Below are 57,671 nucleotides of genomic sequence, written 5' to 3' on the forward strand. Positions count from 1 at the left end.
GTGGGCGCTGACGGGATCGAACCGCCGACATTCTGCTTGTAAGGCAGACGCTCTACCAACTGAGCTAAGCGCCCTTAACGTCTTCATCGTTTGTGAGGTGCATTATAGAGAATCTTTAACAGGTGTCAAACGCTTTTCGACAACTTTTCAAAAAAATGCGAATGAATGATTAAAAATAAGTCATTATTAAGTAAAAAACAATTTTTTGTATTTTATTTAAGCACTTATTTTAATATTTTGATCATTCGACGAATAAAACAGGAATATTTAAAATCTTATTTTAGGTTAAAGATTGCTCAGACAAGTAAACCAATGCATCTTCAGAGACTAAATCAAACAATTCAATGATTTCTTCATTACGCATTCGAATACACCCATGAGACATTGGAACTCCCATCGGTTCTTTATCAGGTGTCCCATGAATATAGATATAACGTTGCATGGTGTCGTGGCCATCGCCTTTATTGAAGCCTTCTTCTAAGCCATCTAACCAAAGAATGCGTGACAATATCCAATCTCGCTCAGGGAATTGTGCTGCAAGTTCATTACTATAGACCTCTCCTGTTGGCTTACGTGCAATAAAAACTGCATTTTGAGGAGATTGTGCGCCAATTTTTTTTGCAACCCTATGCCAGCCACGCGGAGTTTTTCCAGTATTTTCTTGTTCACCAATTCCATTCTTACCTGTAGAGACCACATAAAACTTATTTTGTTTAGGTAGGCTTAAAGTTTGATTTTCTAAATCAATGAGAATATCGGCATCTTCAAGTTTAAATTGGGACATGGAATTTCTTCTCTTAATTATATGAACTCAACTATCTTTTGAGTTTTAATGAAAATTTATGGGAAAACTTGCATTAGACCAAAAATAAAAGATTATCAATCTTTTATTTTTGGCTCAGGACGTAACCATAACCAAACTGCAACGATGAACATGGTAGTATCAGTGAAAACTTTTACCCAAAACGGCGCTGAGGTAAATAGCATTAAAATACCACTTGCAGCCATCATAATGCTTGCAATCCACTTTGCCTTACGTGGTACTGTACCATTTGCTCGCCAGTCACGTAGGGTTGGTCCATATTTCGGATGATTTAACAACCATGCATCCATCTGAGGCCATCCCTTTGATGCGGCCCAAGCAGCCAGAATAAGAAACACTGTTGTAGGCATGCCTGGTAAAATTGCTCCGATAATACCAAGCGTGATAAAAATCACGACCAGCGTTCGCCAAAACAATGTTTGCATATAGAAACCTTAAGCTATTGTTGGTCATAGTATAAAGTGTTTTTCTGGTATTGTTTTGTTGATCAACCATGAAATTAGGATGAATTATTGCGAGTATTAAACGTATGAATATTGCCTCAGTTCAAGCATCCTATTTTGAGCCATGGTTGCAATTTAACCACCCAATGGTCAGACAATTAGCGTTTACGATTGCTAGTGCGAATCTACTTTGTCACCTTCCCCAAACTCTATCTATTCAACATAGTTTCCAATTACATACTGATCAGATTTGGGAACAACATTTTCAGAACTATCTACCACGTTTAAAGCAGCTCGATGAAGCACCTCAACCTTTACTTCAGTTTATGTTTCAACTTAAAAGCACACGTTTAGGTTTACGTTTTGAAAATTTACTTTGGTTTTGGTTACAAGAAGATAGTTATCATCCTTACCAATTATTGGGTCATAGTATTCAAAAAATTGATGGGGCAAGAACTTTAGGTGAGTTAGATTTTTTAATTTTGAATAAAGAAACTCAACAAATTGAACATTGGGAGGTCGCATTAAAATACTATCTAGGTGAAGCAAATTTAGATTTAGAACAATGGATTGGATTGAATCGTCAGGATACTTTAAGCAAAAAACTTTATCATTTTACTAACAAACAATTTCAGTTCCCTGAAGCATTAAATTTTAAGATTCAACAACGTTTTGCTGTTTTAAAAGGACAGCTCTATCTTCCTTTACAATTAAATTTGCAACAATCATTACCAGACTGGATAAATTTAAAGCGTCGATTGGGATATTGGGGCACTAGCATTCCACACTCTTCTTTTTATCGATTGGAAAGACACGAATGGTTGTGTCCAAATAAACAACCTAGTTCGAATTCAGCACATTGGTGGACAGACGGTTTATATTGTAAAAATAGTGAAGAGATTTTGTTTTATATGTTTAGACATCCTTCCTACTTAAACATCAAGCCTCACCTGCAAAAATTAAGCTAATTAACAATAAGTTTTAAGCTTCTAGAAACATTTTATAACGTTTTTACTATTAAACAGTCATGTTTCTTTTCCCGTTTGTTTTTTAATCTAAATTTACTTCATTATTAAATTTAAACGGAGAAAATGATGAAAAAAGTTTTAGCTGCGTCTGTAATGGTTGCTGTGATTTTAACAGGGTGTAATACATTTAAAGGTTTTGGGCAAGATGTTTCTAAAGCAGGTGATGCTGTAACAAATACTGCTGAAAAAACACAAGATAAAATGTAAGTTAGAGTTATTACGTCAAAACCTTATCGTTCCGATAAGGTTTTTTTATTTTTACGTACCCATCCCATAGAGATTCGCCTATTATATCGAACTATATTTCACCTGATCAGCACGCAATTTTCGGTATGAACCATTCAGATACTCTCTCGCTTAGCTTAGAACTGTTACAACAACCTTCTGTTACTCCTATTGATCATACATGCCAAACCATCATGGCAGACCGTTTAGCCAAAATTGGTTTTCATATTGAACCGATGCGTTTTGGTGAAGTTGACAATCTTTGGGCACGTCGTGGAACTGAAGAACCTGTATTTTGTTTTGCCGGTCATACTGACGTAGTTCCGACAGGTAAGTTAGAAGCATGGAATTCAGATCCGTTTGCACCTGAAATTCGTGATGGAAAATTATATGGTCGTGGTTCGGCCGATATGAAAACAGCACTTGCAGCCATGGTCGTTGCATCTGAGCGTTTTGTCGCAAAACATCCTGATCATAAAGGTTCAATTGCTTTTTTAATTACTTCTGATGAAGAAGGCCCTGCTATTAACGGTACGGTTAAAGTGATTGAGACTCTTGAAAAACGTAACGAAAAGATGACATGGTGTTTGGTAGGCGAACCTTCAAGTACTCATAAATTGGGTGACATTGTTAAAAATGGTCGTCGTGGTTCACTCAATGCCGTATTAAAAGTTCAAGGTAAGCAAGGTCATGTGGCTTACCCACACCTAGCGCGTAATCCGATTCATGAAGCATCGCCAGCTTTAGCAGAACTATGCCAAACTGTTTGGGATAATGGAAATGAATATTTCCCAGCAACATCATTTCAGATTTCAAATATTCATGCTGGCACTGGCGCAACAAATGTTATTCCGGGCGCACTAGAAGTTACTTTTAACTTCCGTTATTCAACAGAAGTGACCGCAGAACAGCTTAAACAACGTGTGCATGAGACTTTAGATAAACACGGTTTACAGTATGAAATCATCTGGAATCTTTCTGGTTTACCATTCCTAACACCCGTGGGTGAACTCGTTAATGCAGCGCAAACTGCTATTTTGAACGTAACGGGTACTGAAACTGAGCTTTCAACAAGTGGTGGTACTTCTGATGGCCGTTTTATTGCTCCAACAGGCGCACAGGTATTAGAGCTAGGTGTTCTGAACGCAACAATTCATCAAATTAACGAACACGTTGATGTACAAGACCTTGATCCACTAACTGATATTTATGAGCAAATTTTAGAAAATTTGTTAGCTAAGTAAAAGTTAAGATCTGATGAATTGAAAAAGCGCCCTTTTGGGGGCGCTTTTTCAATTCAATAAATTAGAAAATTAGTTTTAATATAAATGGCTTAAAAAGCTGCTTTTGAATTCTTATCTATCCATTGCAATATAGTTGGCCAGACTTCTTTAGCAGCATTTTGGCTAAGTACAATTCGACTATGAGAATAATTTTCCAAGTTATTATTGGAATGACCAAATTCTCGAAATATATTATTTTCATTTTCAAAAGCTTGCAAATATTTATAGCATCCTTTAGCAGGGGCAATAAATTTATCGCCAGCCCCGCAAATAGAATATATTGGAACTCTAATAGAGCTCATAAATTTTTTATAATCTATATCTTTAAATTCACTTATAAAATTTTCCTTTAAGTTCCAATTAAACCATGGACGCATCGTGTAGTAAGTTTCATTTATTCGTCCCAACTTAAATTTATTAGCAGGAATCTGACCTAGACCTTTTACAACTAATTTTGCAGAAAACAATTTAATAAAATCAAAGGAATTATTTACTGCTCCAAATGCTTGGCAAGCAATAAAAGTAATACTTTGAATATTTTTTAAATATTCAGGATAATTAATTAAGAACATGGTTAAGCATAAACCTCCACCACTGTGTGTTACACAGTGCAAGGAGGTTATATTAAAATGATGGTGAATATAGTGAAATGCAGTTTTATATTCATATAATGCAATAGTTTCAAAATTAAATGGTATATCTGTTTTTGGGCTAGTACCATGCCCTCGCCACTCTAAAATAAAACAAATATAACCATGATTTGCCAAATAATCTGCAACGCCTATGCAAACAGTTTTATCCGAAAAAGCACCATGAGATAAGAAAATTGCTTCTTTTTTTATTGGAGAATTATTTCTTTTAGAAATTTTCCATAAAGCAAATTCGCCATGATCATCTGTCTTTAAAATATGTAGTTCTTTATGAATTGACATTTACTTTTTCTACTTTTGCAAAGACTTTATTCTAGGTTGACTTAATAACGACTGAATAAGTGGAGTATAAAACTCACCTTCATTAATAAGTTTAATATAGTCGTCTCTATACTCTACCCAGCCTTCTTCAACTAAAGCATCCCATATAAGCTTATAGTCGAGTTTAATATCACTATTAAAAATTTTCTCATATTTTTTAGTATTAATTTTCATTTCTTGTAATGCTTGGAATATCCAGATTAGCTTTACATCTTCAGTATCATGAACAAACATACGTTCAATAGGAAGCTTATTCAAAGATATCGCATTATAATATTCATTTAGGTTTCGGTGGTTCATTGCTGAAACAGACTTAATTTCTGATGAGTTAGGCTGTAATCTCATATTAACCGCTGCATAACCTAATCCGCTCATTGTTGTCATTTTACTTTGACCATTTTCATGTAAACAGTCTCTGAGATTATCTTCATATAAATATTTTTCTGAGATCAGATGATTATCATTTGGTTTTTCCCAGTCATACACTGTTTTCTGTTTATAACCTTTACTTATTAAGAATTGTTTTGCAATGTTATACATTTCAATTTTTCTCTCAATAGATGGCGTATTCTGCTTTTGTTTTGTCGCAAAATCAGAATGACCAGAAATATTAAGCTCATAATGAGTAATATGTTTTATTCCTGATTGAACAATACTTTCTAAATCTCCTAGCATTGCTTCAATAGATTGGTTTGGCCAGCCATAGATCAGATCAACATTGCAAGATAGAGAATACTTATGAAACAATTCAATTGCATCAAAAACCTGCTTTCTTGTTTGTTTTCGACCACTTGTAGCGATCAACTCATCATTAACCTGTTGTACCCCCATACTGACACGATTGAAACCAGCTTCTCTAATTGCTCTTATTTTATCTTCGTTAAAAAGTTGAGGAATACCTTCTAAAGTCATTTCTATCGGTTTAGATAACCCTATGTTAGGAAAAAGAGAAGATACAATATTAGTCAGTTTTATATAATCATGAGGTTGAAGTAAATTAGGAGTACCTCCTCCGACATATAGACTCTCTAGTTTAGCGCCATGATAAAATTCTTTATATAAATGCGCCTCCCTATTTAAAAAATCTAGATAATAATCGATCTCTTTTTTTCCTTTGTAGTCTTGAGTAGGGAAAAGACAAAATCCACAATGAGGTGGATTAGTAGGGATGCAATATGGAATACCTAAATATAAATTTATAGATTTATACTTAGCTTCTGTATTTTTTAGCAAATAGTTATTTTCTTCCTCTTTTAAATCCGTTTTCCACATTTTAGGTGAAGGATGAGTATGCAAAACTTTATTTGATAAATGTCTAACTTTATTTTTCTGTATGAATTTTTTAATTGCGGCGATATCCATAGTCACTACATCTTTTTAATATATTTAAAAATATATTATATTTGAATATATTAGTTCGTGCAATTAGTTCAGTTATCTTCTCCTCTAGCATAAAATTTCTACAGCCTTATTAGCTTAAGCTGGATTAAAAATTCTGCATTTCTTACACAAAATCTAGATCGAACGATTTATATATTTATAAAAAACATTAACTTACTTTTTTACAAACTGTTTAGTTTTTATAAAAAAAGAACTCAAAATGAGTTCCTTTTTTTATAACTAAAGTGAGTTTTGGATATATTGTAAATTTGGAACGTGGAAACGTTGATTCTCCATACGCACATATTTAAATACACTAGGGTGCTGCAAAGAATCTTGTATATCATCATTCTCATCTACGACTTCAGAAATACGCAAACGAACTGAGACTGGCATCGATTTACATATGAGTGCAAACCGTTGACTAATATCTTCACTTTCAATTACTAATGCTACTGCTCGTAAATCAGTTTCATTATGAACCGAATAAACAGGGAGTTTTACATCATGCCATTCAATATACTTTATACCATTTTTAACATCCATAGCTGATAACACTATATTTTGTGGCAATAGCATTGGTACTTGCTGATCGCATTCAATAATATATGCATCAATAAAGCCTGTTGAAACAGTAATTAAATGCTGGAGTTCTTGCTGATCCATTTCATTAATTAAGGATGTACTTATATTACTTTTCATTATGCAAGTCCCCCTTCACATGTCATGAATAATGCATCAATATTGTGAAGTAAATCTTCTTCCTGGAAAGGTTTGCCCATGTATTGGTTAACGCCTAAAGTAAATGCTCGTTCACGGTGTTTTTCACCAGTTCTAGATGTAATCATAATCACTGGCATATTTTGATGGAGATCATGATGTCGAACCAGGTTGAGTACCTCAAAACCATCCATTCGTGGCATTTCGATATCAAGTAACATTAGATCGGGTTTAATATTTTCTAGCTGCTCAATCGCATCGATCCCATCTTTAGCTGTGACTACATCATAGCCCTGACGTTCGAGTAATCGAGACGTCACCTTACGTACTGTTACCGAGTCATCTACAATCATGATGAGACGTCGTTCATCAGACTCTCGTTGTCTATAAATAGTGTCATTAATCAGCTTATTTCGGCGACTAGCCTGAATTTGGCGAGCAATATTTTGTCCATCTAAAATTAGACAAACTTGACCATCACCTAGAATAGTTGCTCCTGCAATTGCACCAATACTAGAGAATTGTTGTCCAATTGGTTTGACCACAATTTGTGCACGTGAGCCAATAAGCTGATCAACTAATAACGCAACCGTTTGTCCATTATTTGCTTTAATCATTAATACAGGTAATGAATACATCATTCCACTTAAACGTGGAATTGGCTGATTGCCAACGAACTCAGATAAGTAGCGTAATGGATAGTGTTTGTTTTCAAATTCAAAGAATTCTTGTGTACTTCCAAAATACTGCTCTAATGATGTCGGTGAAACTCGTACAATTCGATCAATTTGAGCTAATGGGATTGCAAATTGCTGATCAGCAACTTTAACCATTAAAGCATCACTGACAGCTACTGTAGTTGGAACACGTATGGTAAAGACAGTTCCCTGCCCATATACAGAGTCGACACTCACGTGACCACCCAAGGCCTTAATATCACTTTGTACTACATCCAGTCCTACACCACGACCTGAAATCTGGGTGACTTGATCAGCTGTGCTTAAACCAGGGTGGAAAATTAACTGTAAAATATCGTGATGTTCTAATACTTGTTCAGCATTAATTAAACCAGACATTAAGGCCTTTTGACGGACCTTCTCAATATCAATCCCTCTTCCATCATCCTTAAATGTGACAACAACATCTGTACCTTGACGATGGATATTGAGTTCAATACGTCCAGTTTCCGGTTTTTGTGCTTGTTCACGTTGCACACGGTCTTCTAGACCATGGTCAATTGCATTTCTGAGCATATGCTCAAGCGGGGTCACTAATCGTTCTAAAATATTACGGTCTAACTCACCTTCAGTATTATTTACAAAAAGTTCTGCTGGTCTATTCAACGCTGTAGATGTCTGACGGACAATTCGCTGTAAACGCGGCAGTAATCGAGAGAAAGGTACTAATCGCGTTCGCATCAAACCTTCTTGAATTTCTGCTTGAATCCTCGACTGTTGTAAAAGTAAGCTTTCTGTATCTCTGATCTTGTCAGATAATGTATTTTTAAAGTCGACCAAATCCGATGCAGATTCAGCAAGAGATTTTGATAATTGATTTAAAGACGAATATCGGTCCATCTCTAACGGATCAAACTCCGTATAGCGAGAGTGCTCAATACCGTGTTTTGCAATAATTTGGGTTTCCAATTCACCTTCCATTCGACGCAACTGATCTGCAAGTCGCTGAATGGCCAATTCCATTTCCGCTAGCGTATGTCCAAATTGGCTTAAATCCATTTCAATTCGCGAACGGTTAATCGAATTTTCACCCGACAGATCAATCATTTTTTCAATTAAATCTGCCGAAACTCGGATCATCTCATTATTTTGATCGAGCCGTTGAGTTTGTTCCCATGCTCCCATCATTGGCGGTGGTTCTGTACCATCACCTTGTATAAAGGTCATCACAGGTTCTGAGCTAAACAAATCAGCTTTACTTAACTTAGCTGGAATTTGGATATTCGTTTCAAAGAATTGAATATTTTCTAAACTTTGTTGTAGTCCATCGAAATGCTGGTAGTTGTACTTGAAAATTGCGTCTTTTAGCCATGCAATTGAACTTTCGAGCAAATGGTCATAAATATTCGAGTTGAAGTGATGTAGTGCAAATTGTTCAAAAGTATTTTCCAGTTGATAGGCAATCGCATACACGGCTTCTAAACCAACCATTCGTGCACCACCCTTCAAGCTGTGCACGGCCCTTTGTAATTGAAGCAAGATACTACGATTCGTACGCTGATCAAACCATTGTTTCAATAGCATATCAGCCATTTCTAACAATTCAGCAGCTTCTTCGAGGAATGTCTGCTCAACAACAGCAGTAATGTCCTCTTCATCAACCAGAGCGTCATTCTCTTGCGACGATACAACTAATGCTATTGCTTCCACTGGCGCAGCCAATTCAGTAACAACTGCATCGAATACTTGATCGTGATGAGCTTCTAATTCTTCAATAACAGCTTCAATTTCTGCCGGTACTTCATCTATTAATACTTCAGATATCACCTCTTGTTCAGAGAATATCTCACGTTCAATATCAGATGCTTCAATCTCAGGTACAGATTGGAAGTTAGAGTTTTGACCTGCTCTTTTCAATGCGTTAATTGTGTAATAAGCTTCATAATCTAGCTGTTTTTCACGCATGATTTGTAAACGGTCAGCCAAGTCATCTTGAACCAGACGTATAAAATCAATGAGAGCTGATGAAGCAATTAGCTGCCTTTGAATTAAGCGCTCATAAATACTTTCCAATTCATGTGCAATTAAGCCAATATAAGTTGCTTGGATCATATTTGCTCCACCTTTTAAGGTGTGCAAATAACGCATCAAATTATTGAGAGCCGCAAAGTTCTCTTGATCATTAATCCAAATATTAAGATCTGTATCCATTCCTTCAAGCAACTCATCAGCTTCTTCGAGGAAAATGTCTAATAGATCTGGATCAAAGTTTCGATTTATCTGTGTAGAGGAAATATATTGACGATCTTGCTGTACACTTTGGCTTAATAGGGTCCAGTCAGCAGAGTCTGATAAATTCTCTACTCTAATAACTTCTGGAACTTCAGACTCTAGTTCAATATTGAATAGTGACTCATCAAAAGTAAAATTCTGCTGAGATAAATCGTTTTGAATACTCGGTGTATGTAGCGTATAAAGTTTTAATTCTTCTAGAATACTTTGATGTTGCTTAACAATACCGACTCGCTGGCCAGCAGCTAAAGCATCGAACAATTGAATAAGTTGTTGATGCGCTTTTTGATAAATTTCAAAAATATAGTCCGATTGCAATAACACAGGTTTATCAAGCAATACATTGTAGCTGTCTTTCAATTGGCTCGTATATTCATGCAAACCAAGCATTGCTTGAGAGTGGGTATGCTGTAGCAACAAATTAGCCTGTTCACTTAGACGTTCAAGATAACCAGGAAACTCGTTACGAATCCCTTTCTCAAAATCTAATTCTGCATCGAGTAGCTCAGAAACATCTAATAACAATAATTGCGATACTAAACCATGTGAAGGCGTTAATGGATCTGTTCGATCACCATGTTGCTCAACGTAAGCATCCCATGACTGATTAAACTGCGCTAATCTCGCTTCAAGCTGTTCACCTGAACTATTGCTAGATAGCAGTTCTAAGCTCTCTCTAATAAAATCACGATATTCTTGTAGTAATAAAATTTCATCTGAGTTAGAAGAGAGTTCTTCTTGCAATAAGATTTTAAATAAGTGCTCAACTTTAGTACTGGCTTCAAAAATTGTTTCGACCTGTGCCATTGCAGAACTGCCACGCAAAGTATGTAGCGCACGTATTAAAGCATTGTAGCTATCATACTGATGTAGTTCTTGATTTAAGAACTGATGAATTGTCGATAAATGCTCTTCTGCCTCCTCCATAAACAAGGCTAAAGTTTCATTTAGTTCAGTATGTACATCTTCAACAGTTGGCCCAGCCAATGAATCTTGCTCAATATAGTCTAGCTCAAGCCCAGTCATTGTTTCGGCAGTAAGCATATTTGAAAGCTGTAAAAGCTCTTCTAAAGCAGGTTCTAAACTTTGCTGTTGTTGTAATTGTTGTCCCAATAAAATAAGCGGTCTAAAATCTACTGCATGTGCTCTTTTTTGCTTAAAGTTATCTACTAATTTAAGGAAATAGAACTTAAACACTAACTGAACATAACTCTGGATAGCTGGAGTCAACTTAAGGCTTTGATTGATTACTCGATTGAGCGTATCTTCAACTGTCCAAGCAAGCTCAGCTGAAGATTTAGCGCCAATCATTCTCCCAGAACCTTTTAAGGTATGGAAATGACGGCGAATTTCAGTGAGCGTAGCAATATTCTCGGACTGCATCCATTCATTTAGTAATGGTTGCAAATCAACAAAAATTTCTTCAATTTCTTCGACGAAAATCTCAAGAAACTCAGCATCTTGTTCAGAATAGCTATCTTCAGGTAGCATCATTGCTTCAGTTAAAGTTTTTAATATTTCTTTCATAGCAAAGGCTTCTTTTGCTTACCCCCTGAGTGGGGAAAACTACAGAGTCAACACCAAAAAAATAACTATTTCCCCAATATTTGTTTGGCGCTGCTCATACTTTTAAAAGAATAGCTATTATAAGAATAGCTATTCTCATCCCCCAATTTAGTCAGGTAATTTAAAGTCCGTTACTGACTCACGCAATGATTCCGACATATTCGCCAATTCCGACACGGAACGAGCAGTATCGAAGGTTGCCGTTGTTGTTTGTGAAGTAATTTCTTGTACGACTGTCATGGTTGCAGCAATATGACTTGCAGATGCTGATTGAAGTTTTGCAGCATCGGAAATGCTCGCAATTAAGTTTGCCAAGTCACCCGATACTTTTTGAATTTCATCGAGTGCAATACCCGCATCTTTCGCCAAGTTAGCACCACGTACAACCTCAGTTGTCGTTTGTTCCATCGAGATAACGGCTTCGTTGGTATCCGTTTGAATCGTCTTAACAAGCGTTTCAATCTGCTTAGTCGCTGAAGCAGAACGTTCTGCAAGACGTTGGACTTCATCGGCAACCACGGCGAAACCACGCCCCGCTTCACCGGCCATAGATGCTTGGATTGCTGCATTTAATGCAAGAATGTTTGTTTGGTCTGCAATATCGTTAATAAGTGATACGATATTACCAATTTCTTGTGAAGATTCACCCAAACGTTTAATACGCTTAGATGTTTCCTGAATCTGTTCACGAATCGTATCCATACCCTCAATAGAACGGTTTACGACTTGTGCACCATTAGATGCAATATATACCGAACGTTGTGCTACGTTAGCGGATTCAGATGCATTAGATGATACTTGGTCAATAGACAATGCCATTTCGTTCATTGCTGTTGATGCACCTGCAATTTCTTGTGCTTGGTGTTCAGATGCCTCTGCCAACTGGTTAGTAATATTCTGAGTATTATGTGTATAACGAGCAACTTCTTGTGAAGTTTCATGAATTCGAGATACGAGGTCTCGTAATTGGTCAATCGCAAAGTTAATCGAGTCGGCAATCGCACCAGTAAAGTCTTCAGATACCGTTGCATATGAGCGCAAGTCACCATCTGCAAGATCGGCAATTTCGTCAAGTAAACGTAAAATTGCATTCTGGTTACGATCATACTCTTCTTGTAATGTAGCTACACGTTGTTTATCTGCTTTACTACGAAGGGATAAAAGTTTTAAGACAGAACCAATCAAACCAAGCAGTGATAATGTGAGTAATGCAACTAATGCAAAAGCCTTCCAACCATATTGTGTTTGCTCTGAAAGATCACCTAATGCAGTTAACATTGCATCAGACTGTGAGAAGATCTCACTAGACGATTGACGTACGTTTACAATCTGGTTTGTATTTTTAAGTACTGATGTCGCCGCAGATTTTAAAACTTTATCATACTCACTTTTAATACCTTCCAAGGATTCACGAATTTCAGGAGAATCAACTTTAGCTACGCCTAATTCAGCATTTCCGTTTAGCTGCGCCTCTAAGTACACGCCGAAAGTCTCGATATCGATACTAAAGTCATGTGCTGAGTTCTCAGAGTTCTCTGTACCAACGAAAACGGAGTTAATAGATCGTAAAATACGTTCCGCAATAAATACCTGGTTTTTAGCAATCACAACCTGATTACTTGATACTTTTTCGCGAACCATCTTATCAACCATCAAGTTATATTCAGCTTGAATCTCAGGAATAGAATCACTAATCGAGATATTCATATTATATAATTGGTTAATTACGCTCTGTTGTGATGAGATCAAGTCAACGTCATAAGACAAAGATTTCCACAGACTGGCTACTTTTTTGTATTCTTTTGAAGATGTGCCATAAATGTTTTCGACATTTTTAATATTTTTGGCAAAAAGTTGGCGTGATTCAATTAACGCTTTCATCGCTTCAGGCGATCCAGAAGCCGTTGCTTCCGTAGCCTGTCTAGAAATTGTTTGTGATAGTAAGCGCAACTCACCCATACTACGTGTCAATTGGTTATGACGAGGTACACTATAAAATAAATAAGTGAGCGAAGTTGAAGCTAATACTAAACATACAGAAGCTACATAAAGGATAGGCTTGGACTTTTTACTTTCCCCAAATAAACTGGCATATTGCTCAATTTCTGACTGGATTTTCGCAATAAAGTTGACATTCGATTTTTCGTTTACACTACGATTGCCACTTTTCTTTTTAAGTTTAAAGCCCATACAGCTTCTCCCCAGAAAAATATACTGTTTATTAACAGCATAAAAATTAGTTTATAAATTTTGTCGATGCATTCATATAATGTGGGTTTTGCAATAATCGACTAAATAAAAAGACATGCCAGTGCTGATTGTGCTGGTGAAAATACCCTTGGCAATATTCTTTTAGATTTTCCTCCAAGTTAAAACTTTGAGAAAAAAAGCTTTTTTTATTAAAGTGTTGAATCCCCAAGACTTGATCAACAACCAACCCCACATACTGGTCATGATGGCTAATACATAATACTTTTTGGGCAGACGAAAATGAACTTCGTTGCCCTGAAATAAAATGCGCCAAATCAGAAACTGAAAGTAATCTTCCCCTGATATTTGCCAATCCCTTTACCCAACTTTGGGTATTTGGAACAGATGTATATTTTGGTGGATAGATAACTTCTGAGATTTCCCCAAGTGGTGCGACGAAGTATTGCCCTCTCATTTCAAAAGCAATTCCTGACCACCGTTCTGCTTCATTTTGGACTGAAGCGTAATTCTTGTTACCTCGTTTAGACAAACGAAGTAACTCAATAAATCCGTTCGCGGCCATACTCGATCCTATAAGACGGGCGTACCCCGCCATTTATGCTTTTATGGTTGGATGAGTTAATTTAGATATTGTTTAATTACATCGATCAATTGCTTTTCTTCGATTGGCTTAATCAAGTAGTCAAGTGCACCTTGACGCTTGCCCCATACTCGGTCGGTTGCTTGATCTTTAGTACTCACAATTACAACAGGAATATGTTTAGTGTCTTCATCACGAGTAATCTGGCGTGTTGCCTGAAAACCATTTACACCTGGCATGACTACATCCATCAATACAAGATCTGGTTGCTCTGCTTTTGCCAAAGTTACACCATCTGCACCATTAGATGCTTCAAGTACGTCATAACCATGCTTGGTTAAAATTTCTTTAAAACGAAAAGTTTCTGTTGGTGAATCATCTACAATAAGAATACGTGCCATTTCTTTGCCCTTAAATTACTTAATTATGAACTTACATGATTACGAATCGCATTTAGCAATTCATCTTTGCTAAAAGGTTTCGTCAAGTATTCATCTGAACCTACCACACGCCCTTTTGCCTGATCAAACAGACCATCTTTACTAGAGAGCATAATAACGGGAATGTTCTGATAATTTTGAGAGTTCTTAATCAGCGCACAGGTTTGATAACCGTCTAAACGAGGCATCATGATATCGACAAAAACAATATCTGGATTTGCTTCTGCAATTTTGGACAGAGCTTCAAATCCATCCACAGCAGTAATGACTTCACAGCCTTCACGCTGTAATAAGGTTTCTGCTGTACGGCGAATGGTTTTTGAGTCATCAATCACCATTACTTTCAGATTTTGGAACGCATCTTCCATTTAATCTTCCATCCCCATAAAAATAAAATATAAATGCAATTTAACTTAAATTTGTTTTTACACATTTATACGCATTTTTAACATATCTCACCTTCTATTTTCAATGAGGCATTTTTGTCTACTTTCTCATTTATAAACAATAACTTTTAACCTCATCACACTTTAATTAAAATTATCATTTTTTTTATAATGACTATATTTTTATTCAGCTAAATAATAATTAATATAATGAAGATTAAATATTTAAAAATAAGCGACTTAGCTATCTTTTTTGGGGATTTTCAATGAATGACAGAATGAAATATGCCTTTTACAGGAACTGTTTGTCTGTATCTATAGGCATTATTTCCTTCGGATCACTTTTTTTCTTATCCTCTAGTATTGCTATTGCCGATACGCCTAAAGCGGTTTGGTATCGTTATTATGATCAACATGGTATTGCCAATATTAGTACATCGGTTACACCAGCCCATATTCGTTATGGTTATGAAGCTCTAGATCGCAATATGCAAGTAATAAAAAGAAACCATTCGTATAATGCTGAAGCTGATTTAAATCAATCAACTCAACGCGCATTATTAGCACGACATAAAGAACAAGATATCAAATTAAAAAAAGCTTATAGCAATAGTAAGACAGCTTCAATTAAAAGAGATCAGGCATTAGTGTCTATAAAAAAGCAAATTAATTATCAACAGGAACAACTTAACCAATTACAACAAGACAAAATTTTATTTAAGCGTCAGGAAATGGAGTATTTCAGAAAAGGAAAACCGATTCCTAAGCGTCATAAAGCATTGATTGAAAACAATCTAAATAATATTAATCGGGTTAAACAAACCATTGAAACACTTTCCAAGATCTATAGTCGAACTAATAATGAGTATGAAAATATTATCGAACGTTTAAAAAAGCTTGAATAACGGCAAAGGTTTATCAAGAATAGGGGCAAAATAAAATTTGAATTATAGGATGATGCTGTATGCACACAATGCATCTCACCCCTTCTACTTTTTTTAAACTGAGTATTATTAGTTTATGTTTAATTTTAACTGCATGTAATCAGCAAGAAACAACCAAAACTACTGAATCAGCTCCTGTAAAAATTGAGCTTATTCCTCAAGACCTTATTGCAGTTAAAGAAGGAGCACTTGACTCCAAAACTGCATTTACAGGAACAATTCGTGCGGTTCAGCAAAGTTCCATTCAGGCACAAGTGAGTGCAACAGCGACGAATGTCACTGCCAATGTTGGTCAACAGGTACAAAAAGGTCAAGTGCTGGTGAGATTGAATAATCAGGACAATGTTGCACGTTTAGCACAAGCACGCGCCAACCTTGCATCAGCTCAATCACAAGCTGAACTTGCACGTAATTTGATGAACCGGAAACAAAGATTATTTAATCAAGGTTTTATTGCTCGTGTCGAGTTTGAACAAAGTCAGGTTGACTACAAAGGCCAGCTTGAAAGCGTAAAAGCACAACAAGCAAATGTCGACATTGCTAAAAAAGCTGATCAGGACGGAATTATTATCAGTCCAATTTCAGGTGTGATTACTAAACGACAAGTAGAACCAGGTCAAACTGTTTCAGTTGGACAAACATTATTTGAAATCGTAAATCCCGACCAACTTGAAATACAGGCCAAGTTACCAATTGAGCAACAGTCTGCGCTTAAGGTAGGTAACAGCATTCAATATCAGATTCAGGGAAATTCTAAACAATTAAACGCAACGCTTACTCGTATTTCACCTGTTGCAGATCAAGAGAGCCGACAAATTGAGTTTTTTGCTGCTCCTAAAGAAAAAATTGATTCGTTAAGCATAGGAGCGTTTATTAATGGAAATATTTTGCGCAATGACACTCATCAAGGCCAAACGATTCCTTTAGACAGCATTCAAAATATGCAACATGACCCGTTTGTATGGGTGATACGCAATCACACCATTCAAAAAGTTAAAATTCGGGTGGTTGAACAGCGTTATAACGACAATATTGCTTTAGTCGAAGGTTTACAAAGCACAGATATGGTCAGCCGTATTCAATTTGAAGATTCCGACATTAATAAAAAAGTGACGGTTACAACCGACAAAAATAAATAAGGTAGCAAATAGCGTATGTGGTTTACTCGAATCAGTGTGAAATACCCCGTTTTTACCATTATGATGATGCTCAGCTTAATGGTACTCGGGTTGGCGTCTTGGAAACGTATGACTGTCGAAGAGTTTCCAAATATAGATTTCCCATTCGTAGTAGTCACCACACAATATGCGGGTGCGTCGCCTGAAGCGGTTGAGTCAGATATAACAAAAAAACTTGAAGATCAAATCAATACTATTTCGGGCATTAAACAGATTACTTCACGCTCAAGTGAAGGCCTTTCAATGGTGATTGCCGAGTTTAATCTTGATACTTCTTCGGCGATTGCTGCTCAGGATGTTCGTGACAAAATTGCAACCGTCACTGCGCAGTTCCGTGACGAAATTGATACACCGATTGTGCAACGCTATGACCCCTCGTCTAGCCCAATCATGTCAGTCGTATTTGAATCAAACAGCATGAGTCTGGCGCAATTAAGTTCCTATGTAGATAAACGTATTGTGCCTCAGCTTAAAACTGTTTCTGGTGTGGGTAATGTCAATTTACTAGGTGATGCTAAACGTCAAATTCGGATTAAGGTTCATCCTGAACAATTACAAAGCTACGGTATTGGTATTGATCAGGTCATTAACACGCTAAAAAATGAAAATATTGAAGTACCTGCAGGAACCTTACAGCAAAAGAATTCTGAACTGGTTGTACAGATTCAATCAAAAGTCATCCATCCTCTTGGATTTGGTGATTTAGTTATTGCTAATAAAAATGGTTCCCCTATTTTTTTAAAACAAGTAGCAACCGTTGAAGATACTCAAGCCGAACTACAATCGAGTGCCTTTTATAATGGAAGAACAGCGGTTTCTGTCGATATTTTAAAAAGCTCCGATGCCAATGTAATTAAAGTCGTCGATCAGACTTATCTAACGTTAGAGAAATTAAAAGATCAAATGCCTGCGGGTTTAGATTACAAAGTCGTAGCTGATAGCTCTAAAGGTATTCGCGCTTCAATCAAAGATGTTGTTCGAACCATTATTGAAGGTGCTGCTTTAGCAGTTCTCATTGTTTTACTCTTTTTAGGCTCTTTCCGCTCTACAGTTATTACCGGTTTAACCTTACCTATTACTTTGCTCGGAACCTTAACTTTTATTTGGGCTTTCGGGTTTAGCATTAACATGATGACGCTGTTAGCACTATCGCTCAGTATTGGTTTACTTATTGATGATGCAATTGTAGTTCGGGAAAATATTGTCAGACATACTGAACTTGGCAAAGACCACGTAACTGCAGCTCTTGAAGGGACAAAAGAAATTGGTTTAGCCGTACTCGCAACTACACTTACCATTGTGGCAGTATTTCTACCTGTTGCCTTTATGGGTGGTCTGATTGGACGTTTCTTTTATCAGTTCGGTGTAACAGTCAGTACAGCTGTTCTAATTTCAATGTTTATTAGTTTTACGCTCGATCCAATGCTTTCTGCTCATTGGAAAGATCCTGTAAAGAAAAAAGATAATTGGCTACAACGGTTTTTTAACCATATTTCTAAAATACTAGATCGGCTTACCCATGTTTATGAAAAGCTATTAAAACTTGCTCTACGCTTCCGTTTAATCACGGTTATTGTTGCAATCGCTTCATTATTTGCTGCATTAGGACTATCGAAACTGATTGGGACCGAATTTGTACCTACACCAGATAAGGGTGAAGTGCGCATTCAGTTCGAGACTCCTGTAGATTCTTCTTTAGAATATACCCAAGCAAAATTACATCAGGTCGATCAAATTATTAGACAATTCCCTGATGTCGTTTCTACTTATGGTGTAGTGAACAGTGAAGTAGACTCTGGTAAAAACCATGCCGGTTTAGGAGTGACCTTAAAGCCAAAACAAGAACGTAGCTCAGATCTAAATACACTCAATAATGAGTTCCGTGATCGTTTGCAAACTGTAGCGGGTATTCAAGTGACTTCTGTTGCCGCAGCACAAGACTCTGTATCTGGCGGTCAGAAACCAATCATGATTTCGATTAAAGGATCTGACCTAAATGAACTACAAAAAATTTCAGATCGCTTTATTGCAGAAATGGAAAAAATTAAAGGCGTAGTTGATTTAGAAAGTTCATTGAAAGAACCTAAACCTACTTTGGGTGTTCATATTAATCGCGTGCTGGCAAGTGATTTGGGCTTATCTGTTTCCCAAATTGCGAATGCCATTCGACCATTAATTGCGGGCGATAATGTCACCACTTGGGAAGACCGTGATGGTGAAACTTATGATGTGAATTTACGTTTAAATGAAAATAAACGTATGCTTCCGCAAGATGTGCAAAATTTATATATCAACTCTAATAAAACCAATGCAGCTGGACAAAATATACTAGTTCCATTGAGTGCCGTCGCAACGACCGAAGAAAAGCTTGGGGCTTCGCAAATTAACCGACGTGATCTTGAACGTGAGGTTCTTATTGAGGCAAATACCTCAGGTCGCCCTAGTGGCGATATTGGTCAAGACATCGACAAAATGCAAAAAGCATTTAAGTTACCTGCAGGTTATACATTCGATACGCAAGGGGCAAACGCCGATATGGCTGAATCTGCGGGATACGCATTAACAGCCATTACCCTATCGATTGTATTTATTTATATCGTGCTAGGTTCTCAGTTCAATAGCTTTATTCATCCCGCAGCAATTATGGCCTCTTTACCCTTGTCATTGATTGGTGTTTTTCTTGCCTTATTCCTGTTCCAAAGCACGCTAAATCTGTTTTCGATTATTGGTATTATCATGCTGATGGGGCTTGTCACTAAAAATGCGATTTTGCTGATCGATTTTATTAAGAAAGCGATGGATCAGGGTGTCAGCCGTTATGACGCTATTTTGCAAGCTGGTAAGACCCGTTTACGTCCAATTTTGATGACAACAAGCGCTATGGTGATGGGGATGGTTCCATTGGCTTTAGGTCTCGGCGAAGGCGGTGAACAAAGCGCACCAATGGCTCATGCGGTTATTGGTGGAGTGATTACCTCTACCCTATTAACTCTTGTGGTTGTACCCGTCATTTTCACTTATCTGGATGACTTGAAAAACTTTATGCTGCATCAAACTCGACGATTCATGTCATAATGCAGCGATTATCGTATAATCTGCGTTTTTATAACGCTTAACTTTTAGGACTTTTTCCATGCGCGCAAGCCGCTTTTTATTTGCAACGTTGAGAGAAACCCCAAATGATGCTGAAGTGATTTCACACCAGCTCATGTTACGTGCGGGGATGATTCGTAAATTGGCATCTGGTTTATATACATGGCTGCCGATGGGAACACGTGTGCTTAAAAAAGTAGATGCGATTGTTCGTGAAGAAATGAACCGTTCAGGCGCGATGGAAGTATTCATGCCCGTGACTCAACCCGCAAGTCTTTGGGAAGAATCAGGTCGATATGAACAATATGGTCCTGAGTTATTACGCTTTAAAGATCGTCATAGGAACCCATTCGTACTTGGGCCAACGCATGAAGAAGTTATTACAGATATGGCTCGTAACGAATTAAAAAGTTATAAGCAGCTCCCTGTAAACTTCTATCAAATTCAAACCAAATTCCGTGATGAAATTCGACCACGTTTTGGTGTAATGCGTTCACGTGAGTTCATCATGAAAGATGCTTATTCTTTCCATGCAACTCAAGAGTCATTACAAGAAACTTATGATGTGATGTACGACACTTATAGCCGTATTTTCACTCGTTTAGGTTTAGATTTCCGCCCAGTACAAGCAGATACAGGTTCTATTGGTGGTTCAGCTTCACACGAATTCCACGTATTGGCTGCAAGTGGTGAAGATGACATCGCATTTTCAACTGAATCTGATTATGCGGCAAACGTTGAAATGGCTGAGGCTGTTTTAGTTGGTGAACGTGCAGCACCGACACAAGAATTTAAATTGGTTGAAACACCAAACCAAAAAACGATTGATGATGTTTGCCAATTCTTAAATGCTGATCCAAAGCAATCTGTTAAAGCATTATTGGTTCAAGGCGTTGCTGATGAAAAAGGTAATGTTCCTGTCATTGCTCTATTTGTACGTGGCGACCACGAACTTAATGAGATTAAAGCTGAGAAGCATCCTTTAGTTGCTGCGCCGCTTACTTTTGCAACTGAAGAACAACTCCAAGCATTTGGTTTAACTGCTGGCTTTACAGGTCCACAAGGTTTAGTCGAAAAAGGCTTAACTGTAATTGTTGACCGTGCTGCATCTGTTCTTTCTGATTTCGTTGCTGGTGCAAATGAAGCGGACAAACATGCGGTTGGCGTAAACTGGGAACGTGATGCACAAATTAGCGAAGTTTTTGATCTACGTAATGTGGTTGAAGGCGATCCATCTCCAGATGGCAAAGGCACACTACAAATTAAACGCGGTATTGAAGTAGGTCATATTTTCCAGCTTGGTACTAAATACTCTGAAGCTTTGGGCTGTAAAGTTCTAGGTGAAGATGGCAAACCATTTACAGTAACCATGGGATGCTACGGTATTGGTGTAACACGTGTTGTTGCAGCTGCAATTGAACAAAACTACGATGACAAAGGTATTATCTGGCCTCAAGCTATTGCACCTTTTGAAATTGCAATTGTTCCAATGAATGCGCACAAATCACCACGTACTCTTGAAGCAGCAGAGTCTCTTTATGCAGAACTTCAAGCTCAAGGTTTTGATGTGTTACTTGATGATCGTAACGAACGTCCAGGTGTTAAATTCTCTGACCTTGAATTGATGGGTATTCCACACCGTATTGTAATTGGTGAAAAAGGTTTGGATGCTGGTACTTTTGAATACAAAGGCCGCCGCGATGCTGAAGCGAGTAATTTAACTAAAGAAGAGCTTTTAGCTAAATTAGTGCGTTAATAAATACATAAATAAAAAAGCAGCTTTTAGAAGCTGCTTTTTTATTTCAATTTTTATGCTTGAAGAGTTAAATCCTTGATAGTCGTAGATGAACCATTATTTTTAACCGACTCAATTCCTTTATCACGTGAAGCTTCGCTCGCATAGAACTGGCTCGTGCCAATAATCTGATGATTTGCAGCTTTTAAATTGAAATAAGGTTTCCCATTCTTTGCAGTTAAACGCTCATATCGGCCATCATCACCACTGTTTTTCTGAATTGACTCAATACCATTTACAGCAGAAGCTTTTGCCTTATATAGCTCACTATTTAAAATAGGTTCACCATTTCCTGCCTTCAAGATAAAGCGGTATTGTCCATCACTCGCCTGTGAAATTTCGTACCATCCTGCCATAAAAACCTCATTTTTTTGTTGGTGTGAGTATGACTTTCGTTATTATTCTGGACGAAAGTTATTTGTTATTAATGACAATATAAAGACGCGAACATTCCTTGAATAGTCCATTTTTTATACTTTTTCGTAATAAAATTATAATGATGTTAGAAATTTAAAAAGCAGAGATATAACCGTGTATCTCTGCTGAAATGTAATAATAATTAACAGTTTAAGCTTTTTTTACAAATTCAGATTTTAATTTCATCTGACCAATACCATCAATTTTACAATCAATATTGTGACCATCACTTGCATCTAGCACTAGACGAATCGTTTTTACCTTCGTACCTACTTTAACGACTGAAGAAGAACCTTTAATTTTTAAGTCTTTGATTACAGTGACGCTATCACCATCTGCCAAGACATTTCCATTTGCATCTTTAATAATTTCTTGTTCTTCAGTTGTTGATGCTTCTCCTTCTTTCCACTCATGTGAACATTCAGGACAAATCAATAAGTCGCCATCTTGGTAAGTATATTCTGATTGGCATTTTGGGCAGTTTGGCAAAGACATGAAAAAAATCTCAAAAAGTATATTATGCGAGAAATGACTCATTTTTTAAAGTTTTAAATAATAGACTTTTACCAAAAAAAAATTTATATATTATTTTAAGTTTTTACTTAATAAATATTCCTTCAAAATAATTGCGTGATTGTTTTCAACATCTTTTGCTGAATATAAAAGTGTGACTGTATTCCTTGATGCGATTTGTTGTAGCTCTTCAACGGCGGAGTTGGTTTCAAGTTCCTCTAAATAACGCTGTTTAAATTCTTCCCAATGATCTGGTGTTGCAGCATGGAACCACTTTCTAAGTTCAGTTGAAGGAGCCACTTCTTTTAGCCACAAATCCAAGTGGGCATTCTCTTTACTAATTCCCCTGCTCCATAGGCGGTCAACCAAAATTCGCTTTCCATCACTAGGCTCTGCATTTTCATAAATTCTTTTAATATGTATATCCACTTCTAACACCTACTCAGCTCAATCTAAATATCATTGGCTTAATCATCACATTGATTTGCCTTCCTCTACAATCTAAATCTTTTGCGCTAAATATTGTCTCAATTTGCCATTAATGATTAATTCAGGCATATAAATTGCTTTTGAATTTTTCATTATTTTATCAAATGGTAAAAAATGAAATATTATATTTATCCGTGTTCATCTCAAAAAGATGCCCCTTATTTGATTTTCTCATCTGGGTTAGGTGGTCATGCTAGTTTTTGGAGCCCACAACTTGAATCGTTGAGTACGCATTTCAATATCGTGACTTATGACCAAGAAGGCTGTCACCAAGACAGTGCTTTATTACCTGCACACTACCATATGTGTGACATGGCAAATCAAGTACTACACTTATTAGAACATCTTCAAATTCATGAATTCCATATGATCGGGCATGCTTTAGGCGGCATCATCGGAATGGAGCTAGCAAAACAACTACAATCCAGCTCAATTACCATGCTCAGCCTGACACTGATTAATGCGTGGGATGAGCTAGATGCCCATACACAAAAATGTTTTGATGCCCGTATCGCACTATTAGCGTCAGCAGGTGCTGAAGCCTATGTGCGTGCACAGGCATTATTTTTGTATCCTCCAGCATGGATTTCTCAGAATCATAGCTACATTAAAAATACCGAAGATATTCAACTCCAAAACTTTCCACCTAAGACAAATGTATTTGCACGACTCAAAGCATTGATGCGCTTTCAATTACAAGCAGAGCACTTACAAGCATTGCAAGACACCGCAATTCATATCGTTGCCAATCAAGATGATTTTTTAGTTCCAGCACATAAATCACAAGATCTTTTTACCAAACTTGGTCATGGTCAACTCTGCATTTTACCCTCTGGTGCCCATGCTTCCACAGTGACCGAATCTCAACAACTAAATCAAACTTTCATTCAATTTTTCCATAGCATTAAGGCCTTATCATGAATGCAAAAACATTAAATATTTTAGATCAACTCTTTTTAGAAGCTAGAACCCACAGCACGTGGTTAGATAAAGCCGTCAGCCCCGAGCAAATTCAACAAATTTATGATCTGGTCAAAATGGCGCCAACTTCTGCCAACTGTAGTCCTGCTCGTTTTGTATTTTTAACAACACCTGAAGCTAAACAAAAACTCAAGCCAGCATTGTCGTCTGGCAATGTAGAAAAGACGATGACAGCTCCTGTCACTGTTTTGGTTGCAACCGATGCAAGATTTTATGACAAACTGCCAGAACTATTTCCGTATGCTGATGCAAAATCATGGTTTACATCAAGTGAAGCCGTAGCACATGAAACTGCTTTTCGTAATAGTTCATTACAAGCTGCATATTTGATTATGGCATGTCGTAGTTTAGGTTTAGATACAGGTCCAATGTCTGGTTTTGACGCGAAACAAGTTGATGAGCTATTTTTTGCAGGCACAAATCATCATATTAATCTCATCATTAACATCGGCTATGGCGACCCTCAAAAAGTTTATACTCGCCTTCCCCGTTTAAATTTTGAAGAGGCTTGTCGGGTGGAATGAGTTAAATACATAACACCCTCTTCAATCTCAAAAGAGAAATACTTTAGTTCTACACGGCGACTTTAATGTCGCCCTTTTTATTCTGCTGTTTTAGAACATTGGATGTCATGCACATTCCAAAAATAAAATTGATCAAATGATGCACAATGAAGCAAGTTAGTTCCTCCTTGGTGCACAATCGCATTATTCTTTACCATTCGATAAAAATTATACCAAACAATAAATATAAAATACTGATAAATATATAAATATTAAAGTTGGCACGAGCTATGCATTATTGAAAACACATATTGGTTCTGAAAATTATATCTTTTATAGCTTTCAGTTCGACTTCCTAAACTCACGATGGGGAATCAAGATGAAGATCGGCGTTTTTTGTCCAATTGGAAATAATGGCTGGCTGCTTTCAGAAAATGCACCGCAATATAAACCTACCTTTGAATTAAACAAACAAATTGTACAGCGTGCTGAACACTACGGTTTTGACTTTGCCCTTTCCATGATTAAGTTACGTGGTTTTGGCGGAAAAACTGAGTTTTGGGACTATAACCTTGAAACATTTACCCTCATGGCAGGTCTCGCTGCTGTCACCAGTAAAATCCAAATTTATGCAACCGCTGCAACACTAGTCATGCCTCCTGCAATTGTGGCACGTATGGCATCGACCATAGATTCGATTTCCAACGGTCGCTTTGGACTAAACGTCGTGACTGGATGGCAAATGCCTGAATATTCCCAAATGGGTATGTGGCCTGGCGATGAATATTTTGCTAAGCGCTATGACTACTTATCTGAGTATGTCGAAGTTTTGCGTGAACTTTGGGCAACTGGGAAGTCAGACCTAAAAGGCGAGTTCTTCCAGATGAATGATTGTCAGGTCAAACCACAGCCTCAAGCTGATATGAAAATTATCTGTGCAGGACAGTCTGATGCTGGTTTAGCTTTTTCCGCAAAATATGCTGACTACAACTTTGTTTTCGGAAAAGGTTTAAACACACCGACAGCCTATGCCGAAATTAATGATCGCTTAAAAGTTCAAACCGACAAAACTGGACGAAATGTACAAACCTATGTGTTGTTTATGGTAATTGCTGCCGAAACAGATGAAGCCGCAATGCAGAAGTGGCAACACTATAACGATGGTGCAGACATGGAAGCTATTCGTTGGCTACAAGACCAAGGTGCAAAAGATAAAGTGTCTGGGACTGACACCAATATTCGCCACATGGCCTCTAGCGTTTCTCCCGTCAATATCAATATGGGCACCATTGTTGGCTCTTTTAAAAATGTCGCAAAAATGCTTGATCAAATTTCTGAGATTAAAGGGACAGAGGGAATTTTGTTGACCTTTGATGACTTTTTACAAGGCGTAGAAGATTTTGGTCAACACATTCAACCGCTCATGAAATGTCGTGAAAGTGTCGTTACCGAACTGGCAGAGCAAGTTGAACCAACTGTTTTGGAGAAAAGCGCATGAATGAAATGTCTAATATTGTATGTGCAGAATTCACGGCACAGATTGGTACAGGCAAAGTATTAAAAGCAGAACCTGAACATATTCAACTAGCAGCAGAACAAACTGCGCTTGTTGTCATTGATATGCAAAATGCTTACACCTCTTTAGGTGGGTATTTAGATTTAGCAGGTTTTGATGTCTCAAAGACTAAGCCGGTAGTCGAAAATATTAAAAAGGCGATCGATGCTGCACATAGTGCAGGGATTCAGGTCATCTATTTTCAAAATGGTTGGGATAAAAACTACGTCGAAGCTGGTGGTTTAGGTTCACCAAATTTTCATAAATCCAATGCTTTAAAAACCATGCGTAAACAACCTGAGTTACAAGGCCAACTTTTATCTAAAGGTGGTTGGGACTTTGCTTTAATTGATGAGTTACAACCACTTCCACAAGACATCATTATTGAAAAGCCACGTTATAGCGGTTTCTTTAACACCGCGCTCGACAGCATTTTACGTGCTCGTGGCATTCGTAATTTGGTCTTTGTAGGTATTGCCACCAATGTCTGTGTCGAGTCGACCCTACGTGATGGTTTCTTTTTGGAATATTTCGGTGTTGCACTTAAAGATGCTTGCTATCAAGCCGGACCTCAAGAGGCTCACGACGCAGCGCTATATAACATTAAAACTTTTTTTGGCTGGGTATCTGACACCAATAGTTTCATTGAAACCTTTAGTTCGGCATCAACATTGCTACAGCAATCTGCCTAATTCATACATTTAATTTTATCTAAATTTTTTTGATTTGGAGCTTTTTATGTCTAAACAAGTTGTTATCCCTGAAGGAACATCGGCACCACTTGCACCCTATGTTCCTGCAACCAAAGCAGACAATATTGTGTATGTCTCAGGCACATTGGCTTTTGATGAAAATAATAATGTGGTTTGTATTGGTGATGCTGCAGGACAGACTCGCCATATTTTAGAAACAATCAAAAAAGTGATTGAAACTGCGGGTGGGACCATGGATGACGTAACGTTCAATTCCATTTTCATTAAAGATTGGGCGGACTATACCGCAGTGAATACGATATATGCCGAATACTTTCCGGGTGACAAACCTGCTCGCTTTTGTATCCAGTGCGGCTTGGTGAAACCCGATGCCTTAATTGAAATTGCATCGATTGCCCATGTGGGATAAACGATGTCACTGATAAAAACCTTAAGCATCATAACTGATGTGATGTTTTAGCCTCGATTCATTGTAATGATCATGCATTGGGGCTGGAGAGCAATCATGCAAAAAAGAGAAGAGAAACAGGTTTTAACTCCATCTGCTATTCAGCAGGCTCAAACATGCTCAACACACTTAGAAGTAGATCAGCATACTTTTAGACAAGGCATGGCCAATCTTGGGGCAGCAGTGAATGTCATCACGACAGATGGACCTGCGGGACAGGCTGGTTTTACAGCATCCGCAGTATGTAGCGTAACCGATACACCACCGACACTATTGGTTTGTCTCAACCGCTCAGCATCAGTTTTTAATACTTTTAAACAAAACGAGGTGCTTTGTGTCAATACTTTAGCTGCCCATCAAAGTACCCTATCTACAATATTCGGCGGAAAAACACCAATGCCAGAACGCTTTGCTCATGGGGAATGGAGCAAGCTAATCACTGGTTCTCCGATTTTGAATGAGGCCTTGGTGTCATTTGATTGTGAAATTGTACAAAGCATGAGTATCGGTAGTCATGATGTCTTGTTTTGTTCGGTCAAAGCAATGAAACACCAAAGTGGGCTTAATGCACTTATGTACTTCAACCGCAATTATTGCGAATTACAAACAGCATGCTAATGCAGATAAAAAATGAAAAAGAGGATCTGTTATGCGAACACAAGAATCTTGGTTTCCTAAATTTAAGCCGCACACAGGTAATTTAGAAACTCCCGTACAAATTGATGAATATCTTCCTCCCAGTAAAAGTATTGTTTTGGGGTTACAACATGCTTTTGCGATGTTCGGAGCAACTGTTTTAGCCCCGTTACTCATGGGCTTTGATCCGAACCTCACCATTTTTATTACTGGTATTGGCACCATCTTGTTCTTTTTAATTACAGGTGGGCGTATGCCTAGCTATCTCGGATCAAGCTTCGCCTTTATTGGTGCAGTCGCAGCAGCCACAGGGTATGCAGGGGTTGGATCAAATCCAAATTTAGCTGTGGCGCTGGGCGGTACAATCATTTGCGGTTTGATTTATGCATGCATCGGTTTAATTGTCATGAAAACTGGAACTGCATGGATTGAAAAATTCATGCCCCCCGTGGTCACTGGTGCAATTGTCATGATTATTGGTTTAAACCTTGCACCTGTAACAATCAAAAGCGTTTCGACAAATAGCTTTGACACGTGGATGGCGGTCATTACCATTTTATGCATTAGTGCCGTTGCTGTTTTTACAAGAGGTATGATTCGCCGCCTTCTATTACTCATCGGGCTCATCAGTGCTTATTTTATTTATTTTCTACTCACCAATATCTTAGGGTTAGGCAAACCCATCGATTTTAATGCAATCAGTCAAGCTGCATGGTTTGGCCTACCCACTTTTCACTCACCTGTTTTTAATGCCAAAGCTATTTTATTGATTGCACCTGTTGCGCTTATTTTAGTCGCTGAAAACTTGGGACATTTTAAAGCGGTTTCTGCCATGACAGAACGTAATTTATCGCCATATATGGGTCGTGCTTTTTTTGCAGATGGCATCTGTACAAGTTTATCAGCTTCTGTTGGTGGTACAGGCATGACGACTTATGCTGAAAATATTGGGGTAATGGCTGTAACTAAAGTCTATTCAACAACTATTTTTGTGGTTGCGGGACTATTTGCAATTCTACTCGGTCTATCTCCTAAATTTGGAGCAATCATTAGTACCATCCCTGTCGCTTTATTAGGCGGTGCGTCCATTGTTGTCTTTGGTTTAATTACTGTGGCTGGAGCAAAAATTTGGATCGATAACAAAGTTGATTTCACTAAAAATAGTACTTTAATTATTGCAGCAGTCAGTCTCATTATGGGTGCTGGGAATTTAAGTCTACATATTGGGCCATTTGACTTAGGAGGTATTGGAACTGCGACACTTGCAGCAATTGTTCTTAACCTATTACTCAACAGAACGGAAAAATCCGAAAATCAATCTATTGAAAAATCAGTAGAACCGCTTAATTCTGTCCCGCATCTCTAGTTCTGGAGAAACTCCTTGATTCAAAGTGTTTCATTTATCGGTTTAGGCGCAATGGGATGGCACATGGCTTCCCATTTAACCCAAGTATGCAGCCAAGTCTATGTTTGGAATCGTACTTTTGCTAAAGCAAAGCAACATGAACAAACCTTTGGTACGCAGGCTGTAGATCTGACACAAGCTCTACAAGCAGATATTATCTTTTCATGCCTACCGACTAGCCAAGATGTAGAAAATTTAATTGCGGACTCTCAACTAAAACAAGGCTGTATTTGGGTAGATTGCACTAGCGGTGTGCCAGAGACAGCAAGAAAACTCAGCCAACAGCTCAAATTAAATGGAGTTGATTATTTAGATGCACCAGTTTCAGGACAAACGATTGGAGCTGAACGAGGAACTCTCACGGTAATGGTCGGAGGTGACGAGTCTGCTTTTAAAAGAGCAAAACCAATCATTCAAGCATTTGCTAATTTAGTTGAATATGTCGGCGAAAGTGGCGCTGCCTTTGCAGTAAAAGCCATCAATAACACGTTAATGGCGACACATCTTTGGGCGTTGGCAGAGGGATTAAGTATCCTTAAATCTCAAGGCGTAAATTTACACTCCGCAATGAACTGTATTAACCACTCTAGTGGCAAAAGTAATATTTCAGAACACATCATGATGCAACGTGTTTTAAGCCGTAAATTTGAAAAAACTTTTGCATTAGATTTATTACAAAAGGATATTGGAATTGCACTAAATCTCGTTACTCAAAATAATTTGGAACTTCCAGCTTTTAGTCTTATTCAGCAACAGTTTAATCAGGTTTCCAAACCCGATGCACAACAAGTCGATTTTTCAGCAATAATTAAAATATTGGAACAACAAAACCAATTAGAGCTATGTTAAGAGTAGGTCATACGACCTACTATTTTTTATAAGAAAAGCAGAATAACTTTATTGATCTGGAATTTCAGCTTCAATCAATAAAGTAAGCAAAGATAGGGATTCTTGCCACCCTAAGTAGCATGCCTCTACAGGAATCACTTCTGGTATGCCTTCTTGCGTAATATGCACTTCTGTACCTACCAATACGCTTTTTAGTGTAATAGTAACCTGCATAGTCCCGGGTAAATTTGGGTCATCAAATTGATCGTTGTAGCGAATTAGTTCATTTGGAACTAACTCTACATATGTTCCACCAAAAGCATGGGTTGAACCTGTTGAAAAATTGGTAAAACTCATTTTGTATGAACCACCAACATTTGCATCAAAACTATGAACCTTAGCAGTAAAGCCGTGGGGTGGTAACCACTTGACTAAAGCATCTGGATCTAAAAATGCACGGTAAACTCGCTCGGCTGGTGCCTTAAACACGCGATGAAATTTCACTGTACCTGTTGCCATCATATTCTCCTTATTTTAATTTCCTTAAAATTATTGAAATTATGGCTATTAGCTTAAACCTTCCGATTTATCAGAACGTATATTTTTGGTGTTTTTTTTAACAAAAAAGCCAACTTAAGGACAAACTCAAATTACGAAAACTATGGCTGATTTTTTAGTAAAAATGGAGCAAAATAGTCAGCAATCATAAAGAAACATATTGAATTTGAGATTAATCATGAGTCTGCTCGCTTTCTCCTCATATGCTTTAAACGGTGTAGATGCACAAAAGTTTTTACAAGGCCAAGTTACTGTAGATACTGAACGTTTAGCTGAAAATACAACTCGCTATACAGCCATTTGTGATCTTAAAGGTCGTATTCACTTTGGCTTATGGCTAAAGAAGATTAATCCTGAAAGTTTTGAAATTGTAGTTACTCAAGATCAAGCCGAAGAGTTTGCCAAGCATATTAAAAAGTATGGTGCCTTTTCAAAAATGACCTTAAGTGAACAAGGTGCTGTGTTTCCAAAAGTTGTGAATCATCAAACTGAATTCACTACTGCTGAAACTGATATTTCAGAATGGCAAAAACAAGCCATTATGACTGGTCAAGCTTGGATTACACAGGCCACTGAACATGAATTCCAACCACAGGAATTACGTTTACATCAACGTGAAGGCGTCAATTACGACAAAGGCTGTTACCTAGGTCAGGAAATTGTGGCACGTCTTTGGTTTAAAGCAAAACCAAAACACTGGTTACATCTCGTACAAGGTACAGGTGAAGCGCCTGCTTCAGCAACTCAATTAAATAACGATATTGAAGTCGTTAATAGTATTGCAAATGATGAAGGCTATCTTGCTTTAGTTGTTGCGAAACCTGCTGCTCTACAAGAGTTGGGGCTTCAAGTTCTTGAGTTGCCAGAAGCTTTAAGTGGCGACGTTGCAAGACCACAATAATAATTTTTATTAGCTCGAACTGCCCACTGCTAAGTTAGTGGGCTTTTTTATAGATACAAAACACTAATGATTTCATTAGATTAGAACGTCAATTTTTTAAGCTTTATATGCCATCATTAGCCCTGTTGAAATTAAAGAGAAAAAAGATGAAAACTAAACTTGCTACACTCATGTTGAGTCTGGCTATTTTCGGTTCTGCTCATGCTGATGTTAAAACACTTGAACAAAATCTTAAGACGAATTATCCCGATTTGCCTGTAAAAGGTGTTTATCAATCGCCTGTGCAAGGTATTTATGAAGTGTATACAAGCGGCCGCATTGTTTATACTAATCAAGATGCGAAGTACTTTTTTGTTGGTAATTTAGTCGACATCAAACAACAAAAAAATATGACAGAAGAACGTATTGCCGAATTAGGTAAGATTGACGTTAAAAGTTTGCCATTAAATCAGGCGATTAAATATGTGAAAGGTAAAGGCGAACGTACGCTCTATGTCTTTAGTGACCCAGATTGCCCATATTGCCAGCGCCTAGAACAAAATATGGTTGGGGTTGATAACGTAACCGTATATGTGTTCCTTTATCCTCTTACTAGTTTGCATCCAAATGCTGAAAAAGTTTCAAATCAAATCTGGTGTTCAAAGAATCCGGCAGAAGCTTGGACAAACTATATGCTTAATCGCAAATTACCGACTAATAGCAAAACTTGCTCAAGCCCAATTCAGAAAAATATTGCTTTAGGTCAAAAATTAAATATTGATGGAACACCTACCCTGTTCTTGCAAGATGGCCAAAGACTCTCTGGTGTACCAAGTGATGCCAAACAAATTGAAGCATTACTCCAGACTGCAAAATAACAATATTACCCACTCCGTTATATGAATGTGAGTGGGTATTTTTTCTCCACAATTTGCCCAAAGTGCAGTGCTTTATATACAAATCGGCTGTTTACTTTCAGCAATCAATATTTATGATGAGAAATTGAAACTCTTTCATGCATCAATGGATTGATGTAGCTACGAAGTAAAAGGTTAAAAAGAAATGAAGAAATTACTAATCGCAAGCCTAATCACTCTTTTAAGTGCATCAATTTTTGCAGCTGATAACACAGCGACTGCTGCTAAAACCGATGTTTTTAAACAAGCTGAGCAACTCTACGCAGCAAAAAATTACTCTGCCGCATTTCAAGAAATGCAACGTCTAGCCCAAACAGGTAATGCCCAAGCTATCTATAACTTAGGCTATATGACTCAAATGGGCCAAGGTACAGCAAAAGACTCTTCTAAAGCCCTAAAATATTATGAGGATTCTTCAAATAAAGGTTACGCCCAAGCGAGTTACACCCTTGCACAAATTTATGAGACTGGTGAATTGGGCGTTGCCAAAGATAGCAACAAATTCAGTCAATATATTCAAAAGGCATCAGCTCAAGGCTCTGATGATGCAACTGTGAAAATTGCGACCATTTTATTTGCTCAAAAAAAACCACAGTCACATCAAATTGCCCTTCAAAAATTAGCGCCTTTAATTCGAAAAGGTAACTACCCTGCTATTCAGGTCAAAGCACTCTATGACATTAGCCAAGGCGTTGAAAATAAAAATCCTTTAATGAAACGCCAAGGTATCGAAGCTTTACAGTCAATTGCTCAAAAAGGCTATGCGCCTGCGTCTATGGCTTTAGCCACCATGATGGCGAATGGCAATATCATTCCGCAAAATCTACCGCAAGCTAAAAAGATCTTTACTGAACTCGCCAATCAAAATGTGCCTAACGCTAAAGAGTCTTTAGCCTCGGTTGATAAGATTATTGCAGAAAAGAGCAAACAGGCTGCAAATGCTCCCGCACAGCCAGCACCGAAAAAATAGTGAATGCCTTAAGCCCCGCGAGGGGCTTTTTAATTTACCACCACAAAGCAATAAGCCAACTCACCCCAATAAAACCAACAATTGTACTAATCATAAGCGGGGTTAAGGCTTTTTCATTTAAGCCATAAGCCTGTCCAAAAATTCCGAAAGCAATCGGCATTGGTAAAGCAGCGATTAATGTTCCTGCGTAAAGCATCTCACGGCTTACATTTGGAGTTATTAAAAAAAGTGCAAAAATAACAGATGGCATTAGCACAACTTTAAAGGTCGCTAACAAAATACTTTCTATATTTACCGTTGTGATTCCAATACCTACTAAACTTCCGCCAATTGCAAACAAAGCCAAAGGCGAAGCTGTACGTCCAAGTAACTCTAGAGACTGATCAAGCGTCGCAGGAAGATTAACATCTAAAAGAATGCATCCCATCCCAACCAAAATAGCGATAATGACAGGATTCTTGAGTAAGTTTAAAAATGTTTGTTTTAAAAGCGGTAAAAGATTTTGCTGTTGATGTAAACCAGCTTCGGCCAAAATGAGCATCAGCGCCACAATCAATAAATTTTCAATGATGAGTGTTAAAGAAATATAGATCGCAGCATGATTACCTATCAACATGGTCAGAATAGCTGTTCCCATAAATCCAGTATTGGACATAGATGCCCCCATTGAAATAACGGCGCTATGGGTTAAGCTATTTTTAAAATATTTTCGATAGAGAATGAAAGCCAAGAAAAATAAAATTAAAGACCCGCCACCATAAGCAAGAAAATAAGCTGGATGCCAAATATCTTGTAAGTTTTTATTTGCCAATGAGTGAATTAAAAAAGCCGGTAAGGAAATTTTAATTACGAATGCGCTAAGCGCCCTGATTTGTTCAGGTGTTACCAATTTGATGAGAACACAAACATAGCCCATCAATAGCAGTATCAAGATAGGTAAAATAACCTGAAAAACCACTGACCGTCCTCACTTAGCGAAAGAAAAATGGGCAAAGATGACTTTGCCCAATACAATTAAAAAGAGTTAAAAAGCTGTTTTAATCCATGAGGTTGGCAACGTAAATACTGAGGTGCAATTTTAACTTCTGCCCCTAAAGCTGCTGCTGCATGCCAAGGCCATCTTGGGTCATATAGCATTGCACGAGCAAGACCAATGGCATCAGCTTGCTGGTTTTCTAAAATTTGTTCAGCTTGTTGTGGGTCAGTAATAAGACCTACAGCAATCACAGGAATAGCTACATGTTTTTTAACCTGTTCCGCGAAAGGAACTTGGTAACCTGCTCCAATAGTAATATTTTGATGCTCATGTAAACCGCCACTAGAGACATGAATATAGGCCGCGCCTAACTGCTCTAAGGCTTTTGATAAACCAACCGTAGACTCAATATCCCACTGCTCATTGCCATCCATCCAGTCTGTTGCAGATAAACGTACCCCTACCGGATAACCTTCGGGAACAGCAAGTTTAATTGCCTGAAGAACCTCTAGCGTCATACGCATACGGTTTTCTAAAGAGCCACCATATTCATCAGTACGTTGATTGGCAATTGGCGATAAGAATTGGTGTAGCAAGTAACCATGAGCAGCATGTACCTCAATTAACTCAAAGCCCGCTTCAACTGCACGTTTGGCCGCAGCTGCAAAGTCTTGTTGAATTTGTTTAATCTCGGCAATGGTTAAAGCATGTGGCGCTGCATCATGAACCGAAAAAGTACTTGTACTTGGAGCAACTGTTTGCCAACCATGTGGCTGATCTTTTGCAATCTGACCTTTACCTAACCACGGCTTTTCAGTAGATGCTTTACGTCCTGCATGTGCTAACTGAATTCCAAATGGCATCGGTGAAAGTGTATGAACCTTAGCTAACAACGTTTTAATTTTGTCACGTTGTTGATCATTCCAAAGCCCAAGGTCAGCATAGCTAATCCGACCTTCAGGTTGTACAGCAGTCGCTTCTACAATACAAAGCCCAGCGCCAGACAATGCATAATTCGCCCATTGCTGTTCATGCCAATAGGTAATTTCACCATCATCTGTTGCCGAATATTGGCACATCGGAGCAATTACAATTCTATTGACCAGTTGTAGTGAACTAAAGTTAACCGTTTCAAATAATTTTGCCATTTTTAATTCCTAGAATTGCTTAATTACACGTAAACCTGCACTCCAGTTACGTCCATCTGCTGGTTCAAAGTAACGTCCATTACCATCATTTACGATCACTGAACCTGCATAGTTTTTATCAAATAGGTTATCAACACGGGCAAAGCTATTCACTTTCCAGTCGCCCATTACCCATGCATAACCAACATGAGCTGAGGTTACACTGTAGCTTGGCGCTGCGTCACTGTTGGTATCATTCACGTATACTTTATCCATATACTGTACATCTACACCGCCATATAGACCGTGCGATGGCTGCCAAGCTAAAGAGGCATAAGCTTGGTTTTTAGCAATTCCTGGAATGGCATTACCCGATGGAATTTGAGCAATACTTCCATAAGCTGGAATATCAGCATCAAAAGTTGCATCTAAATATGTATAGCTAGCAGTCGCTGTTAAATCTCGCCACAACTTTTTATTCCATGCAAACTCTACGCCTTCACGTAAGGTTTTATCTGCATTACGAAACGTTGATCGGCCATTTGAGTTGCCGGCAGAAACGATGTCATCTTTGGTTTTAGTTTGGAAAACCGCCAAAGTGAAATCACCTAAATGATTTTGTGATTTTAAGCCTGTTTCATAGGTATCGCTTGTAGATGCGGTCAAATCAAAATTAAAGCCACTTTCTCCATCTCGACGATATGCCATTTCAGTAAAAGTTGGCGTTTCAAAACCTTTTGCATAACTCACATAAGCCATGAGTTCAGGTAAAATTTGCCAGCTTAAAGCAGCAGAAGGTAAAACTTTACTGTAATCGGTCTTGCCACTATCGTCGCCATTACTTAAATAGTTATCTTTAGATTTGTAATGGACATTGCTATAGCGTACACCTGTGTCTAAACGCCATGTTGGTAAGAACTGCCATGAAGCTTGTAAATAAGGGTCAATATTCCACAAAGTATTATCTTCATCACGGCGTAAATTACCTTTGACGCCATAAGAAGGTTGTCCGTTTACTAAATTAAAGTTTTCAAAACCTTTACGATCTTCATCCATTGCATCTAATGCAACACCAACACTTACAGTGGTGTTTGGAAGTAATTCTTTGCCCGTCCAACGGAAGTCAGCGCCATAATAATTACGTTCAAAATTAATCACGCCACCAGCATGGTTGGGATTTAACTGTGCACTCTTAGGGATACATATTTGTGTATCTTTCTTAAATGCGCATCTAGGAATAGATTGATATTGAGTAACTTGACGATTACCCAAATATGCCATGGCATAGAGTTCATTTTTATCATTAACAGGCTTAGACCATGTCACACCTATTTGAGTTTGCTCAATATCTTTACGGACATTAAAGTTTTTATCACGAATATCGGGATCAATTTGTTTTGGATTTTGTTGCCATAAATCTCTAGTTAGACCTTGAGGGTCATCGGCATGAATTTTTACATAGTTGGTTACCCAGTTGATTTTACTGCCATCATCAAGATTCCAACTGAGTTTTGCATTATTTAATACTTTTTCTGCACCACTATGTTCTCGGTAACCATCAGTATCGAAGTATGATGAACTAATAACATAACTTGGTTCATTCGCGCCCTTTGCTCCACCTTGTAGTACCAGTCCAGCTCGGCTTTTATCGTGACTGCCTCCCGAATAGCTCAGCTCAATTGAATCTTTGCCTTGCCCTTCTTTAGTAGAAGTTAAAATTGTCCCACCCGATGAGTTTCCATAAAGTGAAGAAAAAGGTCCTGTTAGAACTTCGACATGGTCCAGACTACTTAAATCAATATTAGAGGTTTGGCCTTGTCCATCCGGCATTGTTGCAGGAATACCGTCTACATAAAGGCGAATACCACGGACACCAAAAGTAGAACGTGCACCAAAACCACGCATAGAGAGCTGTAAATCTTGTGCATAATTTTCACGATTACGAATCTGTAAACTCGGTACACCCTTCACAACTTCAGTTAAATTTACTTGTGAAGAAGTATCAACTTGAGGTGCATCTATTCGAAAAACCGAAGCCGGTGTCTGCAAATAGGTTGTATCGGTACGGGTTGCTTCCACATGTAATGTTGGCAATACAGTTACGTCTTGTGTTAAATCTTCTGCCCAAACAAGTGGGCTAGAAATACAGCCCATACTCATCAAAATACAGTAATGAAGTCGGTCTAAGCGTAATAAGGACATGCTTATTTCCTTTATTTATATTGTAGTTATGATAACAAAAAGCAGTGTCTTGTCTGGATATTGAATTCGATCTGCATTGTTGTAAATCTGGAACACTCTTCATCGATATCTAAGAACTGATTTCCAGATTAAAATTATCGACTCAAAGATGGATGATCTTTCCAACAATATCGTTCAGGCCAATGTTTTGCTTCTTCGGCATAATCAATTCCAATACGTGGCGTTAGCACTACTTCTGGTTGCGTTGATGCCGCCTCAATCCATAATCCAGATTCCTCTCCCAAGATTTGTCCTTTTAAAGATCGATCAATACCTAAATAGCGTGTCAATTTGCCGGGCCCAGCTAAAAGCTTATAGTCTTTTTTGGTTGAAGCATTATTTAAAAACGCAGAACGAATCATCACTCCTTCAGGTACACCCTCTGTTTGAGTAATAAGATTAAGCATTTCATACATGCCATAAATTAAGTAGACGTAAATCGTACCACCATGGCCATACATTACCTCTGTTCGAGCTGTACGTTTATCATTGTAACTATGGCAGGCTTTATCACGAACACCCAAATAAGCTTCAGTTTCACTAATTGTACAGCGGATCACTTGGCCATCAGGTTGTCGTTTACACAATACGCAGCCGATTAAATCATAAGCCACTTCTGAGGTTTCTCTTTGAAACCAGCTTAATGGTAAAATATCTGACATAGTAATCTCTGAAATATTACATACCACACGTTATACTTGATTAATCCAGTATATCTGTTAATTCTGCGAGTTGGCATGCCTGAGTTACCCGAAGTCGAAACCACTAAAACCAGTTTATTTCCCTTATTGAATCAAAAAGTTCTAAGTGTTGAAGTACGCAATCCTAGCTTACGCTGGCCTATACCAGATGATGTTCAGAAACTTGTTGGGCAACGTCTCATTGGGTTAAATCGACGTTCAAAATATATTTTGGCAGAGTTTGAACAAGATCAAATGCTTTGGCATTTAGGTATGTCAGGAAGCTTTCGTCTGACCGAGCCAAATGATGAACTGAGAAAGCATGACCACCTAATTATTCAATTTGAAGATCAGCAATTACGTTACCATGACCCTCGCCGTTTTGGTTGCATTCTTTGGCTTAACCACGAGTCTCAAGGCAAACTCATAGATACTTTAGGGCCTGAGCCTCTAAGTACCGACTTTCATGCAGAATATTTAGCTTCAAAACTCAAGAATAAATCTGTCGGCATAAAAATTGCAGTCATGGATAATCATGTAGTCGTCGGTGTAGGCAATATTTATGCAACTGAAAGTTTGTTTAATGTTGGTATTCACCCTGCACAGCCTGCTGGTGACTTAAGCATGCAACAAATTGAGAAACTTGTTGTCGAGATTAAGCGCATTTTAAAGTCGGCAATTGATTTAGGTGGCTCGACATTACGAGACTACAGCAATGCCATGGGAGAAAATGGTTATTTTCAACAAACCTTGCTCGCGTATGGTCGTGCTGGCGAAATGTGTGTTAACTGTGAAACCACATTAGAAAACTTAAAACTTGGTCAGCGTGCCAGCGTATTTTGCCCACAGTGCCAACCGCTTAAAAAGCTGAGAAAGCGTTAATTTTTTGGAGGAAGACAACATGCAAACAGCAATTGTCCGACATATTTTAGTCAAAGATAAAGACTTAGCTGAGCAGCTAAAAAAGAAGCTACAAAGTGGCGCTGACTTTGCCAAACTTGCCAAGCAATACTCTACTTGTAATTCGGCAAAGCGCGGTGGAGAACTTGGTGAAGTCAAAAAAGGGCAATTGGTGCCCGTCATCGACAAAGTTGTTTTTACAGCTGCTGAACGTGTGTTACAAGGCCCAATCAAAAGCCAGTTTGGCTATCATCTTTTAGAAGTTAAATTTAGAATGGGCAGCTTACGTTGATTCCATAATTTTAACTATGGTTTTTCAGAAACCTGTGCATTCAGCTGATATGTCCAGGCTTTAACATAATCGCCTGATTCTAATTTTATATTTGCGATGACACGCTGGTATTGAAAACCTTCAAAGTCATCAAGCATCTGCCAGTTTTCAGCAAGTTTTTCTGTGCTAAACAAATAGCCCTCTACCCAATCTGCTCCCGAATCTAACTCTAACGCTTTTAACCCTTTGTCTGGTCCCCAATCTAAAATATGAATCACACCTCTTACACTGGCTTTGGTCCAACTACCGCCAATTTGTTCGAGAATATGAGCATTTGCTTTATTCGGACATAAAGTACCATACACAAAAAGCTGATTCATTAATTTATATACCTTTTACAATATGCTGAGTTGAAATTCTCTCTACTGGCAATGTTACCAATAGTTTTAGTACAACATAAAATACTAAGTAATAAAAAACGGTACTCAAGGCACCGTTTTTTATTTCAAATCTTATTAAGCTTGCTTTTTTAGCTCATCACGAATTTCACGCAACAATTGAATGTCTTCTGGAGTTGCAGCTGGAGCCTCTGGCTCTTCTTTATCACGGCGAAGTTTATTTAATAATTTCACCATTAAGAACACAACCCACGCCAGAATAATAAAGTTAATTAAAATGGTGAGGAAATTACCATAAGTTAAAACATTAATACCTGCTTTTTGCAAAGCATCTAAAGATTGCAAGTTATTAGGGTTTGCACCTAATACAATGAATTTTTGTGAAAAATCAACACCACCACCAGTAATTACAGTGATAAGTGGCATGATAATATCTTTTACTAAAGAGTCCACGATTTTGCCAAAAGCACCACCAATAATCACACCAATGGCTAAATCCATCATATTGCCTTTAACGGCAAATTCTTTAAATTCTTGAATAATACTCATCTAAACATCTCCAGATGTCGGGGGGCAGAAACACGTCATATTTTTCTTTTTCATTGGCATCTTATCGAATTAGATAGTTCTCGCCATGATATTGATAATTTAATATTTTTATCAAAAAAAGAAAGCTATTTCACACTTTAACAACATATTCGTTTACAAGAAAAATATGATTTTAAGCTTACTTTAATTTCAAATATAACGATTAAAAAAACCGCTAAATTAATTTAGCGGTTTTTTCTTTTTCATTTAAGAAAAATTATTTATCACGATTACGTTTACGTTCGTTTTCAGTCAAGTAACGCTTACGGATACGGATTGATTTAGGTGTTACTTCTACTAACTCGTCATCTTCAATGAATTCAAGCGCTTGTTCAAGCGTATATTCAATTGCAGGTACTAAAGTTAAAGCATCATCTGTACCAGATGCACGAACGTTAGTTAATTGTTTCGCTTTAGTCGGGTTTACAACCATATCGTCTGAACGAGAGTTAATACCCACGATCATACCTTCGTAAACTTCTAACTGTGGTTTAGCGAACAAACGACCACGGTCTTGTAAACTGAACAATGCATAGCCCAAGCAAGTACCTTGAACCATAGAGATCAATACACCGTTTTGACGTTTCGCAACAGTACCTTGTTTAACAGGACCATAATGCGAGAAGCTTGAAGTCATGATCCCTGTACCAGAAGTCATGGTCAAGAATTCAGAACGGAAACCAATCAAACCACGTGAAGGTACAGTTGCTTCAATACGGATACGGCCTTTACCGTCAACTTCCATATTGGTCATCTCGCCTTTACGGTGACCCATTTGTTCCATTACAGCACCTTGATGCTGTTCTTCAACGTCAAAAGTTACGTTTTCGTAAGGCTCTTGTCTTTCACCATCAATTTCTTTGATGATTACTTGTGGACGAGATACGCCCATTTCGAAACCTTCACGACGCATGTTTTCAATTAAAACTGAAAGATGAAGTTCACCACGACCAGATACTTTGAAACGGTCTGGGCTATCAGTGTCTTCAACACGTAAAGCTACGTTATGAATTAATTCGCGATCAAGACGTTCACGGATATTACGTGAAGTTACGAACTTACCTTCTTTACCAGCAAACGGAGAGTTGTTTACTTGGAAAGTCATAGATACTGTAGGTTCATCTACAGATAAAGCTGGTAATGCTTCAACATTTTTCGGATCACAAATTGTGTCAGAAATATTAAGTGCGTCGATACCAGTAATACATACGATATCACCAGCAGATGCTGATTCAACATCGATACGCTCTAAACCATGGTAACCCATGATTTTTAAGATACGACCGTTACGTGTATTGCCTTCTTTGTCAATTACAGTAACAGGAGTATTTAATTTTACTGAACCACGTTGAATACGACCAACACCGATAACACCTACGAAGCTGTTATAGTCAAGTGATGAAATCTGCATTTGGAATGGACCATCAACATCAACTGCTGGTGGTTCAACGATGTCTACAATCGTTTCAAACAACGGAGTCATGTCTTCTGCAAGTTCTTCTGGAGCAGGACCCGCTACACCACGTAAACCTGATGCATAAACGATTGGGAAATCTAATTGCTCATCAGTTGCGCCAAGGTTATCAAATAAATCAAATACTTGATCAATAACCCAATCTGGACGTGCACTTGGTTTGTCAACTTTGTTGATAATAACAATTGGTTTTAAACCACGAGCAAAGGCTTTTTGTGTCACAAAGCGAGTTTGTGGCATTGGACCTTCTTGAGAGTCAACTAAAAGTAATACGCAGTCAACCATCGACATAACACGTTCTACTTCACCACCGAAGTCGGCGTGTCCCGGGGTATCCACGATGTTGATACGGTAAGTTGTATCAGTACGTTTATCTAACCAAGTAATAGAAGTGTTCTTTGCAAGAATGGTAATACCACGTTCACTTTCAAGCGCATTTGAGTCCATGACACGCTCAATCTCGCCTGCTCGTTCACCGAGAGCACCAGATTGCTGAAGTAGTTTATCGACAAGTGTGGTTTTCCCGTGGTCGACGTGCGCAATAATTGCGATATTACGGAGATTTTTGATATCTGACATGAAAATTCGAAACGCCTGAAATTTGAGGGCAAATTATACAGAAAAACACTACTCTTGAGTAGTGACAGTTTATTGACATTGACAAAAAAATTTTCCAATAGCCTGTATTTCGTTTTGTAAAGATAGGTATCTCGATTAGAATAGCGCCAATTTGCAAAATTGCGGCGGACCTACACCCATGTCCAATCAACACTCTCAAGACCATCTTGACCTTGTTTATGGCTTAGATGATCGACCAAAACCCCTGATCGCTTTTTTAGCAGCTTTCCAGCATTTGCTTGCGATTATTGTACCAATTGTTACACCTGGGCTTTTAATTTGTTTAGCTTTAGGTGTATCACGCACTGAAACCAACATGATTTTATCGATGTCTTTGGTGATTTCAGGTATTGCTACGTTCCTACAATGTAAAAAAGTTGGTCCATTTGGTGCTGGTCTTCTGATTGTACAAGGCACAAGCTTTAACTTTATTGGTCCAATTATTGGTATTGGTAGTGCAATGGTTGCCGCAGGAACGCCTGTAAACCAAGTTATGGCTGCAATTTTTGGTGTAGTAATTGCTGGTTCCTTTATTGAAATGGGTGTTTCGCAAATTCTTCCATGGGTAAAAAGACTAATTACTCCTTTGGTGACTGGAATTGTTGTTTTATTAATTGGCTTAACGCTTATTAAGGAAGGCTTGATTAGTATGGGTGGTGGCTACCAAGCGATGCAAGACCATACTTTTGCAAGTGCAGACAACCTTATTATGTCATGTACCGTACTTGCTATTATTATTGTGCTAAACCGTATCCGAGTGGTGTGGATTAAAAGCTCAGCAATTTTAATTGCTTTAGTGATTGGTTACATTCTTGCAGGATTTATGGGTTACCTAGATTTCTCAGGTATTAAAGATGCGCCTCTTGTACAGATTCCAACGCCGATGCATTTTGGTTTAAGCTTTTCTTGGGGCTTATTCATTCCAATGGCTTTTATTTATTTAGTCACATCTTTAGAAGCGATTGGTGACGTGACTGCGACCAGTAAACTTTCAAACCAACCCGTTAATGGCCCTGAATGGATGAAGCGTATTAAAGGTGGCGTTTTAGTGAATGGCGCGAACTCTTTACTCGCAGGCTTATTTAACACTTTCCCTAGTTCTGTTTTTGCTCAAAATAATGGTGTAATTCAACTCACTGGTGTAGCTAGTCGTTATGTGGGTATCTGGATTGCTGCTTTACTTATTTTATTAGGTTTATTTCCAGCAGTAGCCGGTGTAATACAAGCAGTTCCTCAAGCGGTTTTAGGTGGTGCAGTGATGGTCATGTTCGGTGCCGTGGCGGCATCAGGTATTAACATCCTCTCATCGATTCATTTAGATCGCCGAGCACTTTTAATTATCGCAATTTCACTTGCATTAGGTTTAGGTGTTGCTCAAGTTCCTCAAATTTTGGAACACCTACCAGAATTATTTAAAAATATTTTTAGCTCTGGCGTAGCGACAGGTGGTATAGCAGCATTAATTTTAAATGTTGTACTTCCTGAAACACACAAATAACTATTTTTTTAATTTTGATTACTGCCCAGTTTCCACTGGGCATTCTTCTTCATGAGAGATGTACATGGATCCTAGAAGTGAAGTGATATTAAGACAACAGGACTATTTAAAAGGTAGAATCTTGTTCATTAATGCACCGAATGATGCCTTAGTCAGTCAATTACCTACTGAGGTTGATGCGTCAGTCTGGACATGGAACTATGCCGACTACCAGAGCTTTATAAATAGTGGAACAAATGCGCATTTCTCAGTTGAGTTTCCATTACAAGAATTCGATCAAGCCGTCATTTTTGTTCCCAAATCTAAAGAACTGTTAAATTACATACTGCATGTCGTAATGAGCAATCTTAAAACTGCTCAGTCTGTTTTTTTAGTAGGTGAGAAAAAAGGTGGTGTTGAACGCGCTGCCAAACAATTACAAAGCTTCGGCAAAGTACTTAAACTTGATAGTGCACGTCACTGTCAGCTATGGCACTTAAAAATTGAAAAAACAGAACAAATTAAACCTCTCGAAAGTTGGCTTAAAACTTACACTGTTCATGTTAATGAACAAGAGCTTACGATTTGTGCCCTTCCCGGTGTATTTAGCCAAAATCATCTAGATGTCGGAACAGCTGTTTTACTCCCTTATCTTAATCAGGTGAAATCAGGTAGAATTGCCGACTTCGGGTGTGGTGCTGGAATTATCAGTTGCTATTTGGCAAAAATAAATTCAAGTAATATTATTCATGCCCTAGATATTGATGCTTTCGCTTTACGGTCAACGGAAATGACTTTTAGTCGAAATGGAATAGGGTCAAACCAGTTGAGATTGCAGCCTGTCATAGGTATTGCAGACGCTCCAACAGAACTCGATGCCATTGTCAGTAATCCCCCTTTCCATCAAGGTATTCATACCAACTACGATGCAAGTGAAGGACTCTGCCAAAACGCTAAAAAACATTTAAAGGCATCAGGTGAGCTATGGATTGTAGCAAACCGTTTTTTAAACTATCCGATCTTAATTGAGAAGCACTTTGGTCAGTGCCAGATTAAAACTGATCTTCAAGGCTTTAAGGTGTTATATGCCTGTGCATAACAAACTATGTAAGGAATCTCCATGAGCGAAACACATGCTCCTGAAAAACTCCAGCGTAAGCTTGGGGCTCGTCATCTGAATATGATCGCCATTGGTGGTTCCATTGGTACAGGCCTCTTCCTTGCTTCTGGATCAACAATTGCAAATGCTGGTCCCGGTGGAGCGCTACTCGCGTACTCTCTGATTGGTATTATGATTTACTTCTTAATGACCAGCTTAGGCGAGCTTGCAACTCATACACCAACATCTGGCGCCTTTTTTACTTATGGCAGTCGTTATGTCGAAGAAGGCTTTGGTTTCGCTCTAGGCTGGAACTATTGGTATAACTGGGCAATTACAGTTGCATTCGAACTTGTTGCAGTCCAGTTTATTATGAAGTTCTGGTTCCCTGATATTCCGGGGTTCTATTGGAGTGCTCTATTCCTTGCCGTTATTTTTATGATTAACGCAATGACAGTAAAGGGATTTGGTGAAAGCGAATTCTGGTTCTCAATGGTAAAAGTGATTGCGATTGTTGCATTTATTATTATTGGCTTAGCCATGATCATTAAGATTATGCTAACCCCTGGTGTGGCAACTTTTGGGAACTGGACTTACAAAGAGGCACCTTTTGTAGGCGGTTTACAAGCCATGATTGGTGTAGCAATGATTGCAGGATTCTCTTTCCAAGGCACGGAAATGGTTGGGGTTGCTGCTGGCGAATCAAAAGATCCAAAGAAGACAATTCCACTTGCAATCAAACAGATTTTCTGGCGAATCTTATTATTCTATATCCTATGTATTTTCATTATCGGCACTCTGATTGCCTATGATGATCCAAATTTATTGCAAGCAGCTGCCACTGAAGATATCGCACTTTCTCCGTTTACATTGCTTTATGAAAGAGTAGGCTTTGCTTTCGCTGCGGGGTTAATGAATGCTGTCATTCTTACCGCTATTTTATCAGCAGGTAATTCAGGCATGTATTCTTCAACTCGCATGTTGTTTAAAATGGCTCAAGAAGGCCGTGCACCAAAGTGGTTTGCAAAACTCGATGGTCGTGGCGTTCCGATGAATGCACTCTATGCCACCACATTTATTGCCGCTTTTTGCTTCTTGACGACTTTTATTGGAGAAAAGCAAGTATTTAACTGGCTACTCAATATGTCTGGTATGTGTGGTTTTATTGTTTGGTTAGGAATTGCGATTTCACACTATCGTTTCCGTAAAGGATATATTGCTCAAGGCTATAAATTAGAAGATTTAGCATATCGTGCCAAATTTTTCCCATTTGCACCTTGGTTTGCATTTATTCTCTGTTCAATCATCATCTTAGGGCAGAACTATCAAGCCATTTTAGGTGGAAAAATCGATTGGTTAGGCTTACTTTCAACTTATATTAGCTTGCCATTGTTCTTGATCATTTGGTTAGGTTATAAGTGGAAAAATAAAACCAAATTGATTTCTTACGATCAAATGAACGTCAAACCTGAGCAAGATTAAAACTCGTCATTAAAGTAAATCAAAGATCAAAAGCTTGATCTTTGATTTAAAAAGCGTAAAATGCCGTTCAGATTTTCAACGGCGCTTTTAAATAAGGAGGACATCATGCCATTAGTACAAGGTAAAACAGATTAAATAATTTGGCACGATGTCAGCTCACGGACAAGTGTACAAATTCACACCACTTGTCCGAATGCTTAAACTTAGAACCTAGCATTCGCTAGGTTTTTTTATGCCTACTCGGACAAAAATAAGAGAAAAATTATGGGCATACAAAAAATATTAAACGAAGAGGCACTCTATGGTGTCCCTGTTAAAATTTTCACTCAAGATATAGATAGTGAAAGTATAGAACAACTCAAGAAAATGGCTCAGCTGCAATTTATCTATTCTCACATTGCAGTTATGCCTGATGTGCATGTGGGCAAAGGTGCTACTGTAGGTAGTGTTATTCCTACTAAACACGCCATTATTCCTGCTGCTGTAGGAGTTGACATTGGATGTGGGATGAATGCAATTCGCTTGAGTTTAAAGGCTTCACAATTACCTGATAACTTAAGTCGTTTGCGTGATGCAATTGAACGTAAAGTCCCTGTTGGCTTTGCTTTGCATAAACAAGTCAAAGCGAAAGCTTCTAGCATTATTCCACTTGAAAAACGCTTAGAACCAATTATCAAAAAGCATCCTGGTCTTGTCCGAATGCTTCGACAATTTGATGCAACATGGCAAAAGCAACTTGGGACTTTGGGTGGTGGTAATCACTTTATAGAGTTATGTATTGATGAGAATCAAGACGTATGGGTAATGCTACATTCAGGTAGCAGAGGGCTTGGTAATGTTATTGGTACTTACTTTATTGAGTTAGCCAAAAAAGAAGCTCAGCATCGCTTTGGCCATGTTCCTGATAAAGACTTAAGTTATTTTGCTGAAGGCTCAAAAAGTTTTGATGATTATGTAGAAGCTGTAGAGTGGGCACAAGAATATGCTTTTGAAAACCGCAAAGAGATGATGCGATTAATTTTAGAAGCGATCCGCCCTATTCTCCCTTCTTTTCAAATGACAAAAGAAGGGATTAATTGTCATCATAATTATGTAAGCCGTGAAACACATTTTGGCGAAAACTTATTGATTACCCGAAAAGGTGCAATTAGAGCAGGCTTAGATGAACTAGGTATTATTCCTGGTTCAATGGGAGCACGATCTTATATTGTTAAAGGCAAAGCAAATCCTGAATCATTTTGTTCTTGTTCCCATGGAGCTGGCCGCAAGATGAGCAGAAGCAAAGCAAAAATTCTTTTTAATCAGCAGGATCTTATTGAACAAACTCAAGGTATTGAGTGCCGTAAAGACAGCGGAGTAGTAGATGAAATCCCAAGTGCTTATAAAGATATTGATGAAGTCATAGCAAATCAGATTGACCTCATTGAAGTTATTCACACTCTTAAACAAGTTTTATGTATTAAAGGTTAAAGCATGAAAATTAAAGAAATGCCAAAGATCAAAGTCCGTAATCAAGTAGCTCTATCCCCTTTACTACACAAAGGTGGTATGCACGAAACGGAAAAACCTCGTGCTCAACATCGCAGAGATAGACAAGACACTAAACAGCAATTGAGAAAAGGTGATTGGTAAATAATTTAAACCAAGATCGAAAGTAATTATTAAGGAGACATAGAAATGACTCAATATTTTAAAAATTGCAATAAAAAAAGCGACTCTAACGAGTCGCTTTTTTACTGTTCAAAAACTCAAATTATTGAGCTTGTTGACCAGGTTGAACAACTACAGTACGGCTACCAGTGATTGTCGCGAATACACGACGGTTCATAGCACGACCTTCTTTAGTTTTGTTGTCAGCAATCGGTTGATCCCAAGCGAAACCTTGAGTAGACAAACGAGATGCATCAACGTTGTATTCGTTTACAAGAGCTGATTTAACAGAGTTAGCACGAGCTAAAGATAAACGTTCGTTCAACTTACGTGGACCAGTGTTATCTGTGTGACCTTCGATACGTGCAGTAGCGTTAGGGTATTCAGTTAACTTCTCAGCAACTTTAGCGATTTCTGGTTTGTATTGGTCTTTGATGTTTGATTTGTTAGTATCAAAGAACACACGAAGTTCCATGTTAAGGTCTTCAGTTAACTCTTGTGGTTGTGGAGCAACTGGAGTTGGTTCAACTGGAGCAACTTCTACTACAGGAGCAGCAGGCTTCAAGTGACCACCAAGAACTACGTTCAAACCAGCAAGAGCTGTATAACGCCAGTATTTCTCATCAAAATCATAAGTACCACGAGCTTCTGTACGAAGTGATAATGCATCATTCAAACGATAGAAAGCACCTACACCGGCATTACCGATAGTATCTTTCTTGTCTTCATAGATACCATCAAACTCAGTTTTAGTTTGACCTGCACCTAATAATACATACGGCTTGAATTTGCTGTCGTAGTTTTTAGTGATTAAATCTGAGGTAGCGTAGAAGTTACCAGCAATAGTTTTTTGCTTATATTCAGAACCAGCTACGCCAGTACCTTCAAGATCACCTTTAACTTGGTTATATTCAGCTTCGAAACCTAACCAAGGAGTTAATTCAACACCTAGTGCAGCACCAACGAATAAATCATCTTGTAATTCAGCATGACTTGTTAATTTATCGTTGTTGTGTTCACTATCCTGCCAAGTATAACCTACTAGTAAAGGAGTAACAGTTACGCCCGCATTAGCAGCAGCTAATGGAGCAGCGACAAGCATAGCAAGTGCAATACGACTCAATTTCATGGATATCCTCCAGAGATAACAATTGTTGTTCAAGCTCAGCCTAAATTTATTGGCCCCTGAGATATTTTTACCCCAGTATTATTTTTAAGCTATTCACATTTGAATCATACAAACACTTGATAGACTTTCCAAGTGCTTGATAATTTTAATCAAGTAAATTATTGACAAAATTACTTACAATTTCCGTTGTAATTCGGTAATTTTTCACTCAACTAGCAAATATGAACAGCTTCTTTGTTTCGCTTACGGTGATTTTACCAGTATTCTAGCATCCTGATAACCTTTATTTAATTTTGTGTTTCCTCACTATAAAAATCATTATAAATCATTGATAGAAAACATAAAATCAAAATATTTCTTTATATATTAAGGAATTTTAATGTTTAAATCTCCCGGTTTCACGTTGGTGGAACTCGCTATAACGCTCGCAATTTTTATGATTATGGTCGCTATAGCGCTACCTTTATACCATCAATTTATGGCTTCTGTAGAATTAAAAAATTCCTCTCGACTACTCACAATTCATATACAAAAAGCCAAATACGACGCAATTCTACGACATAAGAGTGTCGTACTTTGCCCAAGTGTTGATTTGTCTACATGTAATAGCAACTGGGATACAAGTCTTATAAGCTTTGTAGACACGAATCAGAATCTACAAAGAGAAAATAATGAAGAAATATTAACCAACATTGAACTTGACCATCATTATGGTTCTTTAAAATTTCAAAAATTTGGAAAAAAATTAAATAGTATTGTATTTCAGGGCGACACAGGACTCCCACGTGAATCTAACGGTACTTTTACTTATTGTTCTTATAATCAGCTTAAAAACTTTAAATTAGTCCTCAGTAAAATGGGACACACGCGTTTAGAAGACATTAAAAATTGTTAGAACTCTACAGTCTAATGCAGAAGATATCTCTCTTTAATTTTTGCAATATACTGCCTAGGTTTTAAACATTTCTTATTTTGAGATTAAGAACAATCGGAGATTACAACAATGACTGACATCGTAATTGTGAATGGTGCTCGTACTGCCATGGGTGGTTTTCAAGGATCACTATCAGGACTTACAGCGCCTGAGTTAGGTGCTGTAACGATTAAAGAAGCTATCGCACGAGCAGGTTTACAGCCTACTGATGTCGAAGAAGTTATTATGGGCTGTGTTCTTCCTGCTGGCCTAAAACAAGGCCCTGCTCGTCAAGCAATGCGTAAAGCTGGCTTACCAGATTCTACAGGTGCTGTAACGATTAACAAGCTGTGTGGCTCTGGCATGAAAGCTGTTATGCAAGCCGCTGATATGATTAAAGCAGGTAGTGCTGAAGTTGTTGTTGCTGGCGGTATGGAGTCTATGACAAATGCACCTTATGTTTTACCAAAAGCACGAGCTGGCTACCGTATGGGCCATGGTGAAATTAAAGATCATATGTTCTTTGACGGGCTTGAAGATGCTGAAACGGGGCGTTTAATGGGTTCGTTTGCTCAAGATATGGCCAATACTCGTGGCTATACACGTGAACAAATGGATGACTTTGCGATTCGCTCTTTGAAACGTGCTCAAACAGCAATTACTGAAGGCTATTTCAAAGATGAAATCGTTCCAGTTACCGTACCTAGTCGTAAAGGTGACGTCGTTGTTGATCAGGATGAACAACCTTTAAATGCTAAAATTGATAAAATTCCTTCACTCAAACCAGCTTTTGCAAAAGACGGTACAATTACCGCGGCGAATGCAAGTTCTATTTCGGATGGTGCGTCTGCATTGGTATTAACTTCAAGTGAAGTTGCAGCACAGCGCAGTTTACAACCACTTGCGAAAATTATCGCGACAGCTTCAAACTCTCAGCATCCTTCAGAATTTACGATCGCTCCAGTTGGTGCTATTGAAAAAGTTCTTAAAAAAGCGGGATGGAATGCTCAAGACGTCGATCTTTGGGAAATTAACGAAGCTTTTGCTATGGTTACAATGTGTCCAATTGATGATTTCAAACTTGATGCTGAGAAAGTGAATATTAATGGTGGTGCTTGCGCCCTAGGTCATCCAGTAGGTTCTACGGGTTCTCGTATTATTCTTACTCTTATTCACGCACTCAAACGTACTGGCGGTAAAAAAGGTATTGCTGCACTCTGTATCGGTGGTGGTGAGGCAACAGCGGTTGCAATTGAACTCATTTAATCCAGACTCATTATTTTTAAATCCCACTTCGGTGGGATTTTTTATGAAAAAACTACAAAAAATGACCCACAAAATCACTTTTAAGTTTTAACTTATTCCTTTAAACGAAAACAACAATGGACAATAACAATGCAACTCAATCACTATCTCAATTTCCAAGGTCAGGCAGAGCAAGCTTTTAATTTTTATAAGTCAGTATTTGGCGGTGAATTCGGTATGTTAAGCCGATATGGTGATATGCCACCTACCGAGGGCGTGACTCTATCTGAAGCTGACAAAAATCTAGTTCTGCATGTGTCTCTACCAATTAATGAATACACTGTGCTTATGGCCTCGGATACTAATGATCAGTTCTGTGCCCCTAACAGCGTTTTTACCCAAGGAAATAATCACTACATCTCGATCAATCTTGAAAAAGATGAGCAAGAAAAAGCAAAACAACTTTTTGATGCTTTATCTGTTAATGGTCAAATTGAAATGCCTTTAGAAAAAACTTTCTGGGGCGCATTGTATGGCGCTTTTACCGATCAGTTCGGTATAAAGTGGATGATTAACTGCCAGCTTGACACCTAATATTTTTAATATTTAGCCCTTATAGAAATACTTACTATTTCTATAAGGGCTTTAAACATCGATATTGGAATATTGCGCAATAATCATTAAACCTACAGTAATAAAACCAATTCCCACCCATCCTGCCACATCAATATTCTGACCAAGAAAAATCTTCGCCAAAAAAGCTGTTGCTAATACACCTATCCCAGACCAAAGCACATATAAGATTCCAGCTTGCATATATTTCAAAGCAATAGCAGCACATGCAAAAGAAATAATATACAAAACCAGAGCAATGCCCTGCGCTGTTTTATTGACTAAGCCATTCCCCTTAGCAGAATAAAATGTTGAGAGTACATCTGTCGCAATAGCAAAAAGTAGCCACCAAGCACCAGGATTTATTTTTGAAATTAAACCAAACATTTTTGTTCTTCAGTTGAGTCATTTAAAAATTATTCATAAAAAAAGCTGAACCTGAGTTCAGCCTTTATATTTAAAAACTATTTAAGCGCCAGTTTGATAACTTGCTTGCGGTACGGCTGTTGAAGCTTGGTATGGGTTGGTAAAGTCTTGCAAACCAGCTGCCGCTTCTTGCACATCTTTACCCTCTTTAATTACAAAACTATCAAAACCTGAACGTTTTAAGTAATTTAGAACATCCTTAAACACATCACCAGTTGCACGCAATTCACCTTGGAAACCTTGGCGACGCAATAGTGCAGCGAATGAATAACCACGACCATCACCAAAACCTGCAAACTCAATGAAGATTGCATCAAGTTCACTTAATGGAAATGTGTGCTCTTCTGGTGAATCATTTACGGTCACATACAAAGCTTTTTTGCCTTGAACGTTAGCTAATTGATCGAGTTGAGCTGTTGTAACCACAACATCACCTTGGGGAATAACACCATCTTCAGCAATGATTTGATAAGTATTATCTGCAATCGTGCCATCTTTATAAAGCACTGGTAGAGCTGTATTAAGCATATGCACGCTCCTTAAATGGTTGAATTCCTACACGGCGATACGTATCAACAAAACGTTCACCTTCAGTACGCAAATCAAGATAAGTATTTAATACTTCCTCAATGACATCAGGCACAGCATCTGCTGCAAATGATGGCCCTAAGATGTCACCGATTGATGCATCATGATCAGAATTACCACCTAATGTAATTTGGTAGAATTCAGCGCCTTTCTTATCTACACCTAAAATACCGATGTTACCTACGTGGTGATGACCACAAGCATTCATACAACCAGAAATATTTAGATCTAAATGACCAAGATCATAAACTTTGTCTAAGTCATCAAAACGACGTGTAATTGCTTCAGCAATTGGAATTGATTTTGCATTTGCAAGCGAACAGAAATCACCGCCCGGGCAACTAATGATATCGGTAATAAAACCAATATGTGCACGCGCCATATTTTGTTGTTCAAGCGCTTGCCATACATCAAACAAATCTTTTTGAGGTACATCTGCCAAAGCAATGTTTTGTTCGTGAGTCGTGCGAAGTTCACCGAATGTATATTTATCAGCAAGGTCTGCAATAAAGTTCATTTCTTCAGTGGTCATATCGCCTGGTGCGATACCTGCACGTTTTAGAGAAATCGTAACAATACGATAGCCCTTCACTTTATGCGCATGTGTGTTGATATTAAACCATTGTTTGAATTTTGGATGCTCAGCAAATAAAGCTGTGAAGTCTTCATCTGCTAAATCTTGATAGTCAAACGGTGTGAATTCTTCATCCAGTTTTTTCAAGATTTCTGGCTGAATCTTCAATGCTTCACGTGTATGTTCGAATTCAGCTTCAACTTTTTGTGCAAACACTTCAGGAGTTAATGCCTTAACTAGAATTTTGATACGCGCTTTATATTTGTTATCACGACGACCATGCAAGTTATAAACACGTAAAACCGCTTCTAAGTAAGCAATTAAATCTTCACGTGGTAAAAACTCACGGATAACGCTACCGATGATTGGGGTACGGCCTAAACCACCACCAGCCATAATTTTGTAGCCGATTTCACCCGCTTCATTACGCACGATATAAACACCAATATCGTGGAATGCAGTTGCCGCACGATCTTTTTCTTCAAGTGCAGAAACAGCAATTTTGAACTTACGTGGTAAGAATGCAAATTCTGGGTGGAATGTACTCCACTGACGAATCAACTCACATGTTGGACGTGGGTCTGCAATTTCACCAGCAACCACACCTGCATATTGGTCAGTTGTCGTGTTACGAATACAGTTACCACTGGTTTGAATGGCATGCATTTGTACAGTTGCAAGTTCAGCCAAAATGTCTGGCACATCTTCAAGTGCTGGCCAGTTTAATTGAATGTTTTGACGCGTAGATACATGTGCATAACCACGGTCATAAGCAGTTGAAACTTCGGCAACTTTACGTAATTGTTTAGAATTCATTAAGCCATACGGCACAGCTATACGCAGCATAGGCGCATAACGTTGCACATATAAACCATTTTGCAAACGTAATGGACGATATTCATCTTCAGAAAGTTTGCCAGCTAAATAGCGTTCTGTTTGATCACGGAACTGAGCAACTCGTTCATTAACCAGCTGCTGGTCGAAATCGGTATATAAATACATGGCGTATGGCTAGTAGATTCATTATTAAGTCGGATAGCATAGCGAGCTTTTATTCATCAATAAAATGCTTTTTTTGCATATTTAATAGCGGTTTTATTGATAAGCTTTAATATAAATCGACATAAAAAAGCCCGGATAAATCCAGGCCCTTTCTATAAAAGCTTTTTATTTGTTATCTGGTAAAGCATAAGCCACTAAATAGTCGCCCATTTTCGTACCAAATGAACCATGACCACCAGCCATGATTACGACATATTGCTTACCATTGATTTCATAAGTCATTGGTGTTGCTTGTCCACCTGCTGGTAAACGCGCTTCCCAAAGTTTCTTACCATTCGTGACGTTAAACGCACGTAAGTAGTTATCTTGAGTTGCACCAACAAACATGACATTACCGGCAGTAGAAATTGAACCACCTAAACCAGGCACACCAATTTTCACAGCTGGTAACTGGAACAAGTTCGGCAAGCTGTCACGAATTGTACCGATACGTTTTTTCCATACCACTTCATGAGTTTTCAAATCAACGCCAGCTACATATCCCCAAGCCGGTTGCTTACAAGGTAAACCAAGCGGAGATAAGAATGCGCTAATTTCAACACCATACGGTACGCCGTACATCGGTTGTACGCCCTGTTCAGTTCCTGCACCTTTTGCAGTTTGTGCACGGTTTGGATCAGCAGGAATTAAACGACTTACGAATGGCAGACCAATCGGGTTCATTACAGCAACCTGACGATCAGGGTTAACTGACATACCGCCCCATTCAAACACACCCAAGTTACCAGGGAAAACTAAAGTACCGTTTTCAGATGGTGGAGTATAAATACCATCATAATTTAGACGTTTGAAAGATACACGACACATGAGCTGATCAAGCATAGTGGCACCCCACATGTCTTTATCAGTCAATTTATCTTGTGGTGCCAAGTTCAAGTCAGAGAATGGCTGAGTTTTTGAATAGAACTCACCTTTAGTTTGTGGTCCACGTTTAACTGTTTGTGGAACTGGTTTCTCAGTTACAGGAACAATCGGTTGACCATTACGGCGATCAAGCACAAAGGCATTACCTGTTTTCGTCAATACATAGATTGCAGGAACAGTTTGGCCAGCTTTGTTTTTGATATCAGCTAAAGATGGTTGTGATGGTACGTCCATATCCCATAAATCGTGATGGGTTGTTTGGAAGTTCCACACTAATTTACCAGTAGAAGCATTAATCGCTAACATTGAGTTTGCATAACGCTCTTTCAACTCGGTACGGTCACCACCCCAGATGTCTGGTGTACCTACACCTGTTGGTACATAAACGATATCAAGTTTTGCATCGTATGCTAAAGGCGCCCACGCATTTGGTGAGTTATGAACAAAGGTTGTACCTTCACCTGGCATTGCATTTGGATCTGCTGCACCAGTATCAAATACCCAAAGAAGCTTACCAGTGTTTACGTCATATCCACGGATAACACCTGATGGCTCTTTATTTGAATAGTTGTCGGTAACCGAACCGGCAATAACCACTGTTGAACCAGTAACAACACCTGGAGATGTTGGGTTATAACCACCTGGATAAGCATATGGCATGAATTCTTGTAAATTCACTTCACCATTTTGACCAAAGTCAGTACATGCTTTACCTGTGTCAGCATTTACAGCAACTAAACGTCCATCATTGACTGGAACAAAGACTTTACGTGGACATTGAGTTGAAGTCGACTTTTTAGTTTGTAAGCTTGTCGCAAATTCAGTTGTGTTGTTTGCATCGTAATACATTACACCACGACAAGTTAAATGCTGGAATGATTTATCCGTTTTAAGTTTCGGATCAAAACGCCATTTTTCTTTACCTGTAGCAGGATCAATCGCAATTAACTGCTGGTGAGCTGTACAGATAAACATGTTATTACCGATTTTAATCGGTGTAACCTGATTAGTCGTTTCGCCAGAGTCGTTATCTGTTTTTAAATCACCAGTACGAAAAGTCCAAGCAACTTTCAAGTCTTTTACGTTCTGATCATTGATCTGTTTCAATGGAGAATAACGCACACCTGCCTGAGTACGACCATAAGCTGGCCAATCACTTTCAGCAACACCAGGCACGGCTTGAGCTGTTTCTGGTTGAGGTGTTTTGATTTCACCATTAATTTCTTGCGGGTCATTGAAGATAGAATAAACCATCAACACGATTGCAATTGCTAAAGTTGAAGATAAGGCAACCTTACTTGATCCAAGGTTGTTGATTCCACGAGTTACAGCCGGAACCAATAACCATAAACCAAGAATACCTAAAATATCTAAACGTGGTGCAAGCGCCCAAAAGTCTGTACCAACTTCCCAGACACTCCAGATAATG

At 38.2% G+C, this 57,671-nt stretch carries 54 protein-coding genes and 1 tRNA gene (1 of these 55 running past the window's edge); 28 read left to right on the plus strand and 27 right to left on the minus strand.

Going from position 1 to position 57,671, the window contains the following annotated elements; translation table 11 throughout:
* Position 1: 1 nt before the first annotated feature.
* The 3 genes from HJG58_RS06245 to HJG58_RS06255 form a co-directional block, all read right to left on the minus strand.
* A tRNA-Val gene (locus HJG58_RS06245) sits at positions 2–74 on the minus strand.
* 206 nt (positions 75–280) lie between these two features.
* On the minus strand, positions 281–784 hold the full coding sequence (gene elsL, locus HJG58_RS06250) for a cell wall-recycling L,D-carboxypeptidase ElsL (RefSeq protein WP_086265170.1): 504 nt from the start codon (positions 782–784) through the stop codon (positions 281–283).
* A gap of 95 nt (positions 785–879) precedes the next feature.
* Positions 880–1,248, minus strand: coding sequence for a YbaN family protein (locus HJG58_RS06255; protein ID WP_086265171.1), 369 nt, complete (start codon positions 1,246–1,248; stop codon positions 880–882).
* A 104-nt stretch (positions 1,249–1,352) separates the two neighbouring features.
* On the opposite strand from HJG58_RS06255, the gene HJG58_RS06260 reads away from it, so the two are divergent.
* The 3 genes from HJG58_RS06260 (at position 1,353) to dapE (ending at position 3,763) form a co-directional block, all read left to right on the plus strand.
* Entirely contained in the window at positions 1,353–2,234 is an 882-nt protein-coding gene (locus HJG58_RS06260) for a DUF1853 family protein (protein WP_170248285.1), read from the plus strand.
* A gap of 123 nt (positions 2,235–2,357) precedes the next feature.
* On the plus strand, positions 2,358–2,501 hold the full coding sequence (locus HJG58_RS06265) for an entericidin A/B family lipoprotein (protein WP_014207555.1): 144 nt from the start codon (positions 2,358–2,360) through the stop codon (positions 2,499–2,501).
* Positions 2,502–2,626: 125 nt separating this feature from the next.
* On the plus strand, positions 2,627–3,763 hold the full coding sequence (gene dapE, locus HJG58_RS06270) for a succinyl-diaminopimelate desuccinylase (protein WP_108009095.1): 1,137 nt from the start codon (positions 2,627–2,629) through the stop codon (positions 3,761–3,763).
* A gap of 89 nt (positions 3,764–3,852) precedes the next feature.
* On the opposite strand, the gene HJG58_RS06275 is transcribed toward dapE, so the two are convergent.
* The 8 genes from HJG58_RS06275 to pilG all read right to left on the minus strand — a co-directional run bounded on the left by HJG58_RS06275 (position 3,853) and on the right by pilG (position 15,007).
* The gene (locus tag HJG58_RS06275) at positions 3,853–4,734 is read right to left on the minus strand and encodes an alpha/beta fold hydrolase (RefSeq protein ID WP_170248286.1); all 882 of its coding nucleotides are present in this window, start codon (positions 4,732–4,734) and stop codon (positions 3,853–3,855) included.
* Between the two features lie 9 nt (positions 4,735–4,743).
* Entirely contained in the window at positions 4,744–6,135 is a 1,392-nt protein-coding gene (locus tag HJG58_RS06280; RefSeq protein ID WP_170248287.1) for a coproporphyrinogen-III oxidase family protein, read from the minus strand.
* Positions 6,136–6,393: 258 nt separating this feature from the next.
* Positions 6,394–6,855: a hypothetical protein gene (locus tag HJG58_RS06285; RefSeq protein WP_199992958.1), complete on the minus strand. Its 462-nt coding sequence runs from the start codon at positions 6,853–6,855 to the stop codon at positions 6,394–6,396.
* Positions 6,855–11,369: an Hpt domain-containing protein gene (locus tag HJG58_RS06290; protein ID WP_170248288.1), complete on the minus strand. Its 4,515-nt coding sequence runs from the start codon at positions 11,367–11,369 to the stop codon at positions 6,855–6,857. The genes HJG58_RS06285 and HJG58_RS06290 overlap by 1 nt, the downstream gene beginning before the upstream one ends.
* A gap of 147 nt (positions 11,370–11,516) precedes the next feature.
* A complete protein-coding gene (locus HJG58_RS06295) occupies positions 11,517–13,598 on the minus strand; it encodes a methyl-accepting chemotaxis protein (RefSeq protein WP_170248289.1) in 2,082 nt (693 codons plus the stop codon).
* A gap of 46 nt (positions 13,599–13,644) precedes the next feature.
* Complete coding sequence (locus tag HJG58_RS06300; RefSeq protein ID WP_170248290.1) at positions 13,645–14,181, minus strand: chemotaxis protein CheW; 537 nt, start codon at positions 14,179–14,181, stop codon at positions 13,645–13,647.
* A gap of 56 nt (positions 14,182–14,237) precedes the next feature.
* Entirely contained in the window at positions 14,238–14,600 is a 363-nt protein-coding gene (locus tag HJG58_RS06305) for a response regulator (protein WP_046811934.1), read from the minus strand.
* A gap of 23 nt (positions 14,601–14,623) precedes the next feature.
* Positions 14,624–15,007 carry a twitching motility response regulator PilG gene (gene pilG / locus HJG58_RS06310; RefSeq protein WP_000389061.1) on the minus strand — a complete coding sequence of 128 codons (384 nt, stop codon included), beginning with the start codon at positions 15,005–15,007 and terminating at the stop codon, positions 14,624–14,626.
* A gap of 284 nt (positions 15,008–15,291) precedes the next feature.
* Between pilG and HJG58_RS06315 the strand changes: the two genes are divergently transcribed.
* The 4 genes from HJG58_RS06315 (at position 15,292) to HJG58_RS06330 (ending at position 21,996) form a co-directional block, all read left to right on the plus strand.
* Positions 15,292–15,930, plus strand: coding sequence for a hypothetical protein (locus tag HJG58_RS06315; protein WP_216076525.1), 639 nt, complete (start codon positions 15,292–15,294; stop codon positions 15,928–15,930).
* A gap of 68 nt (positions 15,931–15,998) precedes the next feature.
* On the plus strand, positions 15,999–17,108 hold the full coding sequence (locus tag HJG58_RS06320) for an efflux RND transporter periplasmic adaptor subunit (protein WP_170248361.1): 1,110 nt from the start codon (positions 15,999–16,001) through the stop codon (positions 17,106–17,108).
* 15 nt (positions 17,109–17,123) lie between these two features.
* The gene (locus HJG58_RS06325) at positions 17,124–20,222 is read left to right on the plus strand and encodes an efflux RND transporter permease subunit (RefSeq protein WP_170248291.1); all 3,099 of its coding nucleotides are present in this window, start codon (positions 17,124–17,126) and stop codon (positions 20,220–20,222) included.
* A gap of 58 nt (positions 20,223–20,280) precedes the next feature.
* Positions 20,281–21,996, plus strand: a complete 1,716-nt coding sequence (locus HJG58_RS06330; RefSeq protein WP_170248292.1) for a proline--tRNA ligase — start codon at positions 20,281–20,283, stop codon at positions 21,994–21,996.
* A gap of 53 nt (positions 21,997–22,049) precedes the next feature.
* Here the strand turns inward: HJG58_RS06330 and HJG58_RS06335 are convergent, their stop codons facing one another.
* From HJG58_RS06335 to HJG58_RS06345, 3 genes are all read right to left on the minus strand, one after another.
* Complete coding sequence (locus HJG58_RS06335; RefSeq protein WP_170248293.1) at positions 22,050–22,391, minus strand: YegP family protein; 342 nt, start codon at positions 22,389–22,391, stop codon at positions 22,050–22,052.
* A 211-nt stretch (positions 22,392–22,602) separates the two neighbouring features.
* Entirely contained in the window at positions 22,603–22,947 is a 345-nt protein-coding gene (locus HJG58_RS06340; protein ID WP_170248294.1) for a zinc ribbon domain-containing protein YjdM, read from the minus strand.
* A 90-nt stretch (positions 22,948–23,037) separates the two neighbouring features.
* Positions 23,038–23,394: a DUF488 domain-containing protein gene (locus HJG58_RS06345; protein WP_170248295.1), complete on the minus strand. Its 357-nt coding sequence runs from the start codon at positions 23,392–23,394 to the stop codon at positions 23,038–23,040.
* A 174-nt stretch (positions 23,395–23,568) separates the two neighbouring features.
* Here HJG58_RS06345 and rutD point away from each other — a divergent pair, with 174 nt between their 5' ends.
* From rutD to HJG58_RS06385, 8 genes are all read left to right on the plus strand, one after another.
* Positions 23,569–24,375 carry a pyrimidine utilization protein D gene (gene rutD / locus HJG58_RS06350; RefSeq protein WP_170248296.1) on the plus strand — a complete coding sequence of 269 codons (807 nt, stop codon included), beginning with the start codon at positions 23,569–23,571 and terminating at the stop codon, positions 24,373–24,375.
* Entirely contained in the window at positions 24,372–24,959 is a 588-nt protein-coding gene (locus HJG58_RS06355; protein ID WP_170248297.1) for a malonic semialdehyde reductase, read from the plus strand. Before rutD ends, HJG58_RS06355 begins: the two co-directional genes overlap by 4 nt.
* A 358-nt stretch (positions 24,960–25,317) precedes the next feature.
* Positions 25,318–26,436: a pyrimidine utilization protein A gene (gene rutA, locus HJG58_RS06360; RefSeq protein WP_170248298.1), complete on the plus strand. Its 1,119-nt coding sequence runs from the start codon at positions 25,318–25,320 to the stop codon at positions 26,434–26,436.
* The gene (gene rutB / locus HJG58_RS06365; protein ID WP_068612103.1) at positions 26,433–27,185 is read left to right on the plus strand and encodes a pyrimidine utilization protein B; all 753 of its coding nucleotides are present in this window, start codon (positions 26,433–26,435) and stop codon (positions 27,183–27,185) included. Before rutA ends, rutB begins: the two co-directional genes overlap by 4 nt.
* Before the next feature lie 46 nt (positions 27,186–27,231).
* Positions 27,232–27,615, plus strand: coding sequence for a pyrimidine utilization protein C (gene rutC / locus HJG58_RS06370; RefSeq protein WP_170248299.1), 384 nt, complete (start codon positions 27,232–27,234; stop codon positions 27,613–27,615).
* 66 nt (positions 27,616–27,681) lie between these two features.
* A complete protein-coding gene (gene rutF / locus HJG58_RS06375; protein WP_081310019.1) occupies positions 27,682–28,272 on the plus strand; it encodes an NADH-dependent FMN reductase RutF in 591 nt (196 codons plus the stop codon).
* Positions 28,273–28,303: 31 nt separating this feature from the next.
* On the plus strand, positions 28,304–29,656 hold the full coding sequence (rutG, locus tag HJG58_RS06380; RefSeq protein WP_170248300.1) for a pyrimidine utilization transport protein G: 1,353 nt from the start codon (positions 28,304–28,306) through the stop codon (positions 29,654–29,656).
* A 15-nt stretch (positions 29,657–29,671) separates the two neighbouring features.
* Positions 29,672–30,544, plus strand: coding sequence for an NAD(P)-dependent oxidoreductase (locus HJG58_RS06385; protein WP_086265188.1), 873 nt, complete (start codon positions 29,672–29,674; stop codon positions 30,542–30,544).
* Positions 30,545–30,592: 48 nt separating this feature from the next.
* On the opposite strand, the gene HJG58_RS06390 is transcribed toward HJG58_RS06385, so the two are convergent.
* The gene (locus HJG58_RS06390; RefSeq protein WP_014207573.1) at positions 30,593–31,045 is read right to left on the minus strand and encodes an SRPBCC family protein; all 453 of its coding nucleotides are present in this window, start codon (positions 31,043–31,045) and stop codon (positions 30,593–30,595) included.
* A 214-nt stretch (positions 31,046–31,259) separates the two neighbouring features.
* Here HJG58_RS06390 and ygfZ point away from each other — a divergent pair, with 214 nt between their 5' ends.
* The 3 genes from ygfZ (at position 31,260) to HJG58_RS06405 (ending at position 33,848) form a co-directional block, all read left to right on the plus strand.
* Positions 31,260–31,982 carry a CAF17-like 4Fe-4S cluster assembly/insertion protein YgfZ gene (ygfZ, locus tag HJG58_RS06395; protein ID WP_170248301.1) on the plus strand — a complete coding sequence of 241 codons (723 nt, stop codon included), beginning with the start codon at positions 31,260–31,262 and terminating at the stop codon, positions 31,980–31,982.
* Between the two features lie 146 nt (positions 31,983–32,128).
* On the plus strand, positions 32,129–32,839 hold the full coding sequence (locus HJG58_RS06400) for a DsbC family protein (protein WP_170248302.1): 711 nt from the start codon (positions 32,129–32,131) through the stop codon (positions 32,837–32,839).
* Positions 32,840–33,023: 184 nt separating this feature from the next.
* Entirely contained in the window at positions 33,024–33,848 is an 825-nt protein-coding gene (locus HJG58_RS06405) for a tetratricopeptide repeat protein (RefSeq protein ID WP_170248303.1), read from the plus strand.
* Positions 33,849–33,882: 34 nt separating this feature from the next.
* Here HJG58_RS06405 and HJG58_RS06410 read toward each other — a convergent pair whose 3' ends face one another.
* From HJG58_RS06410 to HJG58_RS06425, 4 genes are all read right to left on the minus strand, one after another.
* A complete protein-coding gene (locus tag HJG58_RS06410) occupies positions 33,883–34,806 on the minus strand; it encodes an AEC family transporter (RefSeq protein WP_068557363.1) in 924 nt (307 codons plus the stop codon).
* 56 nt (positions 34,807–34,862) lie between these two features.
* Positions 34,863–35,972 (minus strand): NADH:flavin oxidoreductase/NADH oxidase, encoded by a 1,110-nt coding sequence (locus tag HJG58_RS06415; RefSeq protein WP_170248304.1) that lies wholly within the window; start codon positions 35,970–35,972, stop codon positions 34,863–34,865.
* Between the two features lie 9 nt (positions 35,973–35,981).
* Complete coding sequence (locus HJG58_RS06420) at positions 35,982–38,153, minus strand: TonB-dependent receptor family protein (protein ID WP_216076526.1); 2,172 nt, start codon at positions 38,151–38,153, stop codon at positions 35,982–35,984.
* A 134-nt stretch (positions 38,154–38,287) separates the two neighbouring features.
* A complete protein-coding gene (locus HJG58_RS06425) occupies positions 38,288–38,854 on the minus strand; it encodes a DNA-3-methyladenine glycosylase (protein ID WP_170248305.1) in 567 nt (188 codons plus the stop codon).
* Between the two features lie 75 nt (positions 38,855–38,929).
* Between HJG58_RS06425 and mutM the strand changes: the two genes are divergently transcribed.
* Positions 38,930–39,754: a bifunctional DNA-formamidopyrimidine glycosylase/DNA-(apurinic or apyrimidinic site) lyase gene (gene mutM / locus HJG58_RS06430; RefSeq protein ID WP_170248306.1), complete on the plus strand. Its 825-nt coding sequence runs from the start codon at positions 38,930–38,932 to the stop codon at positions 39,752–39,754.
* A 19-nt stretch (positions 39,755–39,773) separates the two neighbouring features.
* Complete coding sequence (locus tag HJG58_RS06435; RefSeq protein ID WP_002051379.1) at positions 39,774–40,064, plus strand: peptidylprolyl isomerase; 291 nt, start codon at positions 39,774–39,776, stop codon at positions 40,062–40,064.
* Between the two features lie 14 nt (positions 40,065–40,078).
* Here HJG58_RS06435 and HJG58_RS06440 read toward each other — a convergent pair whose 3' ends face one another.
* From HJG58_RS06440 to typA, 3 genes are all read right to left on the minus strand, one after another.
* Complete coding sequence (locus HJG58_RS06440; RefSeq protein ID WP_170248307.1) at positions 40,079–40,423, minus strand: gamma-glutamylcyclotransferase family protein; 345 nt, start codon at positions 40,421–40,423, stop codon at positions 40,079–40,081.
* Between the two features lie 135 nt (positions 40,424–40,558).
* A complete protein-coding gene (gene mscL, locus HJG58_RS06445) occupies positions 40,559–40,990 on the minus strand; it encodes a large conductance mechanosensitive channel protein MscL (RefSeq protein WP_170248308.1) in 432 nt (143 codons plus the stop codon).
* 256 nt (positions 40,991–41,246) lie between these two features.
* A complete protein-coding gene (gene typA, locus HJG58_RS06450; RefSeq protein ID WP_002116501.1) occupies positions 41,247–43,082 on the minus strand; it encodes a translational GTPase TypA in 1,836 nt (611 codons plus the stop codon).
* 178 nt (positions 43,083–43,260) lie between these two features.
* Between typA and HJG58_RS06455 the strand changes: the two genes are divergently transcribed.
* The 5 genes from HJG58_RS06455 (at position 43,261) to HJG58_RS06475 (ending at position 48,811) form a co-directional block, all read left to right on the plus strand.
* Positions 43,261–44,619 carry a uracil-xanthine permease family protein gene (locus tag HJG58_RS06455; protein ID WP_002116159.1) on the plus strand — a complete coding sequence of 453 codons (1,359 nt, stop codon included), beginning with the start codon at positions 43,261–43,263 and terminating at the stop codon, positions 44,617–44,619.
* 64 nt (positions 44,620–44,683) lie between these two features.
* Positions 44,684–45,697 (plus strand): methyltransferase, encoded by a 1,014-nt coding sequence (locus tag HJG58_RS06460; protein ID WP_170248309.1) that lies wholly within the window; start codon positions 44,684–44,686, stop codon positions 45,695–45,697.
* A 21-nt stretch (positions 45,698–45,718) separates the two neighbouring features.
* Positions 45,719–47,179, plus strand: a complete 1,461-nt coding sequence (locus tag HJG58_RS06465) for an amino acid permease (RefSeq protein ID WP_086265197.1) — start codon at positions 45,719–45,721, stop codon at positions 47,177–47,179.
* A 264-nt stretch (positions 47,180–47,443) separates the two neighbouring features.
* Complete coding sequence (locus tag HJG58_RS06470) at positions 47,444–48,649, plus strand: RtcB family protein (RefSeq protein ID WP_170248310.1); 1,206 nt, start codon at positions 47,444–47,446, stop codon at positions 48,647–48,649.
* Positions 48,650–48,652: 3 nt separating this feature from the next.
* Positions 48,653–48,811, plus strand: coding sequence for a hypothetical protein (locus HJG58_RS06475; protein WP_016143433.1), 159 nt, complete (start codon positions 48,653–48,655; stop codon positions 48,809–48,811).
* Between the two features lie 121 nt (positions 48,812–48,932).
* On the opposite strand, the gene omp38 is transcribed toward HJG58_RS06475, so the two are convergent.
* Positions 48,933–49,958: an outer membrane protein Omp38 gene (omp38, locus tag HJG58_RS06480; protein ID WP_170248311.1), complete on the minus strand. Its 1,026-nt coding sequence runs from the start codon at positions 49,956–49,958 to the stop codon at positions 48,933–48,935.
* 379 nt (positions 49,959–50,337) lie between these two features.
* Between omp38 and HJG58_RS06485 the strand changes: the two genes are divergently transcribed.
* From HJG58_RS06485 to HJG58_RS06495, 3 genes are all read left to right on the plus strand, one after another.
* Entirely contained in the window at positions 50,338–50,853 is a 516-nt protein-coding gene (locus HJG58_RS06485) for a GspH/FimT family pseudopilin (RefSeq protein ID WP_170248312.1), read from the plus strand.
* Positions 50,854–50,961: 108 nt separating this feature from the next.
* Entirely contained in the window at positions 50,962–52,137 is a 1,176-nt protein-coding gene (locus HJG58_RS06490; protein ID WP_170248313.1) for a thiolase family protein, read from the plus strand.
* Between the two features lie 129 nt (positions 52,138–52,266).
* A complete protein-coding gene (locus HJG58_RS06495) occupies positions 52,267–52,710 on the plus strand; it encodes a VOC family protein (RefSeq protein WP_017392465.1) in 444 nt (147 codons plus the stop codon).
* A gap of 51 nt (positions 52,711–52,761) precedes the next feature.
* Here HJG58_RS06495 and HJG58_RS06500 read toward each other — a convergent pair whose 3' ends face one another.
* The 4 genes from HJG58_RS06500 to HJG58_RS06515 all read right to left on the minus strand — a co-directional run.
* A complete protein-coding gene (locus HJG58_RS06500; protein WP_017385603.1) occupies positions 52,762–53,115 on the minus strand; it encodes a DMT family transporter in 354 nt (117 codons plus the stop codon).
* A gap of 81 nt (positions 53,116–53,196) precedes the next feature.
* Positions 53,197–53,682, minus strand: a complete 486-nt coding sequence (locus HJG58_RS06505; protein WP_002116122.1) for a DUF934 domain-containing protein — start codon at positions 53,680–53,682, stop codon at positions 53,197–53,199.
* Positions 53,675–55,318, minus strand: a complete 1,644-nt coding sequence (locus HJG58_RS06510) for a nitrite/sulfite reductase (protein WP_004789205.1) — start codon at positions 55,316–55,318, stop codon at positions 53,675–53,677. Before HJG58_RS06510 ends, HJG58_RS06505 begins: the two co-directional genes overlap by 8 nt.
* Before the next feature lie 165 nt (positions 55,319–55,483).
* A protein-coding gene (locus HJG58_RS06515; RefSeq protein WP_170248314.1) for a glucose/quinate/shikimate family membrane-bound PQQ-dependent dehydrogenase crosses the window boundary here: on the minus strand, positions 55,484–57,671 show its 3' portion. 218 nt of this gene lie beyond the right edge of the window; 2,188 of the gene's 2,406 nt are visible here — the last part of the coding sequence; the start codon falls outside the window, past its right edge; its stop codon occupies positions 55,484–55,486.

Origin of the sequence: Acinetobacter geminorum, assembly GCF_013009345.1 — a bacterium.
GTDB lineage: Bacteria > Pseudomonadota > Gammaproteobacteria > Pseudomonadales > Moraxellaceae > Acinetobacter > Acinetobacter geminorum.

Coding starts and splice junctions, on each gene's coding strand:
- elsL (WP_086265170.1), bottom strand. CDS start 784: ATGTCCCAATTTAAACTTGAAGATGCCGATATTCTCATTGATTTAGAA.
- HJG58_RS06255 (WP_086265171.1), bottom strand. CDS start 1,248: ATGCAAACATTGTTTTGGCGAACGCTGGTCGTGATTTTTATCACGCTT.
- HJG58_RS06260 (WP_170248285.1), top strand. CDS start 1,353: ATGAATATTGCCTCAGTTCAAGCATCCTATTTTGAGCCATGGTTGCAA.
- HJG58_RS06265 (WP_014207555.1), top strand. CDS start 2,358: ATGATGAAAAAAGTTTTAGCTGCGTCTGTAATGGTTGCTGTGATTTTA.
- dapE (WP_108009095.1), top strand. CDS start 2,627: ATGAACCATTCAGATACTCTCTCGCTTAGCTTAGAACTGTTACAACAA.
- HJG58_RS06275 (WP_170248286.1), bottom strand. CDS start 4,734: ATGTCAATTCATAAAGAACTACATATTTTAAAGACAGATGATCATGGC.
- HJG58_RS06280 (WP_170248287.1), bottom strand. CDS start 6,135: ATGGATATCGCCGCAATTAAAAAATTCATACAGAAAAATAAAGTTAGA.
- HJG58_RS06285 (WP_199992958.1), bottom strand. CDS start 6,855: ATGAAAAGTAATATAAGTACATCCTTAATTAATGAAATGGATCAGCAA.
- HJG58_RS06290 (WP_170248288.1), bottom strand. CDS start 11,369: ATGAAAGAAATATTAAAAACTTTAACTGAAGCAATGATGCTACCTGAA.
- HJG58_RS06295 (WP_170248289.1), bottom strand. CDS start 13,598: ATGGGCTTTAAACTTAAAAAGAAAAGTGGCAATCGTAGTGTAAACGAA.
- HJG58_RS06300 (WP_170248290.1), bottom strand. CDS start 14,181: ATGGCCGCGAACGGATTTATTGAGTTACTTCGTTTGTCTAAACGAGGT.
- HJG58_RS06305 (WP_046811934.1), bottom strand. CDS start 14,600: ATGGCACGTATTCTTATTGTAGATGATTCACCAACAGAAACTTTTCGT.
- pilG (WP_000389061.1), bottom strand. CDS start 15,007: ATGGAAGATGCGTTCCAAAATCTGAAAGTAATGGTGATTGATGACTCA.
- HJG58_RS06315 (WP_216076525.1), top strand. CDS start 15,292: ATGAATGACAGAATGAAATATGCCTTTTACAGGAACTGTTTGTCTGTA.
- HJG58_RS06320 (WP_170248361.1), top strand. CDS start 15,999: ATGCATCTCACCCCTTCTACTTTTTTTAAACTGAGTATTATTAGTTTA.
- HJG58_RS06325 (WP_170248291.1), top strand. CDS start 17,124: ATGTGGTTTACTCGAATCAGTGTGAAATACCCCGTTTTTACCATTATG.
- HJG58_RS06330 (WP_170248292.1), top strand. CDS start 20,281: ATGCGCGCAAGCCGCTTTTTATTTGCAACGTTGAGAGAAACCCCAAAT.
- HJG58_RS06335 (WP_170248293.1), bottom strand. CDS start 22,391: ATGGCAGGATGGTACGAAATTTCACAGGCGAGTGATGGACAATACCGC.
- HJG58_RS06340 (WP_170248294.1), bottom strand. CDS start 22,947: ATGTCTTTGCCAAACTGCCCAAAATGCCAATCAGAATATACTTACCAA.
- rutD (WP_170248296.1), top strand. CDS start 23,569: ATGAAATATTATATTTATCCGTGTTCATCTCAAAAAGATGCCCCTTAT.
- HJG58_RS06355 (WP_170248297.1), top strand. CDS start 24,372: ATGAATGCAAAAACATTAAATATTTTAGATCAACTCTTTTTAGAAGCT.
- rutA (WP_170248298.1), top strand. CDS start 25,318: ATGAAGATCGGCGTTTTTTGTCCAATTGGAAATAATGGCTGGCTGCTT.
- rutB (WP_068612103.1), top strand. CDS start 26,433: ATGAATGAAATGTCTAATATTGTATGTGCAGAATTCACGGCACAGATT.
- rutC (WP_170248299.1), top strand. CDS start 27,232: ATGTCTAAACAAGTTGTTATCCCTGAAGGAACATCGGCACCACTTGCA.
- rutF (WP_081310019.1), top strand. CDS start 27,682: ATGATCATGCATTGGGGCTGGAGAGCAATCATGCAAAAAAGAGAAGAG.
- rutG (WP_170248300.1), top strand. CDS start 28,304: ATGCGAACACAAGAATCTTGGTTTCCTAAATTTAAGCCGCACACAGGT.
- HJG58_RS06390 (WP_014207573.1), bottom strand. CDS start 31,045: ATGATGGCAACAGGTACAGTGAAATTTCATCGCGTGTTTAAGGCACCA.
- ygfZ (WP_170248301.1), top strand. CDS start 31,260: ATGAGTCTGCTCGCTTTCTCCTCATATGCTTTAAACGGTGTAGATGCA.
- HJG58_RS06400 (WP_170248302.1), top strand. CDS start 32,129: ATGAAAACTAAACTTGCTACACTCATGTTGAGTCTGGCTATTTTCGGT.
- HJG58_RS06405 (WP_170248303.1), top strand. CDS start 33,024: ATGAAGAAATTACTAATCGCAAGCCTAATCACTCTTTTAAGTGCATCA.
- HJG58_RS06415 (WP_170248304.1), bottom strand. CDS start 35,972: ATGGCAAAATTATTTGAAACGGTTAACTTTAGTTCACTACAACTGGTC.
- HJG58_RS06420 (WP_216076526.1), bottom strand. CDS start 38,153: ATGTCCTTATTACGCTTAGACCGACTTCATTACTGTATTTTGATGAGT.
- HJG58_RS06425 (WP_170248305.1), bottom strand. CDS start 38,854: ATGTCAGATATTTTACCATTAAGCTGGTTTCAAAGAGAAACCTCAGAA.
- mutM (WP_170248306.1), top strand. CDS start 38,930: ATGCCTGAGTTACCCGAAGTCGAAACCACTAAAACCAGTTTATTTCCC.
- HJG58_RS06435 (WP_002051379.1), top strand. CDS start 39,774: ATGCAAACAGCAATTGTCCGACATATTTTAGTCAAAGATAAAGACTTA.
- HJG58_RS06440 (WP_170248307.1), bottom strand. CDS start 40,423: ATGAATCAGCTTTTTGTGTATGGTACTTTATGTCCGAATAAAGCAAAT.
- mscL (WP_170248308.1), bottom strand. CDS start 40,990: ATGAGTATTATTCAAGAATTTAAAGAATTTGCCGTTAAAGGCAATATG.
- typA (WP_002116501.1), bottom strand. CDS start 43,082: ATGTCAGATATCAAAAATCTCCGTAATATCGCAATTATTGCGCACGTC.
- HJG58_RS06455 (WP_002116159.1), top strand. CDS start 43,261: ATGTCCAATCAACACTCTCAAGACCATCTTGACCTTGTTTATGGCTTA.
- HJG58_RS06460 (WP_170248309.1), top strand. CDS start 44,684: ATGGATCCTAGAAGTGAAGTGATATTAAGACAACAGGACTATTTAAAA.
- HJG58_RS06465 (WP_086265197.1), top strand. CDS start 45,719: ATGAGCGAAACACATGCTCCTGAAAAACTCCAGCGTAAGCTTGGGGCT.
- HJG58_RS06470 (WP_170248310.1), top strand. CDS start 47,444: ATGGGCATACAAAAAATATTAAACGAAGAGGCACTCTATGGTGTCCCT.
- HJG58_RS06475 (WP_016143433.1), top strand. CDS start 48,653: ATGAAAATTAAAGAAATGCCAAAGATCAAAGTCCGTAATCAAGTAGCT.
- omp38 (WP_170248311.1), bottom strand. CDS start 49,958: ATGAAATTGAGTCGTATTGCACTTGCTATGCTTGTCGCTGCTCCATTA.
- HJG58_RS06485 (WP_170248312.1), top strand. CDS start 50,338: ATGTTTAAATCTCCCGGTTTCACGTTGGTGGAACTCGCTATAACGCTC.
- HJG58_RS06490 (WP_170248313.1), top strand. CDS start 50,962: ATGACTGACATCGTAATTGTGAATGGTGCTCGTACTGCCATGGGTGGT.
- HJG58_RS06495 (WP_017392465.1), top strand. CDS start 52,267: ATGCAACTCAATCACTATCTCAATTTCCAAGGTCAGGCAGAGCAAGCT.
- HJG58_RS06500 (WP_017385603.1), bottom strand. CDS start 53,115: ATGTTTGGTTTAATTTCAAAAATAAATCCTGGTGCTTGGTGGCTACTT.
- HJG58_RS06505 (WP_002116122.1), bottom strand. CDS start 53,682: ATGCTTAATACAGCTCTACCAGTGCTTTATAAAGATGGCACGATTGCA.
- HJG58_RS06510 (WP_004789205.1), bottom strand. CDS start 55,318: ATGTATTTATATACCGATTTCGACCAGCAGCTGGTTAATGAACGAGTT.